The sequence below is a fragment of the Microbacterium sp. NPDC055357 genome, assembly GCF_053644835.1.
This window is the reverse complement of the sequence record NZ_JBSHLZ010000006.1, coordinates 166,567-213,069: the sequence shown is the minus strand read 5'-3', so window position 1 is coordinate 213,069 and position 46,503 is coordinate 166,567. Positions and strand designations below refer to the sequence as shown.

The 46,503-nt window shown below is 69.4% G+C and carries 41 protein-coding genes and 2 tRNA genes (1 of these 43 only partly in view); 14 read left to right on the top strand and 29 right to left on the bottom strand.

Translation table 11 applies throughout. From position 1 onward, the window contains the following. The first annotated feature begins 59 nt into the window (after positions 1 to 59). From ACWICD_RS10430 to ACWICD_RS10415, 4 genes are all read left to right on the top strand, one after another. A complete protein-coding gene (locus ACWICD_RS10430; protein WP_454140100.1) occupies positions 60 to 833 on the top strand; it encodes a Crp/Fnr family transcriptional regulator in 774 nt (257 codons plus the stop codon). A gap of 10 nt (positions 834 to 843) precedes the next feature. Further along, positions 844 to 2,784, top strand: coding sequence for a heavy metal translocating P-type ATPase (locus tag ACWICD_RS10425; RefSeq protein ID WP_454140099.1), 1,941 nt, complete (start codon positions 844 to 846; stop codon positions 2,782 to 2,784). A gap of 2 nt (positions 2,785 to 2,786) precedes the next feature. Next, positions 2,787 to 3,101, top strand: a complete 315-nt coding sequence (locus tag ACWICD_RS10420) for a hypothetical protein (protein ID WP_376128653.1) — start codon at positions 2,787 to 2,789, stop codon at positions 3,099 to 3,101. Positions 3,102 to 3,199: 98 nt separating this feature from the next. Continuing rightward, complete coding sequence (locus ACWICD_RS10415) at positions 3,200 to 4,432, top strand: DUF222 domain-containing protein (protein WP_454140098.1); 1,233 nt, start codon at positions 3,200 to 3,202, stop codon at positions 4,430 to 4,432. A gap of 770 nt (positions 4,433 to 5,202) precedes the next feature. Here the strand turns inward: ACWICD_RS10415 and ACWICD_RS10410 are convergent. The 4 genes from ACWICD_RS10410 to ACWICD_RS10395 form a co-directional block, all read right to left on the bottom strand. Then, positions 5,203 to 5,781, bottom strand: a complete 579-nt coding sequence (locus ACWICD_RS10410) for an isochorismatase family protein (RefSeq protein WP_454140097.1) — start codon at positions 5,779 to 5,781, stop codon at positions 5,203 to 5,205. After that, positions 5,778 to 8,084: an MMPL family transporter gene (locus ACWICD_RS10405; RefSeq protein ID WP_376128561.1), complete on the bottom strand. Its 2,307-nt coding sequence runs from the start codon at positions 8,082 to 8,084 to the stop codon at positions 5,778 to 5,780. The genes ACWICD_RS10410 and ACWICD_RS10405 overlap by 4 nt, the downstream gene beginning before the upstream one ends. A 35-nt stretch (positions 8,085 to 8,119) precedes the next feature. Then, entirely contained in the window at positions 8,120 to 8,515 is a 396-nt protein-coding gene (locus ACWICD_RS10400) for a hypothetical protein (RefSeq protein WP_376128559.1), read from the bottom strand. Between the two features lie 84 nt (positions 8,516 to 8,599). Then, positions 8,600 to 8,672: transfer RNA gene (locus ACWICD_RS10395), tRNA-Thr, on the bottom strand. A 216-nt stretch (positions 8,673 to 8,888) separates the two neighbouring features. Between ACWICD_RS10395 and ACWICD_RS10390 the strand changes: the two genes are divergently transcribed. The 3 genes from ACWICD_RS10390 to ACWICD_RS10380 all read left to right on the top strand — a co-directional run bounded on the left by ACWICD_RS10390 (position 8,889) and on the right by ACWICD_RS10380 (position 11,553). Then, the gene (locus ACWICD_RS10390; RefSeq protein WP_376128557.1) at positions 8,889 to 9,797 is read left to right on the top strand and encodes a MetQ/NlpA family ABC transporter substrate-binding protein; all 909 of its coding nucleotides are present in this window, start codon (positions 8,889 to 8,891) and stop codon (positions 9,795 to 9,797) included. Positions 9,798 to 9,863: 66 nt separating this feature from the next. Beyond that, the gene (locus ACWICD_RS10385; RefSeq protein WP_376128555.1) at positions 9,864 to 10,901 is read left to right on the top strand and encodes a methionine ABC transporter ATP-binding protein; all 1,038 of its coding nucleotides are present in this window, start codon (positions 9,864 to 9,866) and stop codon (positions 10,899 to 10,901) included. Then, positions 10,894 to 11,553, top strand: coding sequence for a methionine ABC transporter permease (locus tag ACWICD_RS10380; RefSeq protein WP_376128553.1), 660 nt, complete (start codon positions 10,894 to 10,896; stop codon positions 11,551 to 11,553). Before ACWICD_RS10385 ends, ACWICD_RS10380 begins: the two co-directional genes overlap by 8 nt. On the opposite strand, the gene ACWICD_RS10375 is transcribed toward ACWICD_RS10380, so the two are convergent. The 9 genes from ACWICD_RS10375 to ACWICD_RS10335 form a co-directional block, all read right to left on the bottom strand. Next, positions 11,554 to 13,113 (bottom strand): alpha/beta hydrolase, encoded by a 1,560-nt coding sequence (locus ACWICD_RS10375; RefSeq protein ID WP_376128551.1) that lies wholly within the window; start codon positions 13,111 to 13,113, stop codon positions 11,554 to 11,556. Next, positions 13,110 to 14,276, bottom strand: a complete 1,167-nt coding sequence (locus tag ACWICD_RS10370; RefSeq protein WP_376128549.1) for a DNA polymerase III subunit delta' — start codon at positions 14,274 to 14,276, stop codon at positions 13,110 to 13,112. Before ACWICD_RS10370 ends, ACWICD_RS10375 begins: the two co-directional genes overlap by 4 nt. 47 nt (positions 14,277 to 14,323) lie before the next feature. Next, the gene (gene tmk, locus ACWICD_RS10365) at positions 14,324 to 14,935 is read right to left on the bottom strand and encodes a dTMP kinase (protein WP_454140103.1); all 612 of its coding nucleotides are present in this window, start codon (positions 14,933 to 14,935) and stop codon (positions 14,324 to 14,326) included. A 68-nt stretch (positions 14,936 to 15,003) separates the two neighbouring features. Then, complete coding sequence (topA, locus tag ACWICD_RS10360; protein ID WP_376128547.1) at positions 15,004 to 17,694, bottom strand: type I DNA topoisomerase; 2,691 nt, start codon at positions 17,692 to 17,694, stop codon at positions 15,004 to 15,006. Between the two features lie 68 nt (positions 17,695 to 17,762). Beyond that, the gene (locus tag ACWICD_RS10355) at positions 17,763 to 18,089 is read right to left on the bottom strand and encodes a helicase (protein ID WP_454140096.1); all 327 of its coding nucleotides are present in this window, start codon (positions 18,087 to 18,089) and stop codon (positions 17,763 to 17,765) included. Then, positions 18,089 to 18,424, bottom strand: a complete 336-nt coding sequence (locus ACWICD_RS10350; protein ID WP_454140095.1) for a TadE family type IV pilus minor pilin — start codon at positions 18,422 to 18,424, stop codon at positions 18,089 to 18,091. The genes ACWICD_RS10355 and ACWICD_RS10350 overlap by 1 nt, the downstream gene beginning before the upstream one ends. Next, positions 18,421 to 18,633 (bottom strand): DUF4244 domain-containing protein, encoded by a 213-nt coding sequence (locus ACWICD_RS10345; RefSeq protein WP_376128541.1) that lies wholly within the window; start codon positions 18,631 to 18,633, stop codon positions 18,421 to 18,423. Before ACWICD_RS10345 ends, ACWICD_RS10350 begins: the two co-directional genes overlap by 4 nt. Before the next feature lie 37 nt (positions 18,634 to 18,670). Then, the gene (locus ACWICD_RS10340; RefSeq protein WP_376128539.1) at positions 18,671 to 19,603 is read right to left on the bottom strand and encodes a type II secretion system F family protein; all 933 of its coding nucleotides are present in this window, start codon (positions 19,601 to 19,603) and stop codon (positions 18,671 to 18,673) included. Beyond that, positions 19,600 to 20,622: a TadA family conjugal transfer-associated ATPase gene (locus tag ACWICD_RS10335; RefSeq protein WP_454140094.1), complete on the bottom strand. Its 1,023-nt coding sequence runs from the start codon at positions 20,620 to 20,622 to the stop codon at positions 19,600 to 19,602. Before ACWICD_RS10335 ends, ACWICD_RS10340 begins: the two co-directional genes overlap by 4 nt. Positions 20,623 to 21,003: 381 nt before the next feature. On the opposite strand from ACWICD_RS10335, the gene acs reads away from it, so the two are divergent. Continuing rightward, positions 21,004 to 22,986, top strand: a complete 1,983-nt coding sequence (gene acs, locus ACWICD_RS10330; protein WP_454140093.1) for an acetate--CoA ligase — start codon at positions 21,004 to 21,006, stop codon at positions 22,984 to 22,986. A 113-nt stretch (positions 22,987 to 23,099) separates the two neighbouring features. Here the strand turns inward: acs and ACWICD_RS10325 are convergent, their stop codons facing one another. Beyond that, positions 23,100 to 23,567, bottom strand: coding sequence for a RidA family protein (locus ACWICD_RS10325; protein ID WP_454140092.1), 468 nt, complete (start codon positions 23,565 to 23,567; stop codon positions 23,100 to 23,102). 2 nt (positions 23,568 to 23,569) lie between these two features. After that, the gene (locus ACWICD_RS10320; RefSeq protein WP_376131342.1) at positions 23,570 to 23,785 is read right to left on the bottom strand and encodes a hypothetical protein; all 216 of its coding nucleotides are present in this window, start codon (positions 23,783 to 23,785) and stop codon (positions 23,570 to 23,572) included. A 107-nt stretch (positions 23,786 to 23,892) separates the two neighbouring features. On the opposite strand from ACWICD_RS10320, the gene ACWICD_RS10315 reads away from it, so the two are divergent. The 4 genes from ACWICD_RS10315 (at position 23,893) to ACWICD_RS10300 (ending at position 28,455) form a co-directional block, all read left to right on the top strand. Further along, positions 23,893 to 26,607 carry a transglycosylase domain-containing protein gene (locus ACWICD_RS10315; RefSeq protein ID WP_454140091.1) on the top strand — a complete coding sequence of 905 codons (2,715 nt, stop codon included), beginning with the start codon at positions 23,893 to 23,895 and terminating at the stop codon, positions 26,605 to 26,607. Next, complete coding sequence (locus ACWICD_RS10310) at positions 26,607 to 27,536, top strand: metallophosphoesterase (RefSeq protein ID WP_454140102.1); 930 nt, start codon at positions 26,607 to 26,609, stop codon at positions 27,534 to 27,536. The genes ACWICD_RS10315 and ACWICD_RS10310 overlap by 1 nt, the downstream gene beginning before the upstream one ends. 60 nt (positions 27,537 to 27,596) lie before the next feature. After that, positions 27,597 to 27,673: transfer RNA gene (locus ACWICD_RS10305), tRNA-Pro, on the top strand. A 20-nt stretch (positions 27,674 to 27,693) separates the two neighbouring features. After that, positions 27,694 to 28,455, top strand: a complete 762-nt coding sequence (locus ACWICD_RS10300) for an HAD-IIB family hydrolase (protein WP_454140090.1) — start codon at positions 27,694 to 27,696, stop codon at positions 28,453 to 28,455. A 548-nt stretch (positions 28,456 to 29,003) separates the two neighbouring features. On the opposite strand, the gene ACWICD_RS10295 is transcribed toward ACWICD_RS10300, so the two are convergent. Together ACWICD_RS10295 and ACWICD_RS10290 are read right to left on the bottom strand one after the other, a co-directional pair. Next, the gene (locus tag ACWICD_RS10295; RefSeq protein WP_454140089.1) at positions 29,004 to 30,311 is read right to left on the bottom strand and encodes an alpha-hydroxy acid oxidase; all 1,308 of its coding nucleotides are present in this window, start codon (positions 30,309 to 30,311) and stop codon (positions 29,004 to 29,006) included. 10 nt (positions 30,312 to 30,321) lie between these two features. Next, positions 30,322 to 31,056 carry a FadR/GntR family transcriptional regulator gene (locus ACWICD_RS10290; RefSeq protein WP_454140088.1) on the bottom strand — a complete coding sequence of 245 codons (735 nt, stop codon included), beginning with the start codon at positions 31,054 to 31,056 and terminating at the stop codon, positions 30,322 to 30,324. A gap of 76 nt (positions 31,057 to 31,132) precedes the next feature. Here ACWICD_RS10290 and ACWICD_RS10285 point away from each other — a divergent pair, with 76 nt between their 5' ends. Beyond that, positions 31,133 to 32,026 carry a DUF1295 domain-containing protein gene (locus ACWICD_RS10285; protein WP_454140087.1) on the top strand — a complete coding sequence of 298 codons (894 nt, stop codon included), beginning with the start codon at positions 31,133 to 31,135 and terminating at the stop codon, positions 32,024 to 32,026. 4 nt (positions 32,027 to 32,030) lie between these two features. On the opposite strand, the gene galE is transcribed toward ACWICD_RS10285, so the two are convergent. The 6 genes from galE to ACWICD_RS10255 form a co-directional block, all read right to left on the bottom strand. Further along, positions 32,031 to 33,050: a UDP-glucose 4-epimerase GalE gene (gene galE, locus ACWICD_RS10280; protein WP_376125605.1), complete on the bottom strand. Its 1,020-nt coding sequence runs from the start codon at positions 33,048 to 33,050 to the stop codon at positions 32,031 to 32,033. Positions 33,051 to 33,158: 108 nt separating this feature from the next. Continuing rightward, a complete protein-coding gene (locus tag ACWICD_RS10275; protein ID WP_376125602.1) occupies positions 33,159 to 33,812 on the bottom strand; it encodes a thymidine kinase in 654 nt (217 codons plus the stop codon). 59 nt (positions 33,813 to 33,871) lie between these two features. Continuing rightward, positions 33,872 to 34,297 carry a pyrimidine dimer DNA glycosylase/endonuclease V gene (locus ACWICD_RS10270; RefSeq protein WP_376125599.1) on the bottom strand — a complete coding sequence of 142 codons (426 nt, stop codon included), beginning with the start codon at positions 34,295 to 34,297 and terminating at the stop codon, positions 33,872 to 33,874. A gap of 10 nt (positions 34,298 to 34,307) precedes the next feature. After that, positions 34,308 to 35,783, bottom strand: coding sequence for a malate:quinone oxidoreductase (locus tag ACWICD_RS10265; RefSeq protein ID WP_376125596.1), 1,476 nt, complete (start codon positions 35,781 to 35,783; stop codon positions 34,308 to 34,310). Positions 35,784 to 35,820: 37 nt separating this feature from the next. Next, entirely contained in the window at positions 35,821 to 36,897 is a 1,077-nt protein-coding gene (locus tag ACWICD_RS10260; RefSeq protein WP_376125594.1) for an aspartate-semialdehyde dehydrogenase, read from the bottom strand. Between the two features lie 23 nt (positions 36,898 to 36,920). Continuing rightward, positions 36,921 to 38,207, bottom strand: coding sequence for an aspartate kinase (locus ACWICD_RS10255; RefSeq protein ID WP_376125591.1), 1,287 nt, complete (start codon positions 38,205 to 38,207; stop codon positions 36,921 to 36,923). Between the two features lie 105 nt (positions 38,208 to 38,312). Between ACWICD_RS10255 and ACWICD_RS10250 the strand changes: the two genes are divergently transcribed. Next, positions 38,313 to 38,804 (top strand): hypothetical protein, encoded by a 492-nt coding sequence (locus ACWICD_RS10250; RefSeq protein ID WP_376125589.1) that lies wholly within the window; start codon positions 38,313 to 38,315, stop codon positions 38,802 to 38,804. A gap of 20 nt (positions 38,805 to 38,824) precedes the next feature. Here ACWICD_RS10250 and ACWICD_RS10245 read toward each other — a convergent pair whose 3' ends face one another. The 6 genes from ACWICD_RS10245 to ACWICD_RS10220 form a co-directional block, all read right to left on the bottom strand. Continuing rightward, entirely contained in the window at positions 38,825 to 39,757 is a 933-nt protein-coding gene (locus tag ACWICD_RS10245; RefSeq protein ID WP_376125586.1) for a DMT family transporter, read from the bottom strand. Then, positions 39,754 to 40,350 (bottom strand): recombination mediator RecR, encoded by a 597-nt coding sequence (recR, locus tag ACWICD_RS10240; protein ID WP_454140086.1) that lies wholly within the window; start codon positions 40,348 to 40,350, stop codon positions 39,754 to 39,756. The genes ACWICD_RS10245 and recR overlap by 4 nt, the downstream gene beginning before the upstream one ends. 3 nt (positions 40,351 to 40,353) lie before the next feature. Then, positions 40,354 to 42,735: a DNA polymerase III subunit gamma/tau gene (gene dnaX / locus ACWICD_RS10235; RefSeq protein WP_454140085.1), complete on the bottom strand. Its 2,382-nt coding sequence runs from the start codon at positions 42,733 to 42,735 to the stop codon at positions 40,354 to 40,356. A gap of 58 nt (positions 42,736 to 42,793) precedes the next feature. Beyond that, complete coding sequence (locus ACWICD_RS10230; RefSeq protein ID WP_454140084.1) at positions 42,794 to 45,313, bottom strand: glycoside hydrolase family 65 protein; 2,520 nt, start codon at positions 45,311 to 45,313, stop codon at positions 42,794 to 42,796. Further along, the gene (locus tag ACWICD_RS10225; RefSeq protein ID WP_376125573.1) at positions 45,310 to 46,041 is read right to left on the bottom strand and encodes an HAD family hydrolase; all 732 of its coding nucleotides are present in this window, start codon (positions 46,039 to 46,041) and stop codon (positions 45,310 to 45,312) included. Before ACWICD_RS10225 ends, ACWICD_RS10230 begins: the two co-directional genes overlap by 4 nt. 95 nt (positions 46,042 to 46,136) lie before the next feature. Beyond that, positions 46,137 to 46,503, bottom strand: the 3' portion of a protein-coding gene (locus ACWICD_RS10220; protein ID WP_454140083.1) for an acetate kinase. Its footprint extends 869 nt past the window's final position; the window shows 367 of its 1,236 coding nt (coding positions 870-1,236); its start codon lies beyond the right edge, outside the window — the gene reads right to left on this strand; it ends in the stop codon at positions 46,137 to 46,139.

The window sequence follows — 46,503 nt, the reverse complement described above, 5'->3', positions numbered from 1 at the left end:
AGAGGAGGTCGCGATTCCCGAACTCACTGCGGCATAATCACAACAGCTGATCCCGCACGGTGTCGAGATTCTCCACCACTCAGCGGGACGTCACCCAGAAGGCGGATATGTCTGTGAATGGATCAACCGATGAGCATGAGGAACAGCCGGACCTCTGTGTGACGCGTGTCCCGCTGTTTCACGGGTTGACACATGCCCAGCAGGTGGAGGTCGCGGCTTTTGCACGCACGCTCCGACTGGATGCTGTCGAGCAGGCCTACGCGGCAGGTTCCGACGTGTCGCAGCTGATGGTCGTCCACACGGGTGAGGTCAAGATCTCCCGCACGAGTGCGGCGGGGCACGAGCAGGTGATTCGCGTGCTCGGTCCCGGGGAGTTCATCGGAGAATCGGCGTTCCTCACCGGAGCTTCGCCGGACCATTCAGCACAAGCGCTCGTGGGCACCGAACTCTGCGTCTTTCGTCATGCCGACCTCGGTCGCCTCGTCGAGAAGCATCCGAGTATCGGACTGCGGATGCTGCAGGGGGTGAGCAAGCGCTTGGATGACACGGAAGCACGGCTCGCATCCGTCATATCGGGGAATGTCGGTTCCCGCCTGGCGGACTACCTGCTGTCGCTACCTGCGAAGCCAGGGCCGCGAGGCACCATCGAGGTCACACTGCCCCTGGCGAAGAAGGACATCGCCTCGCTTCTGTCCACCACCCCGGAGTCGCTCAGCCGGCAGCTTCGCAGACTCACCGACGCCGGTGTGATCTCGCAGCAGGATCGGGGTCCGATCACGATCTCTGACGTGACGGCGCTCAGCGCACTGTCGACGCTCACGAAGAAGGACTGAGGGCGTTTCCGTGCCCGCACAGACCGTCAGCCCGCCCACCCGAGAATCGCCGCGTGCAGCTTCACTGACACTGGCGTTCCTGCGCAGTCGCAAGCTCATGATCTTCGTGATGATCGGATTGACCACCGGGGTGGTGCTCTGGGTGGCCGGCCTGACGACAGCGCTCGCCGTCACCGCCTACCTGGTGCTCGGCATCGTGATCGCCATCACTGCGGTCGACATGGTCCGCCATCTGATGCGCGGGCGATGGGGGCTCGACATCCTCGCGGTCATCGCCATGATCGCCACCCTTGCGGTGCAGGAGTATGTCGCGGGGCTCATCATCGCGTTGATGCTCACAGGAGGCGAAGCACTGGAAGACCTGGCCGCGCGCCGCGCAAGCCGTGAACTGGACCAGCTGCTGAACCGAGCCCCCGCGTTCGCAGGGCGAATCGACCCCCGCACCGGCGAAGTCGCACGCGTCGCGGTCGAAGAGGTCGAGGTCGGCGACGAGCTGCTGGTGCGCTCCTCGGAGATCCTCCCCGTTGACGGGGTGCTGTTGTCCGATCACGCCACGATCGATGAATCGTCGGTGACGGGTGAGCCGATCCCGGTGAGCTATCGCTCGGGGGACCCCGTGCTCTCAGGCACGGTGAACGGCACCGCGAGTTTCACGATGCGCGCGCAGAAGGTGGCGGCCGACTCGAACTACGCCTCGATCGTGCGACTGGTCGAAGAAGCCGTGGACTCCCGCGCGCCGATGGTGCGGCTCGCCGACCGGTACGCGGTCCCGTTCACCATCGTCTCGCTGCTCATCGCGGGCATCGCCTGGTTCCTCAGCGGGGACCCGGTGCGATTCGCCGAAGTGCTCGTGGTGGCGACACCGTGCCCGCTGCTCATCGCCACCCCGGTCGCATTCATGGGCGGCATGAGCTCGGCCGCAAAGCTGAACGTCATCATCAAAGACGGTGGAGTCCTAGAGGTGCTCGCCCGAGTCCGTTCGGCCGCGTTCGACAAGACCGGCACGCTGACGCAAGGCAATGCAGACGTGGTGGATATCCACCCGGCATCCCACACGGCGCGCGAGACGCTTCGGCTCGCAGCTGCCGCTGAGCAGTACTCCGTGCACGTGTTCGCTGACCCGATCGTGGCAGCGGCGAAAGCACAGCAGCTCGATCTGCCTGAAGTGGCGGACGCCGACGAGGTGGCGACGAACGGTGTGCTCGCTTCCCTGGCCGACGGCAGCGTGGTGCGCGTCGGGAAACCGGCGTTCATCGAGGAGGTCGCCGGGCCGGTCGTCCGCCCCACGCTGCAGGCCGGGGAGACCGCCGTGTACGTGTCGGTGGGAGCCGAACTGGCGGGGGTCATCATCTTGTCCGACCCGATTCGACCGCACGCGGCAGAGACCGTGTCTCGTCTTCGCGACGGCGGTGTGACAGAGATCGCGATGGTGACCGGCGATGTCGCGGCGACGGCGGAGTCCGTCGCTCATACGGTGGGCATCGACTCGGTTCACGCTGAGACGACGCCACAGACCAAGGTCGAGATCATCCAGGCCATGCGACCGCGGCCCGTGCTCATGGTCGGCGATGGGATCAATGATGCCCCCGTGCTGGCAGCCGCTGACGTGGGTATCGCCATGGCGGGCCGAGGGGCGACCGTCGCGAGCGAGTCAGCAGCGGCGGTGATCACCTCCAACGAGATCGCGCGCGTGGCGGACGTCGTCCATGTCTCACGCCGAACCGTGCACATCGCGTTGCAGTCGATCTGGATGGGCATCATCATCTCGGTCGGCCTGATGCTCGTTGCCGCATTCGGCTACCTGCCCGCGGTGGCAGGTGCCCTCCTGCAAGAGATCGTCGATCTCGTCGCGATCTTGTCGGCCCTGCGGGCACGGCGAGCACACAATGGGACGCAACGAGACCGTTCGGGCTCACGGCGCACAGCAGCACGTGCTGTGATGGACACGTGAACATGCCCCAGAACGCGCTCTCGCTGACCATCGTCGGCACCCCCGACTTCGGCAGCGAGATCCTGAAATCGTTGTACCGTCTCACGGGGCGTTCGACCGTCGAGCTGCGACGAGCGATCCGCGACGGCGAGCCGGTCTACACCGCCGCCCTGTTCGGCAACGACCACATCCACGTCGTGCCCCGGCTCGAGAAAGCCCTCGACTACCTGCAGGGACTCGGGGTGCCCTTCGCCGTGCACGAATGGGTCGACGGTGAGCGCGACGAGATCTCGATCGAGGTCATGCGGGAGATCATCGAAGCGGCCGGCGGCGAATAGTCGAGGGCTTCGACACGGCCCCCGGACGAACGCCCCGGATGCACCTGCCGCTTGGTTCGACGCAGACCGATGTCGGAGGTATGTTCTAGTGTTAGCGTATGGAAGATGAAGCCGAGCTCGTACATCTGGATCGGGTGGATCGGGTGGTCGAGGTCGATGGGATGGTCGCGGTGTTCACCGCGGAACGCTATGTGGTGATCGATCGGTTGCGGGTGGCGGCGATGTCGGATGCTGCGCAGTATGGTGCCGGTCTTGCCGGTGTCGCGGAGCGTTCGGTGCGTCTGGAACTGGCCGCGGCGTTGCGGATCACCGAGCATGCCGCCGAGCGCCTCATGGTCCGTGCCGATGCCCTGGTGCACCGGTACCCGGCCGCGTTGACCTCACTGGGTGCTGCCCGGATCAGCGAGCAGCATGCCGCGGTGCTGGTGGACCTGCTCGATCCCCTCGACCCTGTCCTGCGTGAGGCTCTCACCGCCCGCGCGGTCACCCTGGCCGAAACACAGCCGGTGGGGGTGTTTCGCCGCAAGCTTCGTGACCTCATCGAAACCGACCGGCACACCACGTTGACCGAACGGCACACGGTCGCGTTGCGGCAACGGCATGTGCGTGTGGAGACCGTTGATGACGGGATGGCGTGGTTGACCGCGTACCTTCCCGCCGTCGAGGCCCATGCCATCCACGGGCGGGTCACCGCGATCGCCAAGACCCTGGGCGGTGATAACGATGACCGGTCCCTGGATGAGCGCCGCGCCGATGCGCTGTGCGACCTCCTCATCGACGGGGACACCACCACCCACCCCGACAGTGCCCGCGGGATCCGGCCCACCGTCGTGGTGACCGTCCCGGCGTTGGCGCTGCTGGGCACCGGGGAGGACAGCGTCCCGGCGACCGTGGAGGGAATCGGGCCGATCCCGATCGAGCGGGCACGCGAACTGTGCGGGAGCGCGGACGGGTGGATGCGGGTCCTCACCCACCCCGAGACGGGCATGGTGCTCTCCGTCGGCCGCCGGCAATACCAGCCCCCGAAATCACTGCGGAAGCTGGCCGCCTGGCGAGCGGACCGCTGCATGGCCCCCGGATGCGGGATCCCCGCCTGGCGATGCCAGATCGACCACTCCATCGCTTGGGAACACGGCGGAACCACCGCCCTGACCAACCTCGCCCCCCTATGCACCGGCCACCACACCATCAAGCACCACGGCCGATGGGCCCTCACCCAAATGGACAACGGGACCATCGAGTGGACCTCACCCACCGGCCGAAAATACCTCGTCGAACCCGAACGACGCACCCCCACCTTCCACCCGAACAACGAACCCGCCCCCTTCTAACGCACGACCCCCGAGCCTGCCGAAGGGTCGGTCCCTGAGCCTGCCGAAGGGTCGGTCCCTGAGCCTGCCGAAGGGTCGGCCCCCGAGCCTGCCGAACGGCCGGTCCCCGAGCCCGCCGAAGGGCCGGTCCCTGAGCCTGCCGAAGGGTCGGTCCCTGAGCTTGCCGAACGGCCGGCCCTGGAGCGTAACGGAAGGCGGTCCCTGAGCGTGTCGAAGGGTCGGTCCCCGAGCCTGCCGAAGGGGCGGTCCCTGAGCCTGCCGAAGGGGCGGTCCCCGAGCCCTGCCGAAGGGTCGGTCCCCGAGCCTGCCGAAGGGTCGGTCCCCGAGCCTGCCGAAGGGCCGGTCCCCGAGCCTGCCGAACGGCCGGTCCCCGAGCCCGCCGAAGGGCCGGTCCCCGAGCCTGCCGAAGGGCCGGTCCCCGAGCCTGCCGAAGGGCCGGTCCCCGAGCCTGCCGAACGGCCGGTCCCCGAGCCCGCCGAAGGGTCGGCCCCTCAGCCTGCCGATGGCCGGTCCCTCAGCCTGCTGGACAGCCGTCCCCCGAGCCTGCCGAAGCGCCGGCCCCCGAGCCTGCCGAACGGCCCGTCCCCGAGCCTGCCGAACGACCGGTCCCTGAGCCTGCCGAAGGGTCGGTCCCCCGAGCCTGCCGAACGGACCGTCCCCGAGCCTGCCGAACGACCGGTCCCCCAGCCTGCCAAAGGCGGCCCCTGAACCTGTCGAGAGCTATCCCCGAGCCTCCCGAAGACCAGCGTCTGAGCGCGCCGGCCCGCGCGTCACGCGCCCGATTCGGCGAGCTCCGCCCCCGCGTGCGCAAGCTCCGCGAGCGCGGCTTCGGTCGATTCCGGCGCGACGCCCGCGACGAGATCGGTGAAGATCCGTACGCGGCGCCCGACGGCGATCGCGTCCAGCGCCGAGGCCCGCACGCAGTGATCCGTCGCGATCCCCGTGACATCCACCTCGAGCACACCGTGCTCCTCCAGCAACCGCGCAACGGTGTGGCCGTCCTCGGTCTCGCCCTCGAAAAGGCTGTAGGCCGGGCGGCCCTGCCCCTTCTTGACGTGGTGGGTGACAGCATCCGTCGTCAGCCCGGGGTGATAGTCCGCACCCGCCGTGCCCGCCACGCAGTGCACCGGCCACGAGTCGACGAAGTCGGGTTCGGCTCCGAAGTGACCCCCGTTGTCGTTGTCGGCATCGTGCCAATCGCGCGAGGCGACGATCAGGGCGTACTCCCCCGCGTGTGCGGCGAGATGTCGGGAGATGCCCTCGGCTACGGCGTCACCACCGGTCACGCCGAGGGCGCCTCCCTCCGTGAAGTCGTTCTGAACGTCGACGATGAACAGCGCCTTGCTCATGAGTCGAGCGTACGCCGGTACTCCTCGCGTGTCAGGGCATGCCCGTCATCGCCCACGAGTTCGTCACCCGCCTGCTCGGCATCGACCGACGCTGCTCCCGACCCGCCGACGCCCACGGGCTCCGGCTTGCGCGACAGCTTCGACGGCCACCAGATCGCCGGCCCGATGTCGTACGACAGGGCGGGCACGAGCAGCGAGCGCACGATGAAGGTGTCGATCAGCACACCGAATGCCACGATGAACGCGATCTGCGCGAGGAACAGGATCGGGATGACCCCGAGCGCCGCGAACGTCGCCGCGAGCACGAGCCCGGCTGAGGTGATGACGCCACCGGTCGCCACCAGCCCGCGCAGGATGCCTCGCCGTGTCCCATGCACGAGAGACTCCTCGCGCACCCTCGACATCAAGAAGATGTTGTAGTCGATCCCGAGGGCGACCAGGAACACGAATCCGAACAGCGGCACCGCCGGATCCGCGCCGGGGAAGTCGAAGATGCCGTTGAAGACGAGCGCACTGACACCCAGCGCCGTACCGAACGACAGCACCACCGTGGCCATGAGCAGCACGGGCGCCAGGATCGACCGCAGCAGCAGGATCAGGATCCCCAGCACGACCAACAGGATCACGGGGATGATGAGCGTCCGGTCGCGAATCGACGTGTCGTTCGTGTCGATGTCTGTCGCGGTCTCGCCTCCGACGACGGCGGCACCCTCTCCGAGCGCGTCGTTCAGCGCGACGCGGATCTCGCGGACGGTGTCTTCAGCCTCGACCGAGTCAGCCGAATCGGTGAGCGTCGCGATGATGAGCACATCGCCGCCGGCAATCGTCGGCTCCGGCACGGGCGTGCCGGGAGGGCCCGCCGCGGCGAAGACGACCTCGCCGTCCTCGAGCGAGACCGACGCCTGTCCGGTCGGCGAATCCTCCGACGCCGCCGAGACCGAGTCGATGCCCGCGTTGTCTTCGAGCAGTCCGATCACTTCGGCGAGGTCGCCGTCGGGCGCGATGACGTATACGGGGCTCCCCGATCCTGCCGGGAAGTGCTCTGCGAGCGCGACCTGACCGTCTCGAGCCTGCGACTCACCCAGCACGAGGTCGCTCGAGGCGACGCCGTCGGCCTTGAGCTGCGTCAGGCCGAAAGCACCGGCGAGCAACACGAGCGTCGACACGATCCACACGATCCGCGCATGGCGAGCGACGAAGCGCGCCTGACGCGGCCAGATCCCCTTGACGGGCTTGCTGAGATCGTCGGGAACCATCACGAGAGCCTCCTTCGGCGCGAACGGCCAGAAGGCCGCTCGACCGATGAGCGCGAGCAAGGCGGGAAGGAACGTGAGCGCGGACAGCATCGAGAACGCGATGCCGATCGAGGCGATCGGACCGAGCGCGCGGTTCGTGGCGAGGTCGGACAGCAACAGGCACATGAGCCCGGCGATGACCGTTCCACCCGAAGCGAGGATCGGCTCCCAGGCGCCGCGCCAGGCACGGATCGTGGCATCCCATCGCTTCGCACCCTCGGCAACGGCTTCTCGATACCTCGCGACGTAGAGCAGCGCATAGTCCGTGGCCGCGCCGATCACGAGGATGAACAGAATGCCCTGCACCTGGCCGTTCAGCACGACGATGCCGGCGAACGCGAGCCACCACACCGTGAGCAGCGCGACGCACAGCGCGAACACGCTCGTCAAGAGCACGACGACCGGAAGCAGCGGCGAACGGTAGACGATGATGAGGATGATGAAGACGGCGATGAGCGCCACCGCGAGCAGCAGTCCGTCGATGCCGAGGAAGCCCTCGACGAGGTCGGCGGTGAAGCCGGCCGGCCCGGTCACCCATCCTTCGAGGCCGTCGGGCAGGCCCTCGGCCAGGACCGCGCGCATCTCGGCGACGGTCTCACCGATGTCGGCGGACGAGTCGATCGGCACGAAGATCTGCGCAGCATCCCCGTCTTCGGAGGGGATCGGCGGCGAGATCTCGTCCTGCACGCCGCTGAGCGCGGCGATGTCGTCGGCGAGCGTCTGCAGATCGGCGAACTGGTCGTCGGTGAGCGCCTCGTTCGACTCGACGATCACGACGGCCGGGATGGTGTCCCCGCCCAGGAACTCCGAGAGGCGCTCGTTGACCTGCGTAGCATCGGCGCTGCTGGGAAGGAAGCTGGACCGGTCGTTCGTGGAGACTTCGTCGACCTTGCCGAAGTAGGGACCGCCTATCGCCCCACCGACGGTCCAGAGAAGGACGAGAAGCACCGGAATACCGATGCGGAGCCAACGTGACGGAGAGAATTTCGCATGATGGGGCGAAGACATATAGCTAGCTTATCTAGCAAAATGCCGACGCGTGTTCACCGGGACATCAAAAAGACGATGGATGCCGCCGTCGCGACCACGCCGAGGGCGAAGAACCCGACCGTGAGCCATCCCAGAAACCGCACCGTGGGCGACCCTTTCGTGAGGCGCACCCGGTCATCACTGCCGACACGAACGTAGACCTCTGCCGTGTCGCGGCCGTCGAGCGCGACCTGCTGGTCGGGGGTCAGCCACGCGTGTCCGACTCGTCCGCTGCTGCCGAACCATCGAGCACTCCGCTGACCCTGCTCGTCGGCGAGGACGACCTGAGTGAGTGACCACGAGCCGTCGGCGAGCCAGACGACGAGGGTCGCAAGAGCCAGCACGACCGCTGCCCCGAAGCCGACCCACGTGAAGATCTCGGCGATGGCATCTATCGCGCGCTCGTTCACGATCTCAGGCTAGTGGAGCACTCCGAACGACGACGAAGGCCCTCGACCCCGTGTTCCCACCGGATCGAGGGCCTTCGCTCTCGGAGCCACCTAAGGGAATCGAACCCTTGACCTATTCATTACGAGTGAATCGCTCTGCCGTCTGAGCTAAGGTGGCGCGTGCTTCGCGTACGCGATGCACGATCAACAATCCTACAGGGTCGTCGAGCTCCTCGCGGACACGGCCCGCATGACGGCGTGTTACGACGGAATCGGATGCCGCGACCCGGCGGACGTACAGTCGGAGGCGTTCCGCGGTGAGGCGAGCGCGGTAACGGCTCCGCGCTTGCGGTCAGCACGCCCCCGCGGCGCCTGACACCAAGGAGCCACTCGCATGTCCAACAGATTCGTCACCGCGGCCGCACTCGCCCTTCCGATCGCGCTGCTGCTCACAGCCTGCGCATCCGGCACGTCCGACACCGCCGACGCGGGCTCCGGCACCGCCACCGAGGACGGCGGCGTCGTGCGCATCGGCGTCGTGGGTGCCGGCGACCCGTACTGGCAGACATACGCCGAAGCGGCCGCCGCGGAGGGCATCGAGGTCGAGATCGTCGACTTCACCGAGTACACGCAGCCGAACCCGGCCCTGTCGGCCGGTGAGCTGGACCTCAACCAGTTCCAGCACATCGTCTATCTCGCCACCTACAACGTCAACGCGGACGACGACCTCCAGCCCATCGGTGCGACCGCGATCTATCCCCTCGGGCTCTACTCGACGCAGTACGACTCCGTCGCCGACATCCCCGAGGGCTCGACCGTCATCGTGCCCGACGACGAGAGCAACCAGGCCCGCGGCCTGCTCGTGCTGCAGTCGGCCGGCCTCATCGAGCTCAAGGGCGGCGGGTCGATCTTCTCGACGGTCGCCGACGTCGAGCCCGACTCGAAGGTCGTCGTCGAAGCACTCGATGCCGCCCTCACGCCCACGTCGCTCCCCGATGTCGCCGCCGCGATCGTGAACAACGACTTCGTCGAAGACGCGGGGCTGCAGTTCTCGGATGCGATCGCGCAGGACGACCCGGCCGACCCGAACGCCCTGCCCTACGTCAACGTCTTCGCGGCGCGCGCGGCCGACGTCGACAACCCGACCTACCTCAAGCTCGTCGAGATCTACCAGAACACCCAGGCGGTCCTCGACGGCGTGCAGGAGGCATCGGGGAACACCGCCGTGCTGCTGAAGACGCCTCTCGCAGACCTCGCCGAATCGCTCGTCACGGTCGAGGAAGACATCCGCGCCAACCAGTGACCTTCCCGCGTGTGCGGCCCGTTCTCGGACGGGCCGCACACGCGCGCCGTCCACGAGGAAAAGCCCATGACGCTCATCCGACTCACGCAGGTCTCGAAGACCTTTCCCGCCGCCGCCAAGAACGCACCGCCGGTGGCCGCCGTCGACGGTGTAGACCTCGAGATCGCGGCGGGCGAAGTGTGCGGAATCGTCGGCTACTCGGGCGCGGGCAAGAGCACCGTGCTGCGCCTCGTGAACGCCCTCGAGACCCCGACGTCGGGCACGGTCGAGATCGACGGACGCGACATCACGCGCCTCCGCGAGCGGGAGCTGCGCGACCTGCGCGGCGACATCGGGATGATCTTCCAGCAGTTCAACCTCTTCGACTCGCGCACGGTGGCCGGGAACGTGGCGTACCCGCTCGAGATCGCCCGCCGTCCCCGGGGCGAGATCGCGGCGCGCGTCGCCGAGATGCTCGACTTCGTCGGACTCTCCGACAAGGCGCGCAATCACCCCGAGCAGCTCTCGGGCGGACAGCGCCAGCGCGTGGGCATCGCCCGAGCGCTCGCGACGAGCCCGCGCATCCTGCTCGCTGACGAAGCCACCAGCGCGCTGGACCCCGACACGACGGCCGAAGTGCTCGACCTGCTCGGCCGGGTCAACCGCGAACTCGGAGTCACGATCCTCGTCATCACGCACGAGATGGACGTCATCCGCACTCTCGCCGACCGCGTCATCGTCATGGAACGCGGGCGCATCATCGAACAGGGCGAGGTCTTCGACGTGCTGTCGGCACCGCAGCACGCGGCCACGCGACGCTTCGTGTCGAGCATCATCGACGACGTACCCCGCGGAGACCAGTTGCAGACGCTGCGTCAGCGCCACCCGGGCAGGATCGTGACGTTCACGATCCGCGACGGCGACGTCACGCAGTCCGACGTCTTCGCCGCCCTGGCCGCGCACGGCGTGCGCTTCGAACTCATCCACGGCGGCATCAACGACATCAGGGGCCGCGTGTTCGGACACCTCACCCTGACCCTCACGGGGGAACAGGACGCCGTCGAACGGGCGATCGCCGCGGCATCCGCCTTCGCACCGCTGATCGAGGAGGACGTCCGTGGATAGGCTCATCGAACTGCTGCCGCAGTTGTGGTCTGCGACGGCCGAGACGCTCTACATGGTGACGCTGAGCCTCGTCTTCGGCGGCATCGCGGGGCTCCTCCTGGGCCTCGCGCTGTACGCGACGCGCGCGGGAAGCCTCTTCCCGAATCGGGCGGTGTTCGGCGTGCTCAACGTCGTCGTGAACACATTCCGCCCGATCCCGTTCATCATCCTGCTCGCCGCCGTGCAGCCCCTCGCGCGCGGCCTGGGCATCCGCGGGATCGGCATCGAATTCGGCGTCTTCGCGATCTCGCTCGCGTCGATGTTCGCGATCGGCCGCATCGTCGAGCAGAACCTCGTCACGGTGCGCCCCGGTGTCATCGAGGCCGCACGCGCCGCGGGCGCGAGCAGATCCCGCATCCTCTTCCGCCTCGTGCCGCGCGAAGCGCTCGGCCCGCTCATCCTCGGCTACACGTTCATCGTCGTCGCGCTGGTCGACATGACCGCGATGGCGGGCGTCGTCGCCGCCGGCGGGCTCGGCCAGTTCGCGATCGTGAACGGGTTCCGCCAGTTCAACCCGTGGGTGACCTGGGCCGCCGTCGTCGTCATCGTCGTCATCGTGCAGGGCGTGCAGTTCCTCGGCAACGCCCTCGCGCGCCGCGTGCTGCGGCGCTGACTACTCGCAGCGCACGTCGGACGCCGGCACCGTGCCGTCGAGGAAGTACGCCAGAACGGCATCGTCCACGCACGCGCTGCCCTTGTTGAAGCCCGTGTGCCCCTCGCCGACGCGCGTGATGAGTACGCCCGACGACAGCTGCTCGGCCAGCGACACCGACCACTCGTACGGAGTCGCCGGATCGTTGGTCGTGCCGATCACGAGGATGGGCGCGGCGCCCTCGGCCGCAATCGGTTCGCGCACGCCCGTCGGGGCATACGGCCACGTGGCGCACGGGTCCGGACCCGACCAGTACGGCGCGATGGTCGGTGCATCCGCCGCGATGCGGGCCTTCGAGGCGTCCGCCTCGGCCTCGGTCGTGTCATCGGGATAGTCCATGCAGTTGTACGTCGAGAACGCCTCGGTCTGGTTGTCCAGATACTCCCCGGCCTCGCGGTTGTAGTAGAAGTCCGCGAGCAGGAACGCCGTCTGCGCGTCACCCTCGAGCGCAGCCGTGAGCGCCTGCGTCAGGAACGGCCACGAATCGGCGGAGTACAGCGCGGCGATGATCGCCGTCATGAGCGAATCCGCGCCGAGCATGCGACCGTCGGCGTTCTCGATCGGCCGCCGGTCGGCGCTCGCCAGCAGCGTTCCGAGATCTGTCATCGCCTCATCCAGCGTCCCCCGGAACGGGCAGTCCCCGCCCTCCAGGCAGTCGGCCATGTAGGCCCGCAGCGCCGATTCGAAACCGAGAGCCTGCGTCGTCGAGACGTCGAGACCCGACACCGCCGGGTCGATCGCTCCGTCGAGCACGAGTCGCCCGACCCGGTCGGGGAACAGCTTCGCGTACGTCGCACCGAGGAACGTGCCGTACGAATAGCCGAGGTAGTTGAGAGTGCGATCGCCGAGGACCGCGCGCAGCAGATCCATGTCGCGCGCCGAATTGTCGGTCGTGATGAACTCGAGGATGCCGTCGCTGTTGGCCTCGCACGCGTCGGCGAAGCGCGCGTTGGACTGCGCCAGAGCTGCCTCCCACTCGGCCGATCCGCGCGCGCCCGGCGTGATGCCGAACAGGTACTCGTCCATCTCGGACGCATCGAAGCACGTCACGGCGGTGGACTCCCCCACGCCGCGCGGGTCGAACCCGATGACGTCGTACGCCGCCGCCAGGTCGTTGCCGACCGCGTAGGACACCGCGTCGCGCACGAGCGCGACACCGCTCGCCCCGGGACCGCCCGGATTCGTCAGGAGCGACCCGAGGGGCTCGTCGCCGCCCGTCGCACGCTGGCGGATGACGGACAGCTCGATCTCGGCAGCCTCGGGGTTCTGCCAGTCCAGCGGCGCCGTCACCGTCGTGCAGTCCAGCGCCCCGCCGCAGTCGGTCCACGTCAGCGTCTGCTCATAGAACGGCAGCAGTTCGGGGGCGATGCCCTGCGTGTCCGGCGACAGGCTCGTCGTGGGGCGGGCTCCCTGCTCGGGGATCGCGCTGTACAGACAGCCCGACAGAGCGAGGGATGCCGCGACCACGACGGAGACGACGGTCAGGGCTCGACGGAGGCGGGCGGGGGCGGTGCGGGTCACGGGGTCCTTCCGCTCGCGACGGTCACGAGCATGCTCTCGAGGGCGAGGGCGGGGGCGACGTTCTGTTGGAGATTGCGGCGCGTCTCGGAGATCCGGTCGAGCACGACGAGCGTCCGCTCGATCGACCACGCCCGGGCGAGCGCGTGCAGGTCGTCGACGAGTTCACGGTTGACGAGGTCGTCGGTGCGCGCGTACTGGATCATGAGCACGTCGCGGAAGAGCGACTGCAGATCGGTGAGCACCCGATCGATGCCGTCGCGGAGGCTCCGCGTCGCGCGGCGCTTCTGCTCGTCCTCGAGCGCCGACAGCTGCGCGCGCACGGCCGGGGGCACGCTCGCGCCCGGCGCGATGCCGAGCGTGCGTCGCAACCCCTCGCGCTCGGCCTCATCGCGCTCGACCGTGAGCGCCTTGGCGTCGTCGGTCGCGAGCTGCACGACGCGGCCGGCCACCTCGACGGCGTCGCCGACCCCGCGCACCGCGAGCACGGACCGCAGCGTCTCGTCGCGCCGCTCGCGCGCGGCAGCATCCGTCGCCAGGCGCTGCGCCATGCCGATGTGCCGTTGCGCGTGGCGGGCCGACTGCTCGGCGAGCTCCGCGTCGGCGCCCGTGCGCTGGGCGATGAGCCGCGCGACGTCGGCGATGTCGGGGTCGCGCAGACGCAGCGTGCGCACGCGCGAGCGGATGGTGGGAAGCAGGTCGGCATCGCTCGGCGCGCACAGCACCCAGACAGTGCGCTCGGGCGGCTCTTCGAGGGCCTTCAGCAGCACGTTCGACGTGCGCTCGGCCATCCGATCGGCATCCTCCATCACGATGACGCGATACCGGCCGAGCGACGGCGCGAAGTACGAGCGCTCGACGAGCGCACGGGCGTCTTTGATCGAGATGATGACGCCCTCGGTGCGCAGCGTCGTCAGGTCGGGATGCGTTCCCGCAAGCACCTGCCGCATGGCCTGCTCGTCGCCCGGCTCGGCGATGAGCGCCGCCGCGAAGGCGTACGCGAGCGTCGAACGCCCCGAGCCCGGCGGACCCGTGATGAGCCACGCGTGGGTCATGTCGGCCGGATCGGATGCCGCCGCTCGCAGCGCCGCGAGGGCATCATCCTGGCCCCACACCGCGCCCCAGGGGACATCGCTCGCGGCGGTCGCGATCGCCGTGGCATCCATGCAGTCAGCCTAACCGGGGGTTCCGACGGGACTCGTCCGGACAACGCTCACGCGAGCAGCGCCTCGACGCGGTCACGGACGAACCGCGCGATCTCGTCGGGGGCGAGAGCCGCATCGACGACGAGGAAGCGCTCGGGTTCGGCCGCCGCGAGGGCGAGGAACTCCTCGCGCACGCGGGCGTGGAAGGCGTGCTTCTCGGCTTCGAGCCGATCGAAGGGCTTGTCGTCGGCGACGAGTCGCGCCCGGGCGACCTCGGGATCGAGGTCGAGCAGCACCGTGAGATCGGGCAGCAGACCCCCCGTCGCCCACAGCGAAAGGTCGCGCACCTCGTCGCGGCCGAGCACCCTGCCGGCGCCCTGATACGCGACCGACGAGTCGAGGTAGCGGTCCTGGATGACGACGTCGCCACGATCCAGCGCGGGACGAACGAGCGTCTCGATGTGATGCGCGCGGTCGGCGGCGTACAGCAGCGCCTCGGCGCGGGGCGCGATCTCGCCCCGGTGGTGCAGGACGATGTCGCGCACGAGCACGCCCACCTCGGTCCCGCCCGGTTCGCGTGTGCGCACGACAGTGCTGCCGCGCTGCGCGAGCCATTCCTCCAGCAGCGCCGCCTGCGTCGACTTGCCGACGCCGTCACCGCCCTCGAGCGTGACGAACAGGCCCCATGCGGTCGGTCCCGGTCCCGGTCCCGGAGCCGCGCCCCCCGGTCCCTGAGCTTGCCGAAGGCTCACTTCTTCTTCGCCGGGGCCTTGCGCGTCGTCGTCTTGCGCTTCGGCGCGGGGCCCTTCGCGCGCTTGTCCGCGATCATCTGCACCGCGATCTCGTACGTGATGTCGTCGGGCATCTGACCACGCGGAATCGTCACGTTCGTCTCACCGTCGGTGACGTACGCGCCGAACCGGCCGTCGCGGATGCGGATCGGCTTGCCGCTGACCGGATCGTTCTCGAACTCCTTGAGGGCGCTCGAGGCGCGACGCGCACCGTACTTCGGCTGCGCGTAGATCGCCAGAGCCTGCTCGAGCGTCATGTCGAAGATGAGCTCCTCGCTGTCGATCGTGCGCGAGTCGGTGCCCTTCTTGAGGTACGGGCCGTACGGACCGTTCTGCGCCGTGATGACGTCGCCCGACTCGGGATCGGTGCCGACGACGCGCGGCAGCGCGAGCAGCTGGAGCGCCGTGTCGAGCTCGATCGTCTCGGGAGACATCGACTTGAACAGCGACGCGCGGCGCGGCTTGGGCGCGGCATCCTTCTTGGTCGTCTTCTTCTTCGGAGCCGTGACCTCGCCCGTCGCCTCATCGACGGCGACCTCGGGCTCGGGGATCTCCTCCTCGAGGTACGGACCGAAGCGGCCGTCCTTGACGACGATGAGCCGGCCGTTCTCGGGATTCTCGCCGAGCACGCGGTTGCCCGCGACGGGAGCGTCGATGAGCTCCTGCGCCTTCTCGGGTGTCAACTCGTCGGGGGCGAGGTCGTCGGGCAGGTTGACCCGGCGCGGATCGGCCTCGGGGTTCTCGGGGTCGATCACATCGAGGTACGGCCCGTAGCGGCCGAACCGCACGGTTGCGGCATCCGTGATCTTCGTCGCATTCAGCTCACGCGCGTCGATCTCGCCGAGGTTGTCGATGATCTTGCGCAGGCCCGTGTGGGACTCCGAGCCGAAGTAGAACGAGTGCAGCCACTCCGCCCGCTTCTGCTCACCGCGCGCGATCGCGTCGAGGTCGTCTTCGAGCGCCGCCGTGAAGTCGTAGTCGACGAGGTCGGCGAAGTGCTGCTCGAGCAGACGCACGATGCTGAACGCGAGCCAGCTGGGCACGAGAGCCTGGCCGCGCTTGGTGACGTAGCCGCGGTCGAGGATGACATCGATGATGCTCGCGAACGTCGAGGGGCGACCGATGCCCTTCTCTTCGAGCGCCTTGACGAGGCTCGCCTCGGTGTAGCGCGGCTTGGGGCTCGTCGCGTGGCCCTTGGGCTCGACGTCCTTCAGCCGCAGCGTGTCACCGACCGCCATGACGGGCAGCGATTGGTCGTCGGCCTTGTGGGCGTCGGCGCGCTTCTCGTCGCGCCCCTCTTCATACGCCTCGAGGAAGCCCTTGAACGTGTAGACGGTGCCCGACGCCGTGAACTCGGCCTGCTCGCCCGCGGCGTCGACCGTGAGCGTCACGGTCGTCGTCTCGTACTTCGCGTCAGCCATCTGGCTGGCCATCGTGCGCTTCCAGATGAGGTCGTACAGGCGCTGCTCATCGCGATCGAGCTGCGCGGACACCGACGACGGCGTGCGGAAGTCATCGCCCGAGGGACGGATCGCCTCGTGCGCCTCCTGCGCGTTCTTGCTCTTGCTGCGGTAGACGCGCGGGTTCAGCGGCACGGCCTTCTCGCCATACAGGGCGACGGCCTGCGCGCGCGCAGCCTGCACGGCCTGCGCGCCGAGCGCCGTCGAGTCGGTGCGCATATAGGTGATGAAGCCCTTTTCGTACAGGCGCTGCGCGACGCTCATGGCGTGCTTCGCGCTCATCGAGAGCTTGCGACCGGCTTCCTGCTGCATCGTCGAGGTCGTGAAGGGGGGCTTGGGGCTGCGCGTTCCCGGCTTGGCTTCGAGGTTCGACACGGATGCCGCACCCACAGCGGCCACGGCTTCGGCGAGCGAACGGGCGCGGGCCTCGTCGAGGACGACGACGGCCTTCTTCAGCTCACCCCGGTCGTCGAAGTCGGTGCCGCGCGCCAGCGCCGCACCACCGAGGCGGGCCAGACGCGTCGTGAACGACGCCCCCTGCGGCTCGTTGATGGCGGCGAGCGCCTCGAGGTCCCAGTACGAGGCCGAGATGAACGCCATGCGCTCGCGCTCCCGGTCGACGACCAGACGCGTCGCGGCGGACTGGACCCGGCCGGCCGAGGTTCCCTGGCCGACCTTGCGACGGGTGACGTCGGAGACATCCCAGCCGTAGAGGCGGTCGAGGATGCGGCGCGTCTCCTGCGCGTCGACGAGCGCGACATCGAGTTCGCGCGTGTTGTCGACGGCTGCGCGGATGGCATCCTTCGTGATCTCGTGGAAGACCATGCGCTTGACGGGAACCTTGGGCTTGAGCGTCTCGAGCAGATGCCACGCGATGGCTTCGCCCTCGCGGTCCTCATCGGTGGCGAGCAGGAGCTCGTCGGCGCCCTTCAGAGCGCGCTTGAGTTCGGCGACGGTCTTCTTGCCGCGCTCGGACTCCACATAGAAAGGGGTGAACCCGTTCTCGATGTCGATCGAGTACTTGCCGACCGACGTCTTCTTGAGTTCGGCCGGAATGGCTTTGCGATCCGCCAGATCGCGGATGTGCCCTACCGAGCTGAGCACCTCATAATCGTCGCCGAGGTATCCCTGGATCGACCGCATCTTGGTCGGGGACTCGACGATGACGAGCTTCTTGCCTTGTGCCAATGCAGCCGTCCTTTCTACGTCGCACACCATACACGCCGCAATACCCAGTGCACGCTGGGAGCCGCGCGTCACGGGCTCTGGGAAGGAGGCCCCGCGCGCGCCGCGGCGGTGCCGGTGAACACGCCGAAGCGCCCCGTGACCGACACCGTCGCGATGAGCCCGTCGACATCGCACGTCGCCAGCGTCGCGCCGCCGAGAGCCGCGAGCTGCGCGGCCCGTTCGCACGGAACACCCGCCGCAGCACCGGATGCCGCATCCGCAGCCGCGAGCGCCGCGGCATCCGCCGCACCCGCCAGGCGCTGCCCGAACACCGCAGCTCCCCCGGCCGCGGCGAGCCCCGTCGCGAGCAGCGCGACGGCCGCGACGACCCCGACGACGGCGGGGACCGCCGCCATCAGCGACCGCCCGCCAGGGCGCAGCCCGTCGCCGTCAGCGTGAGGGCGAGCAGGGCGGGCGCCGTCGCCGTGACGCAGACGACATCACCGTCCTGGTGCACGGCGACCCCCGCACCCGGCACCGCCGACGCGACGGCCGACGTCGCGCGCGAGGCGGGGTCGCCGCGCGCGAGGATCCGCGCGGCGTCGGCGGCGGCATCCTGCAGTCGCACGTGCCGCGACGCGGCACCCAGGGCGCCCGCCGCGAGCAGCAGCACGAGCACGATCGCCGGAAGCGCGACGGCGAACTCGGCCGCGACCGCGCCCGTGTCGTCACGGATCGCGCGCGCCCTCATGCCACGGTCAGCGCACGTCGCACGAGATCGGTCAGGATGCCGCGGACTTCGTCGCTGCGCATGATGACGACGAGCAGTCCTGCGAACGCGACGGCGGCCATCGTCGCGATCGCATACTCCGCGGTCGCCGCGCCCGTGTCGTCGGCGAAGAGCCGCGCGGCACGACGGCGGGTGAGGCGGGGCGGACGGGCGATTCGGGTGGAGGTCATGACGACTCTGCTTTCTCGAGGCGGACGGTGGGCACGATCAGAGACTGAGCGGCAGCGCCGAGCCGACGCTCAGGAGCATCGGCGCGACACCGAGCAGAAGGAAGGCGGGCAGGGTGCAGACGCCGAGCGGGAGCAGCAGCCGCATCGACAGCCGAGCCGAGCGCAAGCGCCCCTCGACCCGCGCGCGATGCCGTGCGAGCGCCGCGGACGCCCGCAGGAGCTCGACGGCGGGAACACCCGCCGACGCGGACAGCGCGAGGATGCCCTCGGTCGTCGCCGCCGTCGGCTCGCCCGACGCGCGCTCGACGAGCCGGCGCCCCCGCTCGATCGAGACGCCGCCGCTCAGCGCGATCGCGAGCAGATCGGCGTCGAGCCCGGGAATGCCGTCCGCCCCGCCGGCCGCCCGAACGAGTGCCCCGCTCCAGCGGTGGGCGATCACCATCAGGACGACGCCCGCGACGAGGCATCCGATACCGAACGGGTTCGTCGCGAGCGTCGCGACGGTGTCGAACCCGAGGGCGACGCCGAGCACGACGGCGACGAGCGGCAACCAGGCCATGAGCTTCGCCGTGCCGGTGGGCTCGGCCAGCGCGACGCGCACGTCGTCGGCGGCCTCCTGCGCATCGCGCAACGCCACCGCGAGCCCGCGCAGGGTCTCGGCCAGCGGCGCTCCGACCGTCGTCGCGATGGTCCACGCCGCAGCGACGTCTCGCCACGCGCGTGCCGCCCCGGACGCGGACGGATGCCGCCGAGCAAACCGCCGACGCGGCTCGGGCGGCGTCTCGCCCGCCGCCGCGATCGCCGCGGCCGGCGACGCGGCGTGCTCGAGCGCACGGTGGACCGACAGCGCGTGCGGGTCGCCCGCCTCGGCGAGATGGCCCCACGCGCGGGCGGGGGCGACGCCGGCCTGCAGCAGCACGGCGAGCCGCAGCACCGTGTCGGCGACCGCCGCAGCATCCGCGCCCTTCACGTCAGCTCCATCATCGTGATCGCGAGACGTCCGTCGGCGACGACGGGGCGCCCCGCCCCCGCGAGCACTCTCGTGCCGTCGGCGCGGCGCGTCACGTGCAGCACGACGCCGATGGCGCTGGCCACCTGACGCGCCAGCGCCTCGTCGCCCAGGCCCGCCAGAGCGCCGAGCGCTTCGAGACGGGCGGGCACGTCGGCCAGGCTGTTCGCGTGGAGCGTGCCCGCTCCGCCGTCGTGGCCCGTGTTGAGCGCCGACAGCAGCTCGCGCACTTCGGCCCCGCGGCACTCCCCCACGACGAGTCGGTCGGGGCGCATCCGCAGCGCTTCGCGCACGAGACGTGCGAGGTCGACACCGCCGGCGCCCTCGAGATTGGGCTGCCGTGCCTCGAGCCGCACGTGGTGCGGATGCGCGAAGCGCAGCTCGGCGACGTCTTCGACCGTGACGATGCGCTCGGTCGCCGGGGCACCGGCCAGCAGCGCGGCGAGGAGCGTCGTCTTGCCGGCGCCCGCGGCCCCCGTCACGAGCACGTTCTCGCGCCGCGCGACGAGCGACTCCAGCAGCGCACGGCCCGCGGCGTCGAACATGCCGCGCGCTTCGAGCGACGGCAGGGTCGGATCCTCGACGCGCGGCACCCGGATCGAGATCGTCGTACCTTCGGCCACGGGCGGCAGGACGGCGTGCACCCGCAGGCCGTCACCGAGCCGCACGTCGACGCACGGCGTCGCATCGTCGATGTGGCGGCCCCCGAGGCCGATGAGAGAGACGGCGAGTTCGCGCACGTCTTCTTCGGCGGCGCGCCAACCGCCCACCGCGACGGGGCCGTCGCCCCGGTCGACGAAGAGCCCCGCCGCACCGTTGACGAACAGGTCGGTCACATCCGGATCGTCGAGGTACGGCGCGAAAGGAGCGAGAACGGGATGCCGCGCCCGTGCCGCGGCACGCCGGGCGACCGGCCGCTCGCGTGCTCCGTCGTCGACCGCGACGTGCGATCGCGGCTGGACGACGAAGGCCTGCGGCATGCATCGACGCTACGAGCGCGGAGCGGCGCCGCGGCCCGTGGTGGCGGCATCCGTGGACAGTCTCACCGGCTCCCACGTCTGTGGAGGAGCCGGAGAGACGGAGTGGCGGCATCCCATGGGGGGAATGGGATGCCGCCACCCCAGACACCGCTCGTCGGGGGATGTGCGGTGTCGAATGCCAGAATCGAATGTTCGGCCGGTCCCGAGCATAAGCGACGCGTCGGGCCGCACCCAACACCTGGAGAAGTATTCAGAGTGATATATCGGTCGTGTCCGCCACCCACTATCGGAGGTAGTGGGTCCGCAGCACCGCCGGTAGATTGCCTCGTCGAGGTCACCGGTGTCCGGAACGACCCCCACCGCAGCAAAGGAGCGCGACCGATGAGCGACATCACCACGGGCAGCCAGATCGACCACCTGCTGAACGAGACGCGCCGATTCGCCCCCTCCGAGGCGTTCGCCGCCGACGCCGTCGCGACACGGGCGCTGTACGACGAGGCCGCCGCCGACCGCGACGCCTTCTGGGCGGCACGGGCGCGCGAACTGCACTGGCACAAGCCGTTCACCGACGTGCTCGACTGGTCGAACCCGCCGTTCGCGAAGTGGTTCGACGACGGTGAGCTGAATGTCGCGTACAACTGCCTCGACCGGCACGTCGAGGCCGGCAACGGCGACCGCGTCGCACTGCACTGGGAGGGCGAGCCGGGCGATTCCCGCACCGTGACGTATGCGGAGCTCACCGACGAGGTCAAGCGCCTCGCGAACGTGCTCGGCGACCTCGGCGTCGGCGCGGGCGATCGCGTCGCCATCTACCTGCCGATGATCCCCGAGGCGATCGCCGCGATGCTCGCCGTCGCGCGGATCGGCGCGATCCACTCCGTCGTCTTCGGCGGGTTCTCGGCCGACAGTCTGCGCTCGCGCATCGACGACGCGGGCGCCAAGCTCGTCATCACCGCCGACGGCGGATATCGCAAGGGCAAGGTCTCGCCGCTCAAGCCCGCCGTCGACCAGGCCCTCGCCGACCGCAACGGGTCGGGCGTGCAGGAGACCGTCGAGCACGTCCTCGTCGTGCGCCGCGGCGAGAACGACGTGGACTGGACCGAGGGCCGCGACCTGTGGTGGCACGACGTCGTGCCGCAGGCTCCGGCCGAGCACGAGGCTCAGGGCTTCCCGTCCGAGAACCCTCTGTTCATCCTGTACACCTCGGGCACGACCGGAAAGCCCAAGGGCATCCTGCACACGTCGGGCGGCTACCTCACGCAGGCCGCCTTCACCAACAAGGTCGTGCACGACATCCGCCCCGAGACCGACGTGTTCTGGTGCACCGCCGACATCGGCTGGGTCACCGGTCACACGTACGTGACGTACGGGCCGCTCGCCAACGGCGCGACACAGGTGCTCTACGAAGGCACGCCCGACACTCCGCACCCCGGCCGGTGGTGGGAGATCATCGAGAAGTACGGCGTCACGATCTTCTACACCGCTCCCACGGCCATCCGCTCGTTCATGAAGATCGGGCGCTCCGTGCCCAAGAAGTACGACCTCTCGTCGATCCGCCTGCTCGGCTCGGTCGGCGAACCCATCAACCCCGAGGCGTGGATGTGGTACCGCAAGGTCATCGGAGGCAAGGCGGCGCCCATCATCGACACGTGGTGGCAGACCGAGACGGGCGCGACGATGATCTCGGCGCTGCCGGGCATCACCGAGACCAAGCCGGGGTCGGCGCAAGTGCCGATCCCCGGCATCTCGATCGACGTCGTCGACGAGGACGGCTCGCACGTCGGCAACGGCAACGGTGGACTGCTCGTGGTCACCGAACCCTGGCCGAGCATGCTGCGCGGCATCTGGGGCGACCCCGACCGATTCGTCGAGACGTACTGGTCGAAGTTCCAGGACCAGGGCTACTATTTCGCCGGCGACGGCGCGCGTCTCGACGACGACGGTGACGTGTGGCTGCTCGGACGCGTCGACGACGTCATGAACGTGTCCGGCCACCGCCTGTCCACGACCGAGATCGAGTCGGCCCTCGTGGGCAACGAGGCCGTCGCCGAGGCCGCCGTCGTCGGGGCGGCCGACGAGACGACCGGTCAGGCCGTGGCGGCGTTCGTCATCATCAAGCAGAGCTACCTCGCCGAGCATGCACCCAAGGGCCTCGCGCAGCTGCTGCGGCAGTGGGTCGGCGAGCAGATCGGCCCGATCGCGCGACCGCGCGACGTGTACATCGTCGACGAGCTGCCCAAGACCCGCTCGGGCAAGATCATGCGGCGCCTGCTGCGCGACGTCGCCGAGGGCCGCGAGGTCGGCGACACGACGACCCTCGCCGACACCGCCGTGATGTCGGTCATCAGCGCTCAGGTGCGCTGACCCCCGGCGTCCCCTCGCCACTGACGCCGAGACTGCAACGGGGCGCCGAGACAGCGGGGTAACCCCGCGGTTTCGGCGCCCCGTTGCAGTCTCGCGGTCAGAGGGTCAGGGGGTCAGGCGACGGAGAAGACGACCTCGACCTCGACGGGAGCGTCCAGCGGCAGGGCCGACACGCCGACGGCCGAGCGGGCGTGAGCGCCCGTGTCGCCGAAGACCTCGGCGAGCAGCTCGCTCGCGCCGTTGATGACGCCGGGCTGGCCGGTGAACTCGGGCACCGAGGCGACGAAGCCGGTCACCTTGACGACGCCCGAAAGGCGGTCGACGCCGCCGACGGCGGCAGCGGCCGCCGCGATCGCGTTGAGCGCGCACTGACGCGCGTAGCCCTGAGCATCGGATGCCGCCACCAGGCCGGCGCCCTCGCCGACCTTGCCGGTCGCCAGCAGCGACCCCGCGACGATCGGCAGCTGACCGGCCGTGTAGACGAGGTCGCCGTGCGCCTTGGCGGGGACGTACGCCGCGACGGGCGGGACGACCTCGGGCAGCTCGATGCCGAGCTCGGTGAGTCGGGTGGAAACAGTCATGGTCAGGCTCCCTCGAACTGCGTCGCGGCGGCGGCCGCGGCATCCAGTCCCGCATTGGCGGCGCCGCCGCCGGTGGGACGCTTGAAGTAGGCGACGAGACCGCCCTCAGGACCCGGCACGACCTGCACGAGCTCCCAGCCCTGCTTGCCCCAGTTGTTGAGGATCGCGGCGGTGTTGTGGATGAGCAGGGGCGTCGTGAGGTACTCCCACGTCGTCATACGGACTCCTCGATGGCAGAAGAACAGCGGTGGAAGACCGGATCGCAGCGACAAAAGCGCACGCGCCGTCGGGGGAAACCTCAGGTAGCTCCCTTACGATCAACCCTATGCCTGGAACGAAACGAACGGCCACCGGTGTGCTCGGCGGCCTCGCGGGTCTGGTCGGTCTGAGCGCTGTCGCGGGCCTTCTCGTGACCGCCACCGTCACCCCGGCCATCGCCGTCAGCGGCGCTGCGGCATCGAGTGCGCTCGACATGTTCGACAACCTGCCGAGCGTCCTCGACATCGAGAAGCTCATGCTCCCCTCGACGCTCATCGTCACCAACCCCGAGACGGGCGAGGAGCAGGAGTTCGCGAAGTTCTACGACCAGAACCGCTCCCCCGTCGAGTTCAACGAGGTCGCGACCGTCTTCTACGACGCGATCCTCTCGTCAGAGGACCCCCGCTACTACCAGCACGGCGGGGTCGACCTCATCGGCACGACGCGCGCCGTGCTGTCCAACGTGCAGGGCGGCGGCGAGACGCAGGGTGGCTCGTCGATCAGCCAGCAGTACGTCAAGAACGTGCTCGTGCAGCGCTGCGAGGCCAACGCCACCGCGACCGAAGAGAAGTCCCGCGAGCAGGTGCTCACCGAATGCTGGTCGGATGCCACGACGGCACAGGGCGCCGAGGGCATCCAGCGCAAGCTGCAGGAGATGCGCTACGCCATCTCGCTCGAGCAGAAGTACTCCAAGAACGACATCCTGCTCGGCTACCTCAACATCGCCAACTTCGGCGGACAGAACTACGGCGTCGACGCCGCGGCACGCTTCTACTTCGGTGTCTCGGCGGCTGACCTGAACGTCTCGCAGGCGGCGACGCTCGCCGGCATCGTGCAGAACCCCAACACGTACCGCTTCGACAAGGTCGGCGGCTCGATCTTCGACCGCGACGGCAACGCCTACAACAAGGCGGCCGACGGCATCATCGACGACATCGACGAGGCGCAGTTCGGACCGCTCAAGGCCCTCCTCAACGACGGCACCATCACCGAGGAGCAGTACGTCGCGGCGGCCGACCCCTACAGCGCGACGAAGGGTCGCCAGCTGTACGTGCTCAGCCGCCTGCTCGGCGACGGCAAGATCACCCACGACGAGTACGTCGCCGCCGTCATCGAGCCCATCACTCCGAACATCCAGGCGCCCACGATCGGATGCGCCGCGGCCGGCGGCGCCGCGTACTTCTGCCAGTACGTCAAGAACACGATCCTCTCCGACGAAGCGTTCGGCGAGACCCCCGACGACCGCATGCGCACGCTGCAGCGCGGCGGCCTCAAGGTCTACATCACGATGGACCCGCGCATGCAGGCCGCCGCGGAACAGTCCATGCGCGAAATCGTGCCCACGTCGGCTGAGGGCTGGACGGGACGCGAGACCGGGCGCCTGGGCTCATCGACCGTCAGCATCGACAACACGACCGGGCGCATCCTCTCGATCGCGCAGAACACACTGTTCACCGAAGATGCCAACCTCGCCGCCGACCCGAACTACTCCTCGCTCGTCTACGCGGGTGACCAGGTGACCGGCAAGTCCGGCGGGTTCAACGTCGGCTCGACGTTCAAGATCTTCACGCTCCTCGGCTGGCTCGAGGCGGGCAAGTCGGTCAACGAGACGATCAACGGCGTCAACCGCGTCTTCCCACGCATGACGAACTCGTGCACGGGCGACTGGGTCAACGTCGCGCGCGACAGAATCGGCAACTTCGGCAACGCCGGCGGTTGGGTCGGCACCCCGATGCGGTTCACCTCGACGTCGCTCAACTCCGGCTATCTCGCGATGGCCGAGCAGCTCGACCTGTGCGACATCGCCAAGATCGCGACCAAGATGGGCGTGCAGACCGGTGACGGACGGCCGATCGAGATGAAGTACGCGAACAACGTGATCGGTGACGACAACATCTCACCGGTCGCGATGGCCGGCGCGTACGGCACGGTCGCCAACAACGGCGTCTACTGCCAGCCCAAGGTCATCGACCGCGTCGTCGACTTCGACGGCGTCGAGCTGCCGATCCCCGAGCGCACGTGCACGACCGTGCTCGAGCCGGCGGTCGCCTCGACCGCGGCCCTCGCCCTGGCGGGCGTCATGAACGGCGGCACGGGCTCGGGCGCGAACCCGCGCAACGCCCCCGTGCTCGGCAAGACCGGTTCGCACGAGGAGTACCAGTCCTGGATGGTCGAGTCCTCGACGCGCGTCTCGACGGCGGCGTGGGTCGGCAACAGCGACGGGTTCGGCGACATCTTCCGCAAGTACGCCAACGGCTACCGTCTCGCTGACATGCGCTACCCCCTGGCGCGGCAGACCCAGTTCGCCGCCAACCAGCTCTACGGCGGCGACCAGTTCTCGCGTGAGTACGGCGAGCTGACCCGCCAGGTGCTGCGCGACCTCCCGAACGTCGTGGGAATGTCGGTCGATCAAGCCCGCGCCGAGCTCGAGGGAGCAGGTTTCTCGGTCAACGTCGGCGACCCCGTCGACGGCACCGAGGCATCAGGCACCGTCGCCCAGCAGGACCCCGGCGCAGGCCGGGTACCCGCCGGCACGACGGTCACGATCCGCCCCAGCAACGGGCAGGGTGTCGCGGTGCCCGACGTCAGCGGAGCATCGCTGAACGAAGCCAAGGGAAGACTGCGTGATGCGGGCTTCGGCAACGTCTCGGACGGCACGTGCACCGAGAACGGCGACATCGACGGCGACGGACGACGCGTGACGGCCACCGACCCCGCCGCCGGCACCGTCCTGAACCGCAACTCGGCCGTCTCCGTGAACTACGCCGCCCGCAAGTGCTGATCGGCTCGGCCCGCTCGAGCGCTCTCGCGACCCTCGGGATCGTGGGGGCGCTCGGCGCCGGAGCCACAGTGTGGGGCATCGGCATCGAGCGGTACCTGTTCACGCTGCGCACCCACGAACTGCGGCTGCTTCCGCCGGGTGCCGCGCCCCTGCGCATCCTGCACATCTCGGACGCCCACATGGCACCCTGGCAGCACCGCAAGCAGCAGTGGATCGCCCGGCTCGCCGAGCTCGAACCCCATCTCGTCGTCGACACGGGCGACAACCTCGGGCACGCCGACGGGCTGCGCGGCATCCGCCGTGCCTATGACCCGCTCCGCGGCGTGCCGGGTGTCTTCGTGCACGGCTCGAACGACCACACGGCGCCGAGCCCGCGCAACCCGTTCAAGTACTTCAGCGGCCCCTCGAAGATCACGCGCACCGAGGTCGACCTCGACACCGCGGCGCTCGATGCCTATCTGCGCGACGACCTCGGCTGGCTCGACCTGAACAACGACGCCGGATCTCTGCATGCCGGCGATCTGCGCATCGACGCCTTCGGCGTGCGTGATGCCCACCGCTCCTGGGACCGGCTCGGCGCCCTGCCTCCACGCCTCGACGAACTGCGCGCGGACGGCACGGCCGATCTCACGATCGGCGTGACGCACGCTCCCTATCGCCGCGTGCTCGACGCGTTCACCGATCTCGGTGCCGACATGCTCCTCGCGGGGCACACGCACGGCGGGCAGGTGCGGTTGCCCGGAGTCGGCGCCCTCGTCGCCAACTGCGACATCCCCCTCGATCAGGCGCGCGGGCTCAGTGCCTGGGCGCACGACGGACGCGTCGTTCCCCTCAACGTGAGCGCGGGCCTGGGGCATTCGATCTACGCTCCCGTGCGATTCGCGTGCCGTCCCGAAGCGTCGCTGCTCACGCTTCTGCCGCGCGGCTGACGGCGTTCGAAGCACTCTCGCCGATCGGGTAGACTCGTGGGGTTGCCGTGCGAGCGGCGACGGGGTGTGGCGCAGCTTGGTAGCGCGCTTCGTTCGGGACGAAGAGGCCGCAGGTTCAAATCCTGTCACCCCGACCAGATCTTTCTCGGAGGATGCAGTGACCGTCCGTCTCGTCGCCTTCGACCTCGATGACACCCTCGCACCGTCCAAGAGCGCGATCGATCCGCGCATCGGCGACCTGCTCGTCGCTCTCGCCGAGCGCGTCGAGGTGGCGATCATCTCGGGTGGCCAGCTCGCCCAGTTCACGGCCCAGGTCATCGATCGACTGCCGGATGCCGCGAATCGCTGCCTCGACGCCTTCCACCTGCTGCCCACGTGCGGCACGCAGTACTACCGGCTCGCGCCGGAGGGCGTCGTGACGGTCTACGCCCACGCGCTGACCGACGACGAGAAGACCCGCGCACTCGCCGCGGTCGAATCCGAAGCACGCCGCCTGGGCCTGTGGGAACCCGAGCCCTGGGGAGACATCCTCGAAGACCGCGGATCGCAGATCACGTTCTCGGCGCTCGGGCAGCGCGCTCCCCTCGAGGCCAAGACGGCATGGGATCCGACCGGCGCGAAGAAGAACACGCTGCGCGCCGCCGTCGCCGAGCGCCTGTCCGATCTCGAAGTGCGCTCGGGCGGTTCGACGTCGGTCGACATCACGCATCGCGGGATCGACAAGGCCTATGGCATGCGGCAGCTGGCCGAGCAGACCGGCATCCCGCTCGAGGACATGCTCTTCGTCGGCGATCGCCTGGACCCCGACGGCAACGACTACCCCGTCCTCGCAATGGGCGTCGAGTGCCGCGCCGTCGAGGGCTGGGAAGACACCGCGGCGCTGCTCGACGAGCTGATCCCCACCCTGCCCCCGCGCTGAGGCGCCGCTCACTCCTCGCGCGCGGCGCCTCAGCCGCGCGCTACCCGCTCAGCCGCGCGCTGCCCACCACCGTCGCGCTACCCCGCCACCGTCGCGCTACCCCGCGACCGTCGCGCTCCCCTGCCACCGTCGCGCTACCAAAACCTGCCGCCGCGATCGTTCTCTCGGTAGCGCGCGCAGGTTTCGGTAGCGCGACCACTCAGATCGGGAGCGTACGCAGGATTCGGTAGCGCGACCCGAACTCTGCCGCGCAGCGCGACCCACCACATCGGTAGCGCGCGCAGGTTTCGGTAGCGCGACCCGAACTCTGCCGCGCAGTGCAACCCACCACATCGGGAGCGCACGCAGGTTTCGGTAGCGCGACCCACCACATCGGGAGCGTACGCAGGATTCGGTAGCGCGACCCGAACTCTGCGCGGCGGCGCGACCCGCCACATCGGTAGCGCGCGCAGATTTCGGGAGCGCGACCCGAACTACGCCGGGTAACGCGACCCGAGCTACGCCGGCGCAGCGCGACGCATCAACATCGGCGTCCCCGCCTGCGAGCGTCAGGCCGGGGTCTTGGCCTCGTGCGAGGCAGCGCGCACACGCGGTGCTCCCCCGGCCTCGGCTGCCGCGGGACCGCCGGCCAGCGGCAGCAGCCGCGTGAGCTGCGTCACGTGCCGCGGCTCGAGCTCGGCGAGCGACGAGACGCCCAGGAGCTTCATCGTGCGCTCGATCTCGTCGCGCAGGATCGTGATCGTCCGGTCGACGCCCGCGCGTCCGCCCGCCATGAGCCCGTACAGATACGCGCGGCCGATGAGCGTGAACTTCGCGCCCATCGCGATCGCGGCGACGATGTCGGCGCCGTTCATGATGCCCGTGTCGATCATGACGGTCGCGTCGGCGCCGACTTCGCGCACGACCTCGGGCAGCAGGTGGAACGGCACGGGAGCCCGGTCCAGCTGGCGCCCGCCGTGGTTGGAGAGGATGATCCCGTCGACGCCGGCGTCGATGAGTCGCTTGGAGTCCTCGACGTTCTGCACGCCCTTGATCACGATCTTGCCGGGCCAGAGGTCGCGGATGACCGCGAGGTCGTCGTAGCTGATCGTCGGGTCCATGGCGGCATCGAGCAGTTCGCCGACCGTTCCGCCCGTCGTCGACAGAGACGCGAACTCGAGCTTCGGCGTCGTGAGGAAGTCGATCCACCACCACGGACGCGGGATGGCGTTGATGATCGTGCCGATCGTGAGCTGCGGCGGGATCGAGAAGCCGTTGCGCTTGTCCCGCAGACGAGCACCCGCGACGGGGGTGTCGACGGTGAACTGCAGCGTGTCGAACCCGGCCTCGGCGGCGCGGCGCACGAGACCGTACGAGATCTCACGATCGCGCATGACGTACAGCTGGAACCAGTTGCGACCGTGGGGATTCGCCTTGGCGACGTCTTCGATCGACGTCGTGCCGAGGGTCGACAGCGTGAACGGGATGCCGGCGGCCCCGGCCGCCCCCGCTCCGGCCGTCTCACCCTCGGTCTGCATGAGGCGGGTGAAGCCGGTCGGCGCGATGCCGAAGGGCAGCGCCGAGGGACCGCCGAGGATCTCGGTCGACATGTCGACCTCGGCGGCGGGGCGCAGGATGTCGGGGTGGAACTCGACGTCCTCGAACGCCTGCCGTGCCCGTGAGAGCGAGAACTCCCCCTCTGCCGCGCCGTCGGTGTAGTCGAAGGCGGCCTTCGGCGTGCGGCGCTTGGCGATCGTGCGCAGATCGGCGATCGTGAGCGCGGCGTCGAGCCGGCGCTTGCGTCCGTCGAGCTCGGGCTTTTTGAACTGCATGAGCTCGAGCAGCTCGCTGGGCCGCGGAAGCTGGCGTTTCACCATGGTGCGCCTTTCAGGGGCTCGTGCGGGCCAAGCCCGCGTGAGCGTAGTAACCGGTGATGTGGTCGTGGACGAGTGTTCGCGCGAGCGGGGCATCCCCGGCATCGACAGCGGTGAGGATGGCCCGATGCTCGTCGCGCAGGCGCGAGGCGGTGGCATCCCAGTCGAGGATCTGCTCAGCGCCTTGCTGCACGTACGATTCGATCGCGGTGCGCAGCCCCGCCATCGTGGCGGCGATGACCTGATTGCCCGAGGCCTCGGCGAGCGCGAGGTGCAGTTGAGCGTCGAGCGCGAGGAACTCGGCCGGGGTCAGATCCGCGGACTCCATCGCGTCGAGGATCTCGTGCGCCTCGGCGAGCGAGCGATCGGGAGCGGACGCGAGCGCCTCGACGACGGCGGCCTCGAGCACGAGACGCGTCGCGACGACGTCATCGAGCGGAAATCCGTGCGCCGCGACCTGGAGGCGCAGCAGCACCGACATGCCGCCCTTCGGCGTCGCCGTGATGATGGCACCGGCCGTCGGCCCCGAGCCCCTCGCCGTGCGCAGGAGTCCCATCACCTCGAGCACGCGCAGCGCCTCACGGACGCTCGATCGACCGACTCCGAGGGATGCCGCGAGCTCGCGCTCGGGCGGAAGACGATCCCCCGGATGCAGACGGCCCTCGAGCAGATCGGACTCGATCGTCTCGAGAACGAGCCGCCACGCGCGTGCGGCGGGAAGTGCCGGCGTGGTCGGGGACGAGGACATGCGGAGCTCCGTTGCGTTTGTGGTCTGACCACGCTAGCGCGTGGTCAGACCACATGCAAGCCCTAAAGTGTCAGCCATGGATCCGCTCGTCGTCACGCTCATCGTCGCCGGCGCCGTATGCGCCTTCTGCTGGATCGCCTCGCTCATCACGAAGGACACCTCGTGGGTCGACCGGCTCTGGTCGATCGTGCCGGTCGTCTACGTGTGGATCTTCGCCGGGGCGGCCATCGCCGCGGGAGAGGACGCCGCGCGCCTGATCGTCATGGCGGTGCTCGTGACGGCATGGGGTGCCCGGCTGACCTTCAACTTCGCGCGCAAGGGCGGGTACACCGGCATGGAGGACTACCGCTGGGCGATCCTGCGCGCGCGGATGCGTCCCTGGCAGTTCCAGCTGTTCAACCTCTTCTTCATCGTGCTCTACCAGAACGCGCTGCTCGTGCTCATCACGCTGCCCGCATACATCGCGTGGCAGCATCCGGCGCCGTTCACGATCTGGGACGGCGTCTTCGCCGTCGTGTTCGCGGGCTTCCTCGTGTTCGAGACGGTCGCCGATCAGCAGCAGTGGGCCTTCCACGCGCGGAAGAAGCGCGCGGGCGGCCACCTCGAGCCCGGGTTCCTGACGGCCGGCCTGTTCCGCTGGAGCCGCCACCCGAACTTCTTCGCCGAACAGGCCCAGTGGTGGATGGTCTATGCGATGGGCGCCACCGCGGCCGTGGCATCCGGTCTGGGCTTGTGGGGAGGTGCGGTCAACGGGACGATCGTGGGCGCACTGCTGCTCACGGTGCTCTTCATCGGCTCGACGATGTTCACAGAATCGATCTCGGCCTCCAAGTACCCCGCGTACGCGGAGTACAAGCGCACGACCTCGATGCTCGTGCCGCTCCCGCCGCGCAAGCCCGCCGCGTCCTCGAAGAAGGCGCCCAAGAAGAAGCCCGCGAAGGCGCGCAAACCCGTCGCGCGGCCCGCATGACGGCTCAGACCGACGCGTACCCCTGCGGGTTCTTCGTCTGCCAATTCCAGTAGTCGCGGCAGGCATCGTCGATCGTGAGCCGCGTCTGCCAGCCCAGCTCGCTGCGAGCCTTCGTCGGGTCGCAGTACGTCGCCGCGACGTCGCCCGGGCGACGCTCCAGGATGACGCGAGGCAGCTCGCGACCCACCGCCGCCTCGAACGACGTGATCAGCTCGAGGACGCTCACGGGCACGCCCGTGCCGAGGTTGAACACGGCGAAGCCCGGCTCAGCCTTCTCGAGAGCCGCGACGTGCCCTTCGGCGAGATCCACGACGTGGATGTAGTCGCGCAGCCCGGTGCCGTCGGGTGTGTCGTAGTCGTCTCCGAACACGCCGATGCGATCGAGCGAGCCGATCGCGACGCGCGACACGAACGGCATGAGGTTGTTGGGGATGCCGGCGGGATCCTCGCCGATGAGTCCCGACGGGTGCGCCCCCACCGGGTTGAAGTACCGCAGCACCGTGACGTTCAGCTCGGGATGCACCCGCGCGACGTCGGCGAGCACGACCTCGTTCATGCGCTTGGACTTGCTGTACGCGTTCGACAGGTCTACGCTCGTCGCCGACTGCTCGGTGAAGGGCAGATCGGCCGGGTCGGAGTACACCGTGCCCGTGCTCGAGAAGACGAACGAGCGGATACCGTGGGCGAGGCCCGCGCGCAGCAGCGCGAAGGTCGTGTCGAGGTTGTTCGAGTAGTACTCCAGCGGCTTCTGCGTCGACTCCCCCACGGCCTTGAACGCCGCGAGGTGCACGATCGCGTCGATCGGGCCGTGGTCGGCGAACACCTGCTCGACGGCGACATCGTCGGCGGCATCCCCCACCACGAGAGGCACGGCACGGCCCGAGATCTCGGCGACGCGCTCGGCGGCGACGGCACTCGTTCCGGACAGGTCGTCGAGCAGCACGACATCGTGGCCGGCATCGAGCAGGGCGACCGCCGTGTGGGTTCCGATGTAGCCGGCTCCGCCGGCGAGGAGAACGCGCATCCCCCTAGCCTAGATGCGGGTCGTGTCCGTGCTGCGAAGCAGCGTGGAGGCGGCCCGGATCTGGATCGAGTAGCCGGCGGAGGCGGCGTGTCGACATCTCCTGCCCCGTCAGCCGAGCCGTCCTCCCGACTCGCTCAGATAGCACTCGGCGCACATCGACTCGTAGGTCACCCGGTCGCTCGACAGCTCGTCGATCGCGACCTGGTCGCCGTCGAACACGAACCGCCCGCCGACGAGCCGCGCGTTGAAGAGCGCCTTTCGTCCGCAGCGGCAGATGGTCTTGAGCTCTTCGAGACTGTGCGCGAGTTCGAGCAGCCGCAGGGAGCCCGGAAACGCTTCGGTGCGGAAGTCGGTGCGGATCCCGTACGCGAGCACCGGGATGCCGTCGAGCACGACGATCCGCAGCAGATCGTCGACCTGCGCGGCCGTGAGGAACTGCGCCTCGTCGACCAGGAGGCACGCGACATCGGCCGCGCGGCCCGACATCGACGCATCGGGGATGAGCGTCTCCACCGCGTCATGGCGCAGCCGCGAGCGATGAGCGGCGAACAGCGCCCGGAGGTCGTCGTCGGGACGGATGAGGAAGTCGACGGGCCGGGACATCCCCAGGCGCGACGAGACGTGGTCGGCGTCCTTCGTGTCGATCGCGGGCTTGGCCAGCAGCACGCGCTGACCGCGCTCTTCGTAGTTGTACGCCGCCTGCAGCAGTGCGGTCGACTTGCCGGAGTTCATCGCCCCGTATCGGAAGTACAGTTTCGCCACGTGCCGAGCGTAGTCGCGCCGAGGTCGCCTCGCGACGCGACGGTCGACGCAGGGATCCCCTACGGGCGCTCCCACGACGCGATGCCCCCGCGCACCTCGCGGAAGCTCGGCGCGGGGCGCGGCACCTCTCCGACGCGCGGCAGCCACGCGGCATCCCGCATCGCGACCTTCGCACGCAGGTGCCCGTGTTCATAGGCGAGCTGGCCGTCGGTCACGGTGATGCCGGGCGTGGCGGCATCCGGGCGCAGGATCCGCGTGCGGTCGAACGAGTATCCGCGGGCGGTCGCCTCGGCCCACAGCGCCTGCAGGAAGTGGCCGATCGCATCGATCGGCTCGGCGCACGCGTGGAAGCGCTCGAGCTGCGGATGCCGCGTGTAGCCGACCGTCGCGCCGGTGAGCACCTTCTGTGCGAGAAGCGCCTCACGCCAGCACGCGACGAGGCCGACCCGGTCGAGCATCTCGGGGTGCAGCGACCAGAGCCTCACGGTGCGGGTGTCAGGCCAGGATGGAGAGCGTTTCGGCCGTCTCGGCGATCGATGCCTCGGCCACGTCGGGTCGCGTGTTGAGGGTCTCGCCGTAACTGGGCACGAGCTCGCGCAGGCGGCCCTCCCACGCGGGCAGCTGCTCGGGGAAGCAGGTCTTGAGCAGTCCGAGCATGATCGAGACGGCCGTCGACGCTCCGGGCGACGCCCCGAGCAGACCCGCGATCGTGCCGTCCGCGCCCGTGATGACCTCGGTGCCGAACTGCAGGACGCCACCCTTCTTCGGGTCCTTCTTCATGACCTGTGCGCGCTGGCCGGCCTGGATGAGCGTCCAGTCCTCGTCCTTCGCGGTGGGCATGAAGGTGCGCAGGCTGTCGACCTTCTTCGCGTGGTCCTTCATCAGCTCGCCGACGAGATAGGTGATGAGCGAGGGGTTGTCGATCGCGACCTTCATCATGGGCCAGAGATTGCCCGGTCGCACCTGCGCCACGATGTCGGTGATGCGGCCGTTCTTGAGGAACTTGGGGCTGAAGGTCGCGAAGGGGCCGAACAGGAGCGATGCCTCGCCGTCGACGACACGCGTGTCCAGGTGCGGCACCGACATGGGGGGCGCGCCGACCGAGGCCTGCGAGTACACCTTGGCCTTGTGCTGCGCGACGATCGCGGGGTTCGTGGTCTTGAGGAACTGTCCGCCGATCGGGAAGACGCCGTATCCCGAGATCTCGGGAATCCCCGAGGACTGCAGCAGCTTCAGCGCCCAGCCGCCCGCCCCGACGAACACGAAGCGCGCATCGGTGAAGCCCGGCGTGTGACCGATCGTGTTGCGCCAGTTCAGGCGCCACGTGCCGTCCTTCCGGCGACGGATGCTGCGCACCTCGTGATTCGTGACGACATCGACGCCGCGGTCGCGCAGGTGGTCGAAGAGCTGACGGGTGAGCGCGCCGAAGTCCACATCCGTGCCGGCCGGCACGCGGGTCGCGGCGAACGGCTCGCCGGCGACGCGCTTGTCCATGAGCAGCGGAGCCCACGTGTTGATGACGCGGGAATCCTCGCTGTACTCGATCCCCGCGAACAGCGGCTGATCCTTGAGCGCCTCGTAGCGCTTCTTGAGGTAGGCGACATCCTTCTCGCCCCGCACGAACGTCATGTGCGGCGCGGGATTGATGAACGTCGAGGGGGCATCGAGCACGCCCTCATCGACGAGCGTCGACCAGAACTGCCGGCTCTGCTGGAACTGCTCGTTGATCGCGATCGCCTTGGCGGGGTCGACGGTGCCGTCGGGCCCTTCGGGCATGTAGTTCAGCTCGCACAGCGCGGCGTGGCCCGTGCCGGCGTTGTTCCACGCGTTCGAGCTCTCGAGGGCGACGTCGCCGAGTCGTTCGACGACGACGATCTTCCAGTCAGGCTGCAGCTCGGACAGCAGCGTGCCCAGGGTGGCACTCATGATGCCACCGCCGACGAGAACGACATCCACGGGTTCGGTCACCATACGATTCTAGGCGCGCCCGCGTGCACGCCCCGACCGCTCAGACTCCGACGCCGTCGCGGAGCGACGCGGCGACGAGTTCGGCGATCTGCACGGTGTTGAGCGCGGCGCCCTTGCGCAGGTTGTCGTTGCTGATGAACAGCGCAAGCCCCTTGCCCTCGGGCGCGGACTGATCGGCGCGGATCCGGCCGACGAAGCTGGGGTCCTTGCCGGCGGCCTGCAGCGGCGTGGGCACCTCGTCGAGCGCGACACCGGGCGCCTCGGCGAGAACGGCGCGGGCGCGCTCGGGCGAGATGTCGCGCGCGAACTCGGCGTTGATGCTCAGCGAGTGCCCCGTGAACACCGGAACGCGCACGCACGTGCCCGCCACACGCAGCTCGGGCAGCTCGAGGATCTTGCGGCTCTCGTTTCGCAGCTTCTTCTCTTCGTCGGTCTCGTCTTCGCCGTCGTCGACGATCGAACCGGCGAGCGGGATGACGTCGAACGCGATGGGGGCGACGTACTTCTCCGGCTGGGGGAAGTCGACGGCAGACCCGTCGTGCACGAGCCGGAGCGTATCGCCCTGCGCGAGGACGCCCTCGACCTGGCCGAGCAGCTCTTGCGCACCCGCGAGGCCCGAGCCGCTGACGGCCTGATACGTGCTGACGATGAGGCGCTCGAGCCCGGCCTCGGCGTGCAGGGCCTTCAGCACCGGCATGGCGGCCATCGTCGTGCAGTTCGGGTTGGCGATGATGCCGCGCGTGGCTTCGGCGATCGCGTGCGGATTGACCTCGCTCACCACGAGCGGAACGTCTGGGTCGAGACGCCACGCGCTGGAGTTGTCGATGACGACCGCGCCGGCTTCCGCGAAGCGCGGGGCGTGCGCGCGGCTGCCCGTCGCGCCCGCCGAGAACAGCGCGATGTCGATGCCTGCGGGGTCGGCGGTCGCGACATCTTCGATGATGACGGTCGTGCCGCCGAAGTCGATCGACGTGCCCGCAGAGCGGGCCGTGGCGAACAGGCGCAGTTCGCGGATCGGGAAGTCGCGCTCGACGAGGATCTCGCGCATGACGGTGCCGACCTGTCCGGTGGCGCCGACGATGGCGAGGGATACTCCGGAGTCGGAGATGCGGGTCATGGTGTCGGGTCCTCTCGGGTGGCTCAGCGACCGGTTCCGGCGTGGACGATCGCTTCGATCTCGCCGTCGAGGTCGTAGGCGGTGTGCACGGCGCGAGCGGCCTCGGCCAGGTCGTCGCCGCTGACGACGACCGAGATGCGGATCTCGGACGTCGAGATCATCTCGATGTTGATGCCGGCGATCGACAGCGCCTCGAACAGCGTCGCCGAGACGCCCGAGTGCGTGCGCATGCCGGCGCCGACGACCGAGAGCTTTCCGATCTGGTCGTCGTGCAGCAGGTTCTCGAATCCGACCTCGGCCTGCTCCGCGGCGAGGGCGCGCAGCGCGACGCTCGCCTCGATCTTGGGGACCGTGAACGAGATGTCGGTGCGTCCGGTGGTCGCCGCGGACACGTTCTGCACGATCATGTCGACGTTGGCGCCGGATTTGGCGACGACCTTGAAGATCTCGGCGGCCTTGCCCGGCACGTCGGGAACGCCGACGACGGTGACCTTGGCCTGGCTGAGGTCCGTCGCGACTCCCGCGACGATCGGCTCTTCCATCTGTTCTCCCTTTTCGCCGTCGGGAAGCGTCATTCCCGGTCCCAGCACGTAGGTCCCGACGCCCGAGCTGAAGGTCGAGCGCGCGTGGATGAGCACGCCGTGCCGACGCGCGTATTCGACGGCGCGGATGTACAGCACCTTCGCACCGTTTGCCGACAGCTCGAGCATCTCTTCGCTCGTGACCACCCGCAGCTTGCGCGCCTTCGGCACGACGCGCGGATCGGCGGTGAACACACCGTCGACGTCGCTGTAGATCTCGCAGGCGTCGGCATCCAGTGCCGCGGCGAGCGCGACGGCTGTCGTGTCGGTGCCCCCGCGGCCGAGCGTCGTGATGTCGCGCGTGTCGCGGTTGAACCCCTGGAAGCCCGCGACGATGACGATGGCGCCCTCGTCGAGCGCCTCGCGCAGGCGCACGGGCGTCACATCGACGATCCGCGCCGCGCCGTGCGTGGCATCGGTGATCATGCCCGCCTGGCTGCCCGTGAAGGATCGCGCCTCGAAGCCCATCGAATGGATCGCCATCGCCAGCAGCGCCATCGAGATGCGCTCGCCGCTCGAGAGCAGCATGTCGAGCTCGCGCGGGGCGGGGATGGGCGCGACCTCGGTCGCGAGTTCGAGCAGTTCGTCGGTCGTGTCGCCCATGGCGCTCACGGCGACGACGACGTCGTGGCCGGCGCGGCGGGTATCGACGATGCGCTTCGCCACGCGCTTGACGCCCTCGGCATCCGCGACAGACGACCCGCCGTATTTCTGGACGATCAGCGCCACGATGGAACTCCCCGGATGCACGGACGGATGCCGCACACAGACCTCCATCTTACGGAGCCGGCCATGCCCTCCCGCTCATGTGACGACGTCGCTAGAGTGCACGTCATGAGCGGGTTCCTGCAGGAGTGGAGCGAGTTCAACGTCGCGATGACGGGAGCCACGGCCGCTCTGGCGGGCCTGGTCATCGTCGCGGCGAGCGTCAACATCGGCGACATCGTCGCCTCCCGCCCCCTGACGGCTCGGCTCGGGTCGGCGATCGTGATGCTCGTCGTGGCGCTCATCGCCTCGGCCCTGGGGCTCGTGCCCGGCATCGACGGGCTGTGGTTCGGCGGTCTCGTCGTGGCGGCAGCCCTCATCGCACTGGGATTCCAGATCGCCACGGCGCGGGTGCTCGCCGCCGACCGGGATCCGCGCGACGGCGCACGATGGGCGAAGTCGCTCCTCGGGTTCGTTCCCGCGGTCGCCTATCTCGCCGCGGGTGTGCTCGCGCTCGCGGCGCAGCCGGCCGCTCTTGCGGTGGCCGCCGCCGGCGCCCTCCTCGCGATCGTCGGCGCGATCCTCGTCTCCTGGGTCGCGCTGGTCGAAGTGCTGCGCTGAGCGGCGCGGTCGAGGGCGGCTCAGCCGAGTGCGACGGGTGGGATGTCGCCCGGCGGCTTCTTGGCGCGAAGCGCGCCGCCGGTCGCCGCGAGCCAGCATCCGAGGATCACGAGCGGGAAGCCCACGATCAGCCCCGGCGTGATCTGCTCGCCGAGGATGATGACGCCGAGGATGATCGCCACGACGGGGTTGACGTAGGTGAACAGCGGCGCGCGCGACGGCCCGACGAGATCGATCAGCGCGAAGAAGACGATGAAGGCGACCGCGGTGCACACGACCGCGAGCAGGACGAGCGCCGTCGTGCTCTCGAGCGTCGGCATCTCGTGCTGCGTGAGCAGGGCGATCGGCAGATAGAAGATGCCGACGGCGGCGAGCGAGATCGTGATGGTCCCGAGCGCGGGGATGCCCTTGAGCTTGTGCGCGACGATGAACGGCGCGATCGCGTACCCGATGGCGACGAGCAGCAGCTCTCCGATGGCGATGAGGGCGCCCGGACCGCCGACGGCCAGGCCCGGACCGGCGACGATGACGGCGACCCCGCCGAAGCCGATCGCGAGTCCGATCACCCTCGACGGCTTCAGGACCGACCGGTCCCCCGCCGTGAAGGCGACGATCGCGGCGAACAGCGGCACCGTCGCGACGAGGAGTCCCGTGAGCCCCGAGGGCAGCGTCTGCTCGGCGTGGCTCAGGAGCAGGAAGGGCCCGGCCATCTCGACGGCCCCGAACACGAGCACCCAGCCGAGCTTCTTCCACGCGGGCCGCAGCGCTCCCTGCCGCATCGCGAACGGCAGCAGGATGAGGGCCGCGATGAGCGTGCGCCCGGCGACGACGGATGCCGGTGAGTACGAGTCGACCGCCTGCTTGATGAAGAGGTAGGGCATGCCCCACAGCAGGCACATCGCACCGAACAGCACCCAGGCTCGCGGAGTGAACCGCTGGAGTACGGCGGTCATCCGACCGACCGGCGCCCTTCGAACGCGCGACCGAGCGTGACCTCGTCGGCGTACTCGAGGTCGCCGCCCACGGGCAGACCCGACGCGAGCCGGGTCACGACGATCTCGAGCGTGTGCAGCAGTCTGCTCAGATACGTCGCGGTCGCCTCGCCCTCGAGGTTGGGGTTCGTCGCGAGGATGACCTCTTGCACCGTGCCGTCGGCGAGTCGCTGCATGAGCTGCGTGATGCGCAGGTCGTCGGGGCCGACGCCGGCGATCGGGCTGATGGCGCCGCCCAGCACGTGGTAGAGACCGCGGAACTCTCGCGTGCGCTCGATCGCCGCGACGTCTTTGGCGTCTTCGACGACGCAGATGAGCGTCGCGTTGCGTCGCGGATCGCGGCAGATGCTGCAGCGGTCCTGCTCGGAGACGTTGCCGCACACATCGCAGAAGCGCACCTTCTCACGCACCTCGCTGAGCAGCTGGGCCAGGCGCGAGACATCGAACGACGGCGACTGCAGGATGTGGAACGTGATGCGCTGCGCCGATTTCGGGCCGATGCCGGGAAGCCGGCCGAACTCGTCGATGAGGTCTTGGACGATGCCGTCGTACATGGTCTATCCGAACTTCGTCGCGGGCGTGTAGGGCTCTTCTCGCACGAACGTCGCGCCGAGCATCTGACGCACGACCGCCTCGCCGTAGCGCTGCACGCCGTCGGCGCGACGCGGGGGTGCGATCCGCGGCGCCACGACGGGCGGCACCGGCACGGGGTCGAGCTGCTCGGCATCGATCTCGTCGTCATCGACCGGCTCGATCGACGGCGTCACATCGGCCGGAGGCAGCACGGCGCCGTCGTGCGCGAGGGTCATCGTGCGGGAGTGAGCGGATGCCGCATCCTCGGGTTCGTCGTCGACGGCGAGGGATGCCGCCACAACGCCTGTCCCCCGTGCGGAGGCCGCCCCCGGTGCCGGCGCATCGGGGGCCGCCGGCGCGTCGGGAGTCGCCGGAATAGGTGCGACGGCCCATTCGGTGACGGGCGAGGCCGACGGCGATGCGCGCCCGGGAGCGGGCGCCGTGCGTTCGGGCGCCGGCGAGCGCGGCACCGGGTCGGGCGAGAGGCCGGATGCGGGAGCTGGGCGCGAGGGACCGGGGCGATCGGAAGGGTCGTCGTCGGGCGGCGGCGGGTCGTCGGACGGCGGCGGTGCCTCGTCACGTCCCGCCGGCGGCGGGCCGTCGAGCCGCGTCCGGAAGCGCACCTGGACGCCGAGGGTGTCGGCGATCGCCTGACGCACGTCGACATGGGCGTCGGTGCCGCCCATGGCACGCGGCTTGAACCGCTCGAGGTCGCTCGCGCTGCGGAACGCGAGCGTGATGTTCGGCGCCGCGGGGTCGCCGTCGAGCTCGATGACGCGCGTCGCGGAGGCGAGCAGCCACGACGAGCGCCGCATCTGCTCGAGGCGCGAGAGCACTTCGGGCCACGCATCCTGAATGCGCTGCAGCGTGACCGGACCCGTGGCGACGGGCTCGGCCGCCGGTGCCGACACAGGAGATGCAGGTGCCGGCGCGGAAGCGACGGGAGCCGGCGCAGCGGGTGCCGGCGCGGAAGCGACGGGAGCCGGCGCAGCGGGTGCCGGCGCGGAAGCGACGGGAGCCGGCGCAGCGGGTGCTGGCGCGGAAGCAGCGGGAGCCGGCACGGAAGCAGCGGGAGCCGGCGTGGAAGCGGCAGGTGCGGCCGGTGCCTGAGCAGCGGGCGCGGGAGCGCCAGCGGTGGGAACCTGGGTGCGTGCTTCGGTCGTCGCCCGTGGCGACTCGGCCACCGCCGGTCCGCTCGCGAGGACACGTGCGACCATGAGCTCGAGCTGCAGGCGCGGCGAGGTCGCACCCGTCATGTCGTCGAGCGTCGCGATGACGATGTCGGCCGTGCGCGACAGCCGTGCCGGGCCGAACGCATCGGCCTGACGGGTCATGCGTGCGAGGTCTTCTTCGGAGAGACCGCGCAGCACGGCGGAAGCGCCCTGGCCCGTCGCCGCGATGATGATGAGGTCGCGCAGCCGTTCGAGCAGGTCGTCGACGAAGCGTCGCGGATCCTGCCCCGTCTGCACGACGCGGTCGATCGCCGCGAACGCCCCGGCGGCGTCGTTCGCCGAGAAGGCGTCGACGACCTCGTCGAGAAGCTCGGCGTGGGTGTAGCCCAGCAGCGAGACGGCGCGCTCGTACCGCACGATCACACTGGCTGTACCGGTTCCTGAGCCCGTCGAAGGACCGGTTCCTGAGCCCGTCGAAGGACCGGTTCCTGAGCCCGTCGAAGGATCGGAGCCGGCGATGAGCTGATCGAGCAGCGAGAGCGTGTCACGCGGAGAGCCGCCCCCGGCGCGCACGACGAGCGGCAGAACACCGGCTTCGACCTCGACGCCCTCGCTCGTGCAGAGCTCTTGCACGTAGTCGAGCATCGCGGCGGGCGGCACCAGCCGGAAGGGGTAGTGGTGCGTGCGCGAGCGGATCGTGCCGATGACCTTTTCGGGCTCGGTCGTCGCGAAGATGAACTTGACGTGATCGGGGGGCTCTTCGACGAGCTTGAGCAGCGCGTTGAAGCCCTGCGGCGTCACCATGTGCGCCTCGTCGAGGATGAAGATCTTGAACCGGTCGCGCGCGGGCGCGAAGATCGCGCGCTCGCGCAGATCACGCGCATCGTCGACGCCGTTGTGGCTCGCGGCGTCGATCTCGACGACGTCGAGCGACCCGCCCCCGCCCCGACCGAGCTCGACGCAGCTGTCGCACGTGCCGCACGGGGTGTCGGTCGGCCCCTGCGCGCAGTTCAGACAGCGCGCGAGGATGCGAGCCGATGTCGTCTTGCCGCAGCCGCGCGGCCCCGAGAAGAGGTAGGCGTGACCGACGCGGTCGCCGCGCAGCGCCGTCATGAGCGGATCGGTGACCTGCGCCTGCCCGATCATCTCGCCGAAGGACTCGGGTCGGTACCGACGATAGAGGGCTGTGGTCACCCGCCTAGCCTACGGCGTGCCTCGGACACCGGAGCCGGTGCGGCACCGGCATCCGATCTCACGCGTCGACGCCGTGCTCGACGTCGGCCGCCATCCCGATGACCGGGATCGAGGCGGTGACCGTCGGCACCGAGGCCGACAGGATCGAGCCGTCCTCCCGCCGCGCTTCGCCGAGCTCCTGCAGCGACGGCCGGCCGGCGATGACGGGGCCCTGCCCGCGCAGCGGGACGACGACCTCTTCGTCCGATCCGACGACGTATCCCGTGCCGCGCACGCTGAATCCGACCGGGTCGCCGTCCGACGCGCGCACGCGCAGTTCGTCGCGCGTGACCTTCACCTCGAGACGCGTGCCGTGCCAGTGCAGCACGTACTCGAGCGAAGGCCACGAGACCGGAAGCCGCGGGTCGAAGGTCAGCTCGCCGAAGTGGTCGCGCATGCCGCCGAAACCGGACACGAGCGCGGTCCACACCCCCCCGGCCGACGCGACGTGCACGCCGTCCGCGGTGTTGGCGTGCAGGTCGGCCAGATCGACGAACAGCGCCTGGCGGAAGTACTCCAGCGCGAGGTCCTGATAGCCGACCTCGGCCGCGAGGACCGCCTGCACGATCGCCGAGAGCGTCGAGTCGCCCGTCGTCAGCGGGTCGTAGTACTCGAAGTCGGCGAGTTTCTCCTCGGCCGAGAAGTGATTGCCCTGCAGGAACAGCGCGAGCACGACGTCGGCCTGCTTGAGCACCTGGTAGCGGTAGATGACGAGCGGGTGGAAGTGCAGCAGCAGCGGGCGCTTCTCGGGCGGCGTGCTCTCGAGATCCCAGATCTCGCGTTCGAGGAACACATGGTCCTGAGGGTGGATGCCCAGGGCCGGGCTGAACGGGATGTGCATCGCCTCGGCGGCACGATCCCACGCCTCGGCCTCGTCGGGCTCGAGATCGAGGCGCTCGGCCATGAGCCGGTAGGCCTCGGGAGCGTTCTGCTGCATCTCGCGGACCGTCCGCGCCGCGAAGCGCAGATTGAAGCGCGCCATGACGTTCGTGAAGAGGTTGTCGTTGACGACCGTCGTGTACTCGTCGGGGCCGGTCACGCCGTGGATGTGGAACGACTCGACGTCGATGCTGCCGTCGCTGACGCGCCAGAACCCGAGGGTCGCCCACAGGCGCGCCGTCTCGACCGCGATGTCGACGCCCTCGCGGTGGAGGAAGTCCATGTCGCCCGTCGCGCGGATGTACTTCGCCAGCGCGTAGCTGACGTCGGCGTTGATGTGGAACTGCGCCGTGCCGGCGGCGTAATAGGCCGAGGCCTCTTCGCCGTTGATCGTGCGCCACGGGAACAGCGCGCCCGCCTCGTTCAGCTGGAAGGCGCGACGCCGTGCCGCGGGGAGCATGAGGTAGCGCATCCGCAGTGCGTTTCGCGCCCACAGCGGCGTCGTGTAGGCGAGGAACGGGAGCACGTAGATCTCGGTGTCCCAGAAGTAGTGCCCGCTGTATCCGGAGCCGGTCATGCCCTTCGCCGGCACGCCGTGGGCGTCGGCCCGAGCGGCGGCCTGTGCGAGCTGGAAGAGACACCAGCGCGTCGCCTGCTGCAGGTCGTCGTGTCCGCCGATGCGCACGTCCGAACGCTCCCAGAACCGGTCGAGCCACGTCCGCTGGTCGGCGAAAATCGTGTCGACGCCGAGAGCGAGGGCGCGGTCGACCGTACGACGCGATCGGTCGACGAGCTCGCGCGCGGGCACGCCTCGCGACGTGTGGTAGCCGACGAGCTTCGTGATGCGGATCGGCACGCCCGCCTTCGCGTGGACACGATAGACGTTCTTGGCGATGTCGGCGTCGACGAGGCGTCGCGTCTCGAACTCGTTCGCAGTCTCGACGATGTGATCGGCGACGACGGCGATCGTCATGCCCGACTCGCTCACGCGATACGACAGGCCCGAGCGGTCTTCCTCCTGCCAGTACTCCTGCGGCTGCAGGACGCGCTCCTCCAGCTTCTCGGTCTTACGCGGATCGAAGCCGGCCTTCTTCGTGACGATCGGATTGCCGCCGTACACGTTCTCGCCGTCCTGGCGATTGATCACCTGGCAGCTGATCGTGACGGGAGCGTCGTCGTTGAGCACCGTGACATCCAGACGCAGCACCGCGAGGTGCTTCTGGTCGAACGAGACGAGCCGCTCGTCTTCGACCCGTACCTCTTTGCCCGACGGCGTGACCCACAGCAACGACCGGCGCAGCACGCCGTCGCGCAGATCGAGGCTGCGCTCGTACTCGCGCAGATCGGCGATGTCGACCGTGAGCGGCTCGTCGTCGACGTAGACCCGCATGACCTTCGCGTCGGGGGCGTTCACGATCGTCTGACCGACCTCGGCGAAACCGTACGCCTGCTCGGCATGACGGATCTGGAAGGTCTCGTGGAACCCGTTGATATAGGTGCCGTCCTCCTGCGCGTGCAGCCCCTCCGCGTGATTGCCGCGCAGTCCGAGGTAGCCGTTGGCGAGCGAGAACAGCGTCTCGGTCACGCCCGCGTCTTCGTCGGAGTACGAGCTCTCGACGAGACGCCAGGGGTCGACGGGGAAGCGGTCGCGATCGATCACGGGACGAGCTCCTGCAGGTCGGCGACGACGACGTGGGCCCCGGCGTCGGTGAGAGCGGATGCGCCGACGCCGCGGTCGACGCCGATGACGAGGGCGAAGCCGCCGGCGACGGCGGACTGGACGCCGCTGATGGCGTCTTCGACGGCGACCGAACGGGCGGGATCGACCCCCAGCATCCGGGCCGCTTCGATGAAGACGTCGGGCGCGGGCTTGGAGGCGAGATGGTCGCGTTCGGCGATCACGCCGTCCATCACGACGGGGAATCGCCCGCGGATGCCGGCGACGTTCAGAACCTCTTCGGCGTTCTTCGAGCTCGAGACGACCGCGACCGGTGTGCCGGCGGCGTCGAGCACGTCGAGCACGGCGACCGAGCCCGGGTAGGGCGCGATGCCGTCTTCGCGCAGGACACGCTCGAACACGACGTTCTTCCGGTTGCCGATGCCGCACACGGTGTCGGCTTCGACGGGGTCGGACGGGTCTCCCCAGGGCACCTCGACATCGCGCGAGCGCAGCAGGCTCGCGACGCCGTCGTACCTCTTCTTGCCGTCGAGCGATGCGAAGTAGTCGGCGTCGCTGTACGGCGGCTCGATGTTCCACTGCGCGAACAGCTCTTCGAACATCGTCCGCCAGGCGTGCATGTGCACGTCGGCGGTGGGGGTGAGCACGCCGTCGAGATCGAACAGGACGGCGTCGTACGCGGAGAGATCGGGGTGCGGCTCGGTGGTCACGGGTTCCCTTCGACGGAGGAACGGCAGACGGGCTCGGCCCACCTTCGCGCCGTCATGCAAGCGTAATCGGCGCGCGCCGCGAGCGACACCCGCCGTCAGGCTTCCGTCGCCTGCAGCGTCTGACGCGCGATCTCGAGCTCTTCATCGGTCGGCACGACGAGCACGGTCACACGCGACGCGTCGGTCGAGATGCGACGGGTCCCCCGTGCCCGCTCTTCGTTCCGGGCGGGGTCGATCTCGACGCCGGCGAAGCCGAGTGTCGCGAGGGCGCCCGCCCGCACGAGGGCGGAGTTCTCGCCGACACCGGCCGTGAACGAGATGACATCGACGCCGCCGAGCTGCGCCAGGTATGCACCGGCGTAACCGCGCAGGCGATGCAGATACACCTCGAACGCCAGGGTCGCCGCGGCATCCCCCTTCTCCATACGCTGCACGACGTCGCGCATGTCGGACACGCCGGCG

Excerpts from the sequence above, each read along its gene's own strand:
- ACWICD_RS10420 (WP_376128653.1), top strand. The coding sequence starts at position 2,787 with ATGCCCCAGAACGCGCTCTCGCTGACCATCGTCGGCACCCCCGACTTC.
- ACWICD_RS10415 (WP_454140098.1), top strand. The coding sequence starts at position 3,200 with ATGGAAGATGAAGCCGAGCTCGTACATCTGGATCGGGTGGATCGGGTG.
- ACWICD_RS10410 (WP_454140097.1), bottom strand. The coding sequence starts at position 5,781 with ATGAGCAAGGCGCTGTTCATCGTCGACGTTCAGAACGACTTCACGGAG.
- ACWICD_RS10405 (WP_376128561.1), bottom strand. The coding sequence starts at position 8,084 with ATGTCTTCGCCCCATCATGCGAAATTCTCTCCGTCACGTTGGCTCCGC.
- ACWICD_RS10390 (WP_376128557.1), top strand. The coding sequence starts at position 8,889 with ATGTCCAACAGATTCGTCACCGCGGCCGCACTCGCCCTTCCGATCGCG.
- ACWICD_RS10385 (WP_376128555.1), top strand. The coding sequence starts at position 9,864 with ATGACGCTCATCCGACTCACGCAGGTCTCGAAGACCTTTCCCGCCGCC.
- ACWICD_RS10370 (WP_376128549.1), bottom strand. The coding sequence starts at position 14,276 with ATGGATGCCACGGCGATCGCGACCGCCGCGAGCGATGTCCCCTGGGGC.
- ACWICD_RS10355 (WP_454140096.1), bottom strand. The coding sequence starts at position 18,089 with ATGGCGGCGGTCCCCGCCGTCGTCGGGGTCGTCGCGGCCGTCGCGCTG.
- ACWICD_RS10350 (WP_454140095.1), bottom strand. The coding sequence starts at position 18,424 with ATGAGGGCGCGCGCGATCCGTGACGACACGGGCGCGGTCGCGGCCGAG.
- ACWICD_RS10345 (WP_376128541.1), bottom strand. The coding sequence starts at position 18,633 with ATGACCTCCACCCGAATCGCCCGTCCGCCCCGCCTCACCCGCCGTCGT.
- ACWICD_RS10335 (WP_454140094.1), bottom strand. The coding sequence starts at position 20,622 with ATGCCGCAGGCCTTCGTCGTCCAGCCGCGATCGCACGTCGCGGTCGAC.
- acs (WP_454140093.1), top strand. The coding sequence starts at position 21,004 with ATGAGCGACATCACCACGGGCAGCCAGATCGACCACCTGCTGAACGAG.
- ACWICD_RS10325 (WP_454140092.1), bottom strand. The coding sequence starts at position 23,567 with ATGACTGTTTCCACCCGACTCACCGAGCTCGGCATCGAGCTGCCCGAG.
- ACWICD_RS10320 (WP_376131342.1), bottom strand. The coding sequence starts at position 23,785 with ATGACGACGTGGGAGTACCTCACGACGCCCCTGCTCATCCACAACACC.
- ACWICD_RS10315 (WP_454140091.1), top strand. The coding sequence starts at position 23,893 with ATGCCTGGAACGAAACGAACGGCCACCGGTGTGCTCGGCGGCCTCGCG.
- ACWICD_RS10295 (WP_454140089.1), bottom strand. The coding sequence starts at position 30,311 with ATGGTGAAACGCCAGCTTCCGCGGCCCAGCGAGCTGCTCGAGCTCATG.
- ACWICD_RS10290 (WP_454140088.1), bottom strand. The coding sequence starts at position 31,056 with ATGTCCTCGTCCCCGACCACGCCGGCACTTCCCGCCGCACGCGCGTGG.
- ACWICD_RS10285 (WP_454140087.1), top strand. The coding sequence starts at position 31,133 with ATGGATCCGCTCGTCGTCACGCTCATCGTCGCCGGCGCCGTATGCGCC.
- galE (WP_376125605.1), bottom strand. The coding sequence starts at position 33,050 with ATGCGCGTTCTCCTCGCCGGCGGAGCCGGCTACATCGGAACCCACACG.
- ACWICD_RS10265 (WP_376125596.1), bottom strand. The coding sequence starts at position 35,783 with ATGGTGACCGAACCCGTGGATGTCGTTCTCGTCGGCGGTGGCATCATG.
- ACWICD_RS10260 (WP_376125594.1), bottom strand. The coding sequence starts at position 36,897 with ATGACCCGCATCTCCGACTCCGGAGTATCCCTCGCCATCGTCGGCGCC.
- ACWICD_RS10250 (WP_376125589.1), top strand. The coding sequence starts at position 38,313 with ATGAGCGGGTTCCTGCAGGAGTGGAGCGAGTTCAACGTCGCGATGACG.
- ACWICD_RS10245 (WP_376125586.1), bottom strand. The coding sequence starts at position 39,757 with ATGACCGCCGTACTCCAGCGGTTCACTCCGCGAGCCTGGGTGCTGTTC.
- recR (WP_454140086.1), bottom strand. The coding sequence starts at position 40,350 with ATGTACGACGGCATCGTCCAAGACCTCATCGACGAGTTCGGCCGGCTT.